The following is a 54,228-nucleotide window of genomic DNA, read 5'->3' on the forward strand; positions in this document are numbered from 1 at the left end:
GCACCGCGAAGAACAGCTCGAAATGCCGATGCGTGTTCCACGCCAACGAGCTTACGCGATCGCCAGGTGCCACGCCTAGCCGGACAAGCGCATGGGCCGCTTGGGCCGCGCGCGTCCAGGCCCCTGCGTAATCATAGCGCCATATCGGCTCATCCACATTCTTCGACACGATCTCACGGTCGCCGTGCGCCACCGACGCAAAACGCAGGACGTCGGCAATATTCAGTTGAGCATTCTGCATCAAGCCCGGCAGCACGTCTTTCTCCTCGATCATTCAGACGGGCTGAAACTCGTGACCCCATTCGCTGATGCGATCGTGGATCACCGGCTTCCAGCTCTCCTCGTCATCGATCCTGAGGCCGAAGCATCCGACTTCCACGGCAAAGTTCGACGGAGTTTTTGCGTAGAAAGACAGCATGCGATCGTTCGAATGCTGTCCTAAAGTGATCATGATGGGTATTCCTGCCGCCTGCATCCGCTCATATGCCCGGCCCACGTCGCAAACGTCGCGCATCTCGATCTGGAAATGGTTAAGCTTGCTGCCGTCGCCCAAGCCCTCAGCAAAGGCGATCGAATGATGGCGCGGGCTGGTGTGCAGGAACGAGGCATGCATCGTGCTGCCGTCGGGCAGCGGCTGATAGATATAGTCGGACAGGCGCGCGAACAGCGCCTCGCGCATGAACTTCTCGTCGCCCTTGTGATCGCTCGAATGGAAGGCGGCATGGCCGAGCCCCTGATCGCCCGTCACGAAACCATGCGGGACCTTGTCCGAAACGAATGGGGTTTCCGCATCTTCCAGGCCCAGCGCGATCTCGTGCCGAGCTCCGACGGGCCCCACGAAATGGAAAAACCGGTCCACCTTCCGTAATCGGGCGGAGGCCTCGTCGCCATCCTGCGTCGCAATACCAAGGCTCCCGAGGTGCGCACGCAGATCGTCGAATTCCTTCCGGCCATCCGCCTCCCAGCCGACCCAGGCGATGTCGTCGGCAGCCCCTTCCACGAAGTGAAAACGCCGAGCCTTCTCGTCGATCCGGCAGAACAGCCCCTCGTCCGACCGCTCGACGTTGAGACCGATCAGGTCTGCATAACGCTCCCATCCATCCAGATTCGATACCTCAAAGCCAAAATATCCAGTCCCGATCGACATAATCTCTCTCCAACAGCCGTATCGAACGCGAAGCGCCCCCCGACAATGATGTCGTTGCTACGCGGCCATCCAAATGCTGGTCGGCAGCCTCGCGCCGGCTTCCGTCAGACAACTCACATTCCGATATGTTCGTCATAGCGTCGCTCCAGGCTGGAGACACTAAGCGAGCCGGTCAAAACATATCGGAAACCCGCCATTAGCAGTGCCACCACATCTGTTTGGCGGGTTTCCAATAGAATTTGGCCGGATGCTGGGATGGCAGGCGATCTGCATTCGATAGAGTTCTGCTCATGAGGCTTAGCCAGAACCGAGTGGTGGCTGACGCTTCGAATGCGGAGCGGGCTTCGGTCACTCTAAATGACCGACCAATAGTGAGAGGATGAACGATTATGACCAGTGCTTCGGTCCGGCCGGTGATGGATAGCGAGAGCGGTGCGGACGCTTCATCCACCTTTCTAAGGCAGATCGACGAGATCGTCCCTATACTGAAAGCCAATGCCGCCGAGACGGAAAAATTGCGGCGCCTGCCCGACGCGTCCATTCAGGCTTTGACCGATGCGGGGGTTTTCCGGGCGGGCATGCCCAAGCGCTGGGGTGGAACGGAAATCGATCCCGTAACTTGGTACGAGGCGGTCGTCCGCATCGGTACTGCCTGTCCTTCTTCTGCCTGGATTGCCGGGGTCGTTGGCGGTCATTCGTGGCATGCCGCGATGTTCCCGGATGAAGCCCAGCATGATTTGTGGGCGAAGGGCGAAGACGTGCGGATCGCCACCTCCTTCGCGCCGACAGGAAAGGTCGAGCGCGTCAAGGGCGGCTTCCAATTGAGCGGCCGCTGGAAATTCCTGAGCGGCGTCGATCATTCGGAATGGATCATCGTGGGCGGAATCGTGCCCGATGACGGCAATGGTCCCGAATATAGAAGCTTCATGCTGCCGGCGAGCGGGTTCGCGATCGATCAGGACAGCTGGCAAGTCGAAGGGTTGCAGGGGACGGGCAGCAAGGAAGTCGATATTGACTGCTTCGTTCCTGAATATCGGACGCAGACCATTGAGGAAGTGTACAACGGCACCGAGCCGGGCAAGGTGCTGAATACCGGACCGATTTTTCAACTGCCCTGGCTTTCCAGATTTTCCTACGCCGTGGCGATGCCGGCGGTCGGCGCACTGCAAGGTGCGATCGATGCCTTCATCGAAGACAATCGCAGCCGGGTCTCTGCCTTGACTCACAAGGCCGCCGCCGAAAACACGACACTGCATGTCCGCCTAGCCGAAGCATCGATCATTGCCCGCGATACACGCGCGCGGATCGTCACGACCTGGAGTGACATGTACGAAACGGTGAAGGCGGGCGGCCAGATTTCCGCCGAAGCCAGGGTCCGTTGCCGGTTTGAAGGCGCCTATGCGGTGGCGCAGTGTCTGGACGCTGCGATGAAGATATTCCAGATCAGTGGCGGCGGCGTGATGGACAAGAGCAAGCCGTTCCAGCGCTATCTCCGCGACATCATGGGCATGCGGAACCATCCGTTCAATGTCTACGAGACCTGGGCGCCGCTTCACTCCTCCGCGCTGTTGGGATCGCCGCCAGCGCCGCCGCTCATGCGCCACAGCATGGGATGTCTCCTCTGAGGAAAGGCTGATCGGGTCTGGCCATGGCTACGGATTGAACTGTCAATGAGCGAGCTTCATCTGAAGGGCAATGTCGCGCTGATAACCGGAGCCTCGGGCGGCATCGGCGCTACCGTCGCGCGATATGTCGCGGATGCCGGCGCAACAGTCGTCGCGACGTATGCGGACGCGGCGGATGCGATGCAGTCATTGTCGCGCGAAATTGGCGAGGCAGGCGGTGCGTGCCACGCCGAGCAACTCGACCAGCGTTCGCCTGAGAGCATAAGCGCGCTGGTGGAGGTCATCCGGCAGCGGCATGGCCGGCTCGACATTCTGGTCAATAATGCGGCCTGGAACGTCGCTGTGCCGTTTGGCGATCTGGACGCGCTTTCGGTCGATATCTGGGACCGAATCCTCGAAACCAACTTGCGCGGCCCCTTCCTGCTGGCGCAGGCGTGCGCGCCTCTATTGAAGGCCGATGGTGGTGGGCATGTCGTGAACATCTCGTCGATCGGCGGCATCACGCCCATCGGCAGCAGCATTGCCTATGCGTGCAGCAAGGCGGGGCTCAATCACCTGACGCGCTGTCTGGCGGTCGCTCTTGCTCCGGATGTCGCGGTGAATTGCATCGCGTCGGGCCTGGTCGAGAACACGCGCATGGCAGACCGCGCCATGGATGCCGACGCCCAGAAAGCCGCTCGGGCGGGGACATTGTTGGGAACGGGTGCAACTCCCGAGGACATTGCCGCCCAGCTTCTCGCCTTCCTTAGGTCGAGGTCGATCACCGGACAGACCATCGCAGTCGATGGGGGGGTGGCTGGCGCGATGCGTTAAGCGCTCCCCGAAATCACACGATAATTACGAACAGAGGATCGGAAAATGGCGAAAACGGACGAGGAGTTCGACTATCAGGACGGCGACATTACCTGCAAGGGGCGCCTTGTGCTTCCGTCAGGTAATGATCCGCGCCCCGGCGTGGTCGTGTTTCCAGACATTATGGGCATTGGCGAACATTCCCTTGGCCGAGCGCACCGCCTGGCCGAGGAATTGGGCTATGTCGCATTGGTAGCGGACGTTTATGGCAACGGGATCTTTCCTGGTTTCCCCGATGCGCAGGATGTTGTCGCCTCGTGGATTTCGAAACCTCGCGATCTCGCCCGGCGCGCGGCGGCGGCGCTGAATGCCCTAAAACGCCACCCGCGCTGCAACGGCCATCTGGGTGCCATCGGCTTCTGCTTTGGCGGTGCGACCGTTCTTGCACTCGCACGCTCGGGCAACAGCGATCTTCGCGCGGGCGTGAGCTTTCATGGCGTACTGGCCACGCCGGAGGCTGCGGCGCCAGGCGCGGTAAGCGCAAAGCTGCTGGTCTGTCATGGTGCCGATGATCCCTTTGCGGGGGAAGCTCCGCTGATGGGATTGGGTGGCGACGTGAAATCAAAAACGCTTGGCGAGTTTCTTGAGGAAATGTCGGCCGCCGGCGTTGATTGCCAGGTCATCGCCTATGCCGGGATCGTCCACGCCTTCACCATACCGCATGCCGACCAGTTCGGCACCGAAGGCGCGAAATATGACGAGGTCGCCGATGCGCGATCATGGAAGGCAATGGCCAGCTTTTTCAATGAGGTCCTTTGAATAAGCCGCGGTGGCAGTCGACCGACAAATCTCACTAAATCAGATATATAGCCCGGCATGATCGATGTCCGGCTAGCAAAATTGGGGAGAGGGAACATGAAAACTTACCGTTCAGGCTTGGCATCGAACTGTGTCCGAGTTCTTGGAATTGCGCTATGGGCAAGCGCCAGTCCATCGTTCGCTCAAGATACGACAGCCGCTGAGCAGGAAACAGTCGACCAAACAGGTGTCGGCCTCGGAGACATTGTCGTCACCGCTCAGCGACGCGAACAGAATCTTCAGAATGTCCCGATCGCAGTCAACTCGTTCAATGCGGAAGCAGTGGAAACGCGCCGCATCACCGACATTCAGAGTCTGAGCACCAGCGTTCCAAGTCTGAGCATCAACTCTCTGTCCAAATCGCGCATGAATCCGTCGCTGCGTGGCGGGTCATCATCCCTGGCTTCAGCCGGAGCAGAGCAGGCCGTTGGCCTCTTCATCGATGACCAGTATTTCGGTGGCGCGGGCGACTTCGAGATCGATCTATTCGACATTGAGCGCATTGAGGTTCTTCGCGGACCGCAGGGTACGCTGTTCGGACGAAATACTACCGGCGGCAGCATCAACGTCGTGACACGCCGTCCCACTCAGACAATGGAAGGCAAGGTCGAGGCCACGATCGGCAATTATGATGCGATCGAGGCGCGCGGCTACGTCTCCGGGCCGCTGGCCGGCAATCTCTACGGCTCGATTGCTTTTTCCTCACGTGAACGGGACGGCACCTCGTTGAACCGGACCACCGGAAATCATATCGAGGACACCAATCGGACGTCCTTCCGCGGCAAGCTTCTGTGGGAAGCCAGCCCGGACTTCGATATAACCGCGACGGTCGGTTATAGCCGCGCAAACGAACTTGGTGGCGCCCGCGATGCAATCTTTCCGAACGTACCCGTCACAAACCAGGATTTGATCGATCTCGGCTTTGTGCCCGACAATGATCCGCGCGTTGTCCAGCAGTTCAGTGACGGCGGATATAAGAGCCGCCAATGGACGGGAAACTTGCGGGCCGAATACAAGCTTCCCAACGCATCGCTGCTTTCGGTTACAACCTATCGGAATTTCAAGAGTCACGAAGTCGGGGCTTCGCTCATCGGTACGCCTTCACCGACGTTTGAGCTGGCGGAGCCTCGGTCCGTCGAATCCTTCTCGCAGGAACTGCGTTACACGTCGACTTATGACGGACCCTTTAACTGGGTAGGGGGACTTTATTTCTTCTCGTCCGACGAGAGGCGTAATATCGACGTTCTTTCGGCATGGGATGAGCAGACATATACCGGCGTCTTGCAATCGGCCACCTTTTGTCCACTTCAGGATCCTACGGATTTCGAAAATGGGATCGTCACGCCTGCCTGCATCGCCACCTTCCCGGGGCTATTCGGCCCGAACCGCTCATTCGTGAATGAACGGAATCGCACGACGAGTTACTCGGCTTATGCCGATGGCAATTTCGAACTGTTCGACGGTTTTACGCTGCTTGGCGGCCTGCGCTATACCCACGACAAGAAGCGGTTCAACGCGACAACCGGGGGCGATCCGGAGTTTTTCTGGAATCCGCCAGTGTCGGCTGACATCAACCCTGCGACCGGTCTGCCCTTCACCGGCCAGACCGTTGCGAACAGCAAAAGCTGGGAAAAGCTGACCTATCGCGTCGGGTTTCAGTACAAGCCGACCAGGAACATCATGATCTACGGCACCCGCGCCACCGGCTTTCGCAGCGGTGTTTTCGACGCGGCCCAGTCCGATGCCGTATTGGTCGGGCAACCCGTGAACCCCGAAACGGCGACCAGTCACGAACTGGGATTCAAGAGCCGCTGGCTGAATAACCGGCTGCAATTGAATGTCGCGGCGTTCAATGTCGAATATACCGACCTGCAGTTCTTTTTCACATCAGGCGGCTCGTCTCTCACAACCAATGCTGGCAAGGCGCGGGTGCGCGGTATCGAGGTGGAGGCGGTTGCCGCTGTGACGGACTTCCTCACTCTTTCGGCCAATTACAGTCATCAGGACGGCACATCCTCGGGCATCCCCGCCGCAGCCGAAATCGCACCGGGCACGCCGCCGCAAGGGACGATCCCCAACACCTATATGATAGCAGCCGACTTCGAATATCCCTTCGGCAATGGCGATAGCTTCATCGCCCATGTCGATTTCACCCATAAGGATCCTTATGGCTTGGAATTCAACGATGCCCCGCAGTTTGTGTCGAGAACAAAATCACTCGTGAATGCCAGCCTCGGATACAAGCTGTCGTCCGGATGGGAGTTCTCGATCTGGGGGCAGAATTTGACGAACGAAAATATCGTCATTTACGGCAACGACTTCTGGTTCGCTTCATACAGCTTGGGGGCTGCGCTGGCTAATCCGGAGGTTTTCGGAGCGTCACAGCCCCGCTATGCGGCACCACGGACTTATGGCGCCACCATCCGGTACAATTTCTGAGAGCAGTGGCAAAAGGGCGGGGCAAATAGCGGTAATATTGACCGCGACTTGCCCTGGCCCATCGAATGAACAGCTTACGGAGCGATACGACGATGCCAGGCACAAGCATGAAGCTCAATCACCTCAGCTTTCCGTCCAACGATGGCCTGGCGACGGCTGAGTTCTTTATGACGTATCTGGGTTTTACCCTGTCGGCGGAGGTTGGAGGCTCCTATGTCCTCAAATATCCGGGATTCGATGTGGTGATCGATAAGGCCGAGGGGTATACGCCCGATTGGCCACAAAATTTCCATATTGGTTTCGAACTGCCCAGCGTCGAAGCCGTCCGTGATATGCATGACCGCTTCAAGGCTGACGGCGTCCATATGGAAACTGGCGTCTTCAACAACAACAGGGGCTCGCGCTTCTTCTGCCGTGCGCCCGGCGGTGTGATGTTCGAGATCAATACCCGCGTCGACGCCGCTCCCGAATATCAGGGGACCTTCGACAACTGAGTTCGGCTAGATCGCTCAAGTGCCTGTTCATGATCGGATCGGCAACGCGAGGTAGAGCGAGGTATATCAATGTGTCTGTCTAATATCGGTCAATGCTCGGTCAAGAACTTCATCGGCGGCTTTCCCACGGTCTTACGAAACATCTCTGTAAACGCACTTGGGCTGTCATAGCCAAGAAAGTAAGCAATGGTCTGGACGGCTTCGCCCTCGCCGAGACGTTGAAGCGCCAGCAGGATGTGGAGCTGACGCCGCCAAACACCGAAGCTCATCCCCGTTTCCTGCAAAAAAGTCCGCTGGAATGTGCGTTCGCTCATCCCGATTGCTTTGGCCCATTCGGAAACCGTCCTCCTTTCGGAAGGGTCAACAATCAAGGCGTCGGCAACCCTTCGCAGCTTTGGGTGCTCAGGCATCGCCACCTGTCTAGGGCCGACTGGTGTTCGCGCGAGCTGGTCGATGAGCGCCCTGGTCAGACGGGCATGGGGACCATTGACATTGATGCGTTCCGGCAGGTTCGACATCTCGAATATCAACTCTCGCATCAATGGCGGGACATTCAAGGCCCGGGTGCCTGAAAATGGCAGATCCAGGAAAGAGGATTTGAGATACAGGCAATGCAGCTCGACTTCGCCCGTGCTGCTCATGCAATGTTCTACGCCAGCCGGTATCCATATCGCGCTTTGCGGCGATACCAGCCAGCGGCTTTTTCCGACATCGAATGTCGCCATGCCCCGAACAACCAGAAGAAGCTGAGCCTCATCATGGCTGTGGAGATCCTCCGTGTAACCAACGGCTACAAGGCGCTTTGCGGAAATTGCTTCGACCTGACGCTTTCGTCCTTCGATAACAACATTCCTGGTAGTGATTGTCTCCTGTAGACTCATGGTCCCTGCATGATCCTCTCACCCTCCTGTTGTAATTCACTCAATCTCATTTCGTGAAATAGCTCAGTATTCCTTCCAGATGTTCGGCCGAAAAGGCTTGCGCCTTCTCGATATTTCTCGCGATGACCGCTTCGAAGATATTCTTGTGCTCCTCATCAACCGTTCTGAGGATAGGGGCCGCACGCTTGAACGTCACCCGCCTGTATCGGGCGGTGTGTTCGTAAAGATCCCGATATAGCTGGAGAAGACGAGGCGATTCACACGCCGAAACAACGGCCATGTGGAATTGGTCGTTCTTTTCGTCCCAGATCGAGTCCAGACGAGAAATTTCTTCCTCGCCGTCCCGCGCGATCGCCGCCGCGAGACGCTTTTCGACATGCTGAAGCTCGTGATAGGCGCCGACAACCGCGCTTTCCCATGCGTCGCCGCCGAAGCTGATCGAGCGGGCAATGGCCGCGCCTTCGAGCAACTTGCGAATGAAGATCAGATCCTGAAGATCGTCCTGCGAGACCGGCGCTACTCGAAACCCCTTCCGGCCTTCCTGCGTTACGAGCGCATTTCCCGCAAGCTGGGTGAGCGCCTCGCGAACAGTGCTCAGACTTGTGCCATATTTGTTCTTGAGCGCTATGGTGGACAGTTTCGAGCCAGGCGCAAGCATCCCGGACTGAATGTCGGCTCGGATCTGTTCATATGTCCGCTCGGAAAGCGTCTTGGCGTCCACCTCGGCCACGATACGGCCCGGCAACCGGATGCCATTTCTATCAGCCCGGCCTGAAGTAATACCGAACGCAACATCATCGGCCATGAAACCGAAACTCCCTCTCCACTTGCATGCGCAGCGCGCGATTTTCGCATCACTGTCTTGATCCATGCTGGCGTGCGATCTTGCTGATCCGACCCGGCATGTCGATTTATCGATAACATCCATCTGAATCGATAGATTGTCAATCCATGGGCGCCCGCCAGCATCTGGATGGCGCCCTTAGCAAGACGCAATGTCACCCGATGATAGTCCGCTCAAAGCCGCTTTCAGCTTTTCCCATCGAATGCGGGACTCAGACCGTCTCAACCCATAAACGCCGCGCAATTTGCTCTGATGTTTGCGTGAGCTTTCGAAGCAGGGCGTCGTGGGATTTCTCAAACTTCCGCTGATCGATGCTTGAGACGGATAGAGCCAGCGTAGCGGAGCGATCGGGTTGCAAGATGGGGACAGCCAGGCAGCAAAGATCGGGAGCGATCTCGCGATCGTCGATTGCATAGCCCGAGGCTCTGACGGTTTGCAGATGTTCGCGAAGCGCGTCCGGATCAACGATAGTATTTTGCGTCAAGCGCACGAAAGGTCCGCCGGACAAATAGCGTTGCCGGTCCGCCTCGGACAGATAGGCAAGCAGCACCTTGCCAATGCCGGAACAATAGGATTCGAGCTGCATGTCTTCGCGGGTGAGCAAGCCGTCGTCGACACGCCCTTCCTTGACCAGGTAGGTCGTCATGTCTCCTTCCAGGACGCCCAGATGGACGGTATGCCCCACCGATTTGGCAAGTTTCCGTATCAGTGGTCGTGCAATTTCCGCATGAATGTGATGAGGATCGACCGATGCCAGCATATGTAAAATCCGGGGCCCGGCGACATAATGGCCTCGTCGACACGCGCGCAATTGGCCAAATTCCTCAAGAGACTTGACTATACGGTAGACAGTCGCGCGCTTGAGGTTGAGCTGTCGCCCGATTTCATGCGCCGGTCTGCGCCCTTGATCGAGAATGATGCACTCGAGGAGGTCCAGCGAGCGATCGAGCGAGTTTAGCCTGGGTGTACCTTGTCTCATTTCGTGAGTTATACGGAGTAAAGCGTGATTGAGCCAGCGCAGACTCCTTATTACGTCGACTAGCGATATCTTGTTTAGGAGTGACGATGGTGAACACATCCATCTGGAACGATCTGGCCGCGCGGCTTCGCGAGGCATATGCCGGTCAGGCAATTCCCCCGATGCGCGATGACCTCGATCCCCGTGATGTAGAAGCAGCCTATGCCATCCAGGCTATCAACACGCGCTTTTGGGAAGCGGCGGGACGCCGGATTATCGGGCGCAAGGTCGGGCTGACAGCGAAGGCGGTGCAGCAGCAACTCGGCGTCGATCAGCCGGATTTCGGTGTCCTGTTCGAGGATATGGAATTGCCTGATGGCGATGCACTGCCATCAGGCAGGCTACTCCAACCGAAAGCGGAAGCCGAGGTCGCGTTTGTCATTGGCGACGATTTTCCAGCCCACACCGTTACCCGCGAGGAGCTTGCGGCGGCGGTCGAGAGCGTGGTTGCAGCCATCGAGATCGTCGACAGCCGGATCGCGGACTGGAAAATCACCTTCGCCGACACCGTCGCCGATAACGGTTCTTCCGCGATGTTCGTTCTTGGCAAGGACCGCAAGCCGCTTGCCGGGCTGGACCTTTGGACATGCGGCATGGCGCTGGAAGTCAACGGCGCCGTGGCCTCGCTCGGTGCCGGTGTGGCCTGCCTCGGTCATCCGCTGAACGCGGCGACCTGGCTGGCCAACACGCTGGCCGAACGCGGCGAGCCGCTGCGCAAGGGCGATGTCGTGCTGACGGGCGCGCTCGGTCCCATGGTGGCGCTGCAGCCGGGCGACAGCGTGAAGGCCACAATTGGCGGGCTCGGCTCCGTCGGTTTCACTTACGAAAGCTAGGATTATGGGCACGAAGACGAAAGTCGCGATCATCGGCTCGGGCAATATTGGCACCGACCTGATGATCAAGGTCATGAGACTGTCCGACACGCTAGAGATGGCCGCGTTCGTGGGCATCGATCCCGAATCCGACGGGCTGAAGCGGGCCCGGCGCATGGGCGTGCCAATCACGCCCGGGGGCGTGGAAGGCCTGATCGCCATGCCGGAATTTTCTGAGATCGAGATCGTGTTCGATGCGACGTCGGCCGGGGCGCACAAGCATCACGATTCGCTGCTGCGCGCGGCGGGCAAGCGCGTGATCGACCTGACGCCTGCGGCCATCGGCCCCTATACGATCCCGCCCGTCAACGGCAGCGCCAATCTCGACGCGCCCAACGTCAACATGGTGACCTGCGGCGGGCAGGCGACGATCCCGATCGTCCACGCGATCAACCGCGTCGCCAAAGTGCATTACGGCGAGATCGTCGCGTCCATCGCGTCCAAGAGCGCCGGGCCCGGCACCCGCGCCAATATCGACGAGTTCACCGAAACCACCAGCCAGGCAATCGTCGATGTCGGCGGAGCGACGCGGGGCAAGGCGATCATCGTGCTGAACCCGGCCGAACCGCCGCTGATTATGCGCGATACCGTCTATTGCCTTGCGAGGACGGCGGTCAGGCGTTAATCGCGCAATCGGTCAAGGACATGGTCGCCCAGGTGCAGACTTATGTTCCCGGCTATCGGCTGAAGCAGGAGGTCCAGTTCGAGCATATCGGTTCGAACCAGCCGCTACGCATTCCCGAGATGAACGGCGAGTTCACCGGGCTCAAGGTCTCCGTCTTCCTCGAAGTGGAGGGCGCGGCCCACTATCTCCCGGCCTATGCCGGCAATCTCGACATCATGACGTCGGCGGCGCTCAGGACCGCCGAACGCATGGCGGCCAGAATGCATGAAGGAAGCGCGGCATGAGCTTCGATCCGACCACCACCAAGCTCTATATCCAGGATGTCACCCTGCGCGACGGGATGCACGCCATCCGCCACCAGTACGGGTTGGACCACGTCCAGGCGATCGCCAGGGCGGTTGACCGGGCGAAAGTCGATGCCATCGAAGTCGCGCATGGAGACGGGCTGTCGGGTTCCTCGTTCAACTACGGCTTCGGCGCCCATACCGATTGGGACTGGATCGGCGCGGTGGCCGAGGTGCTCGAACATGCCGTCCTTACTACCCTGCTGCTGCCTGGCATCGGCACGATTCATGATCTCAAGCATGCCTATGAGCTGGGCGTGCGCTCGGTGCGGGTCGCCACCCATTGCACCGAAGCTGATGTCGCCAGGCAGCATATCGAATACGCGTGCGGGCTTGGTATGGACGTGTCGGGCTTCCTGATGATGAGCCATATGTCGCCGCCCGACGCGCTCGCCGGCCAGGCCAAGCTGATGGAAAGCTATGGCGCGCATTGCGTCTATGTCACCGACAGCGGCGGGGCCATGTCGATGGACGATTATGCCGCGCGGCTCCAGGCCTATGACCGGGTGCTCAAGCCGGAGACGCAGCGCGGCGTGCACGCGCACCACAACCTTTCGCTGGGCGTCGCCAACAGCATTGTCGCGGTGCAGAACGGCGCGATCCGGGTCGATGCCTCGCTGGCGGGCATGGGCGCGGGAGCGGGTAACGCGCCGCTCGAAGTATTCATCGCGGCCGCCGACCGGATGGGTTGGAACCATGGCACCGATCTCTACGCGCTCATGGATGCGGCGGAAGAACTGGTGCGTCCGCTGCAGGACCGCCCGGTACGGGTTGACCGCGAAACGCTGACGTTGGGCTATGCCGGCGTTTATTCCAGCTTCCTGCGTCATGCAGAGAAGGCGAGTGTGGAATATGGCGTCGATACCCGCGCGATTCTGGTCGAACTTGGTAAACGCAAAATGGTCGGTGGCCAGGAAGACATGATTGTCGATGTCGCACTTGATATGACGGCCAGGAAATCGTGATGAGTTCGGAAATTCCGGAAGGGCACATCGCCCATATAAAAATAGACGAACGTTACTTTCGCCGTGTCCTCGGTAACCATCCAACCAGCGTTTGTGTTATAATATCTGGTGACGAAATGCGCCGGCCAATTACTTAGCACTACTTTGGCAGGTTGAGGGAACCGACTGGAATCGTCGTTGATTCTCGTGTGTCAGTGTAGGCTGACGGATCAACGGCGATGGTGGTGGACGAGGGCTGGCGGATTGATCTGGAGCGATGGCTTGAGCCTTTTCTGGCGGGGCTTTCGCATCCAGCGCGGCGCAGAATGTGCCCGCTTTATATTGAAGGTCTGATCGGTCCGGGTGACCGCAAGAGCGTTCAGCCGATGGCCGCACGGGCTGGCGATGTCGGCTACGACCAGCTTCATCATTTTGTTGCCGCCGGGGTGTGGGATAGCGTTCCGCTCGAGGCGGCGTTGCTGAAGGAAGCGGATCGGTTGGTCGGTGATCAGGCGGGTTTTCTCGTTATCGATGACACGGCGTTGCCGAAGAAGGGGCAGCACTCTGTTGGTGTCGCCCCCCAATATGCGTCGTCGCTCGGCAAGACGTCCAACTGCCAGTCGCTGGTGTCGGTGACGCTCGCCTCGCGCGAGGTGCCGGTGATGGTGGGTCTGCGGCTCTTCCTGCCCGAGAGCTGGACGGATGATGCGGAGCGCATGACACGGGCGCGTGTCCCGTTGGATCGACAGAAGGCTCTGACGAAGCCCGAGATCGCGATCGAGGAGATCGATCGTATCATTGCTTCTGGAGCACGGTTCGGCTGCGTGCTTGCCGACGCGGGATATGGATCGAGCGGCCCATTCCGTCAGGCGCTGAGCGAGCGCGGCCTGCTGTGGGCAGTCGGGCTTTCGCGACGTCAGAATGTCTATCCGGCCGATGTCGGCCTGGTCTTCCCCGTCGCCAAGACCGGCCGACGCCGACAATATCACATGCCCGACCAGCCTTCGGTCTCTGCCGAGTTGATGCTGTCCAGCGAAAAATGGCGGAAGATCAGTTGGCGGCGCGGCACCAAAGGCCGACTGGCATGTCTCTTCGCGGCCCGTCGCGTCCGTATCGCGGAAGGGCATAAGCACCGAATGCTCGACAATCGCATGCAATGCATGCCGGGTGACGAAGTCTGGCTCGTCGGCGAGCGGAGATCGACCGGAGAGCAGAAATACTACGTGTCGAACTTGCCGGCCGACGCCACGCTCAAGGCACTTGCCGCCGCAATCAAGGCTAGGTGGATCTGCGAGCAGGCGCATCAGCAGCTCAAGGAGGAACTGGGCCTCGACCACTTCGAGGGTAGATCCTGGACCGGCTTACATCGACACGCCTTGATGACGATGATCGCCTACGCCTTCCTTCAATCCCGCCGCCTCCAGGCAGCGGGGCGGAAAAAAAAGAGTCGGAGGACCGCCGCCGCAACCGAGCATGCCAGCCGTTAGACAGGCTATCCTCGACCTCTTCGCACGACCCCCACCCAAGCGATGTCCACACTGCAAGCGACTGCTCACCGCGCCCTTCGAACCTAAAGTACCAAAGTAGTGTTAGGTTGTCGGAACATTCACCTCCGTTTCCATCGACCCCCCTTTGGTGGCCTTTATGCCGTCTAACGCATCGAGGAGTTGGACATCTATTCGGGAGACCGGGAAATTCTGCGTGAACGTTCTCGCGATCGAGCATATTGATTTGTGCCAGTCCATCTTTCGTGCAGAGCCCAACGAAGCGATAGCGGGTCTGAACCTGTCGATGCAGGACGGCTTCCTGCGAGTAGAGGGAGCGTTAGCATGGGTCGGCTGTAAGATTTCGCAAATACATGATGCAGGTGACCATGAAATCGTGATTGGTTTTGTGGAATATCTGGAGGAAGGACCTCCCGGTTATCCGCTCCTGTTTTTTAAGGGGCTATACGGCAGTTTTGAAGCTCTGCCTCCCGGTCGGGATCATGCGTGATTAGCGGGTAATTTAATCGGGATCAGGCAGGTTGGAGCGACGAAGTCCGATCGTCCTCCAAGCAAGTTGAACTTTGCGATTATCGAAGCCCGCACAGTGAGCGAGGCCGGAAGATCCAGTTCTGGTCGTCGCCATCGCCCGCCGCGCAAGCATGTTGCTCCGTCTCTCACAATTTTCGATTTACACAGTTCGCACCATCACGCTCCCACATGGGGATCCGAATCCGGCGGTGTGGCCGCATCGACCCCGACTCTTTGTGGTCCAAGCGGCGAGCCGCATCGTCTCTAGTTTCGCAGCGCCCAGAGCAAGCAGCCGCTCGATTTCATCCGATGTCCGCCGCACGGCGAGCTTCAGTGCCTCGTCAATGTGGACATAGTCCTGCGTAACATTCTGTGAGGCGTGGCCGAGCATGGCGCGGATCGTCAGCTCCGAGAAACCTAGCTCACCGGCCACGCTGCCGAAGGTATGGCGCAGCGTGTGCGGTGTGACGCCCTCGATTCCCGCCAGTGCGCAAACGCGCTGGATGCAGGCACTGACCGCCGTGAACGGCCCCGTTCCGACTTCCGAGGGGAAGGCGTGCGGATTGCCCACGATGCCGGGCTGGTTCTCGATGACCCTGACAGCCGCAGGGCCGATCGCCCGAAGCTGCGCACCCCCCTTGGTGTCCGGGAACGCGACATAGCCAGCAGCCCCGTTGACCCAGGCGCGGTGCATCGCCTGAGCTTCTTCCCGGCGGTATCCGGTCAGCAGCAGCATGCGCAGCACACCGAGAGCGACGGGGTTCTCGCCGTTGCGCTGGGCATAGGCTATCGCCTTGCCCATTATCACGATCTCGGCGGCGCTCAGACGCCGCGTCCTCTTCTTACCAGCCAGCTTCTTCGCACCCTGCGTCGGATGAGTGTCGAGCAGGCCCTTATGCTTCGCATGTCCGATGATGGCCTGGAGCGTGCCCACGCAGCGCGCCGCGACACCGGCGCCGCCGGTCGCCATACCACCCCGGCCGCCGCTGCGCGGCTTCGCCGTCTTCCCGTCCTTCACGTCGGTCTGCATCTGCTCGGCATCCGCGATGGTCAGATGCTTCACGACCCGCTTGCCTAGGAGCGGCTTGATGTGTGTCCTGATCCGGCTCTCATCCATGTCGAGCGACGATTTCTTGATCGGCAGGTTCTTGCGGCCGAGGATGTTCCCCGCCCGCGCTTCGGTCAGATACCAATCGCACATCTCCTCGACCGTCATACCTTTTCGCGCTTGGCGAACTTCGTCGGCGGGGTCTTCACCGCCGATGACGGCCGCCAGCTTGAGCTTGGCCTGATCGCGCGCCTGGTCGACGGTCAGCACGCCATAGCGCGCAATGTTGATACGGCGCTTGATGCCCTCGGCATTGCGATACTGGACGATGAAGGTCTTGAGGCCGGACGGCAGCACCCGCACGCCGAAGCCCTTCACCTCCGTGTCCCAAAGGACAGCCTGCTTCTTCGCCGACGGCACGAGCGCATCGATCGCGCGCTTGGTCAGTTTGCTGGTTGCCATCGTGATCCTCCAGTTGGAGACAAAGCTCGTCGAAAGGGGCTTTGTCTCCAAATTGTCTCCACGGGACGCCCAATTGCGTCCAGCAGCAGGATACGATAGGATAGGCTAAATATCAATAACTACTGAACAAATCGTAGTATGGGGTAGGCTCGGAAAGCTTGGAGAAGCCGCTCATCGAAGTTGCCAAGGTTGGGGTCGAGGGTTCGAATCCCTTCGCCCGCTCCAGTTTTTCCACGGAAAAGCAAGCAGTTAAGCGATCTTAGCGGATCGCTTTTTCTGTTTGTGAGCTCTGCAAAATCAAAAGTATGGGGTGCACAGGCGCTGAAATCCGCTGAAGCGGCGGTGTTTAGGTGCCTCCGGCTGAGTTAGCCTGCCGATGGGCAATTCTGTGGGCTTTGGCGATTGGTACCCGCTGTCTTACAGGCAACCATTCCGCAATCGTCGAACCCCTTTGGCTCCGGGCTGCGTAAGCCCTCACCTTGACCCCATTAACGGCGCGATTCGAAGAAGGTCGTCATCCTTGGCTTCATCGGGCGTACGGGGGTGCGCAATTCTCGCTCCAACATCGTCAGCATCCAGCTCCGGTGCTGAAGGATGAAAGTGGTAAAATCGCCTGTGCTGGAAGGATGAAACACCGGCACTGCCCAGTCCGCTTCGGGCTCGGCATAGGCTGCCTCGAAAACGCCGCGCTCATCTGTAGGCGGATCGATATGGCTGCCCAGAAAGCTATAGCCCCGGAACCGGATATTTTCTGCCGGCGAGAACCCCGGCGCTATCACATAGTCAGGACCGCTTCGTCCCGCCTCATGGCCGTAACGCCCGGTGCCTGTTACCGCGAACCGGTTATCGATAAACCGAACATCATTTGCCCAACCTTGCCATTCGGTAGCAATGACCATCTGTGCATCGATCGGTTGTCCAACATGCACGACATTGTTTTTGATCAATACATCCGAAACAGGACCGGAGAGCTGAAAAATGCGACCTGCGTCGTTGCGACTGACGTTGAAGCGTGCGGTCGTTCCGTAATTGCCCAGATTATCGGTATTGTTTCTGCGCGGAGAACAGATGAGCAGAAAGCCGCCTGCGTTATCATGACTGTAATTGTAAACGAAGGTTGTTCGTCGGGAGTTGAAATCAGAATCAAATCCCTGACCATCGTAGCGGGTAACAGTAAACGCCGCCTCGTTGAGCTGTATAAGACTGTGGTCTGTGCTCCACTGCCAGATCGCAGCGTTATAGCCCGGCGCTCGGCTGCCCGCGTAGCGCACTATATTATGTTCTATAAACGCGCCGTCAGTCCCGCGCGGGACGATGCCGTCTCCGCCTACATCTTCGACAAGATTATCGCGGATCACAACCTTTCCGCTGGGAAACCATCGCGCTATCGTCACCTGATCGCTGATCCCGGCGATGCCTGACCTGTCGACCCGCCAGACGATATTGCGCTCGATCCGCAAATCTTCGAACCGGGTCGCCCGTTTGGGTCCAAGAGCACGGAACACGATCCCGCCATTATCCTTGCGGTCGTTGGTCCCGCGCACGTCATGCACATACATGTCCGTGATACGAATACCGCGCTTGACGCCGCTGTCTTCCGCTGAAACGAGAACGCCGTAGCGCGGCTTCACAGGCGTCGCGTCGTTCGTGACTTCAAGGCCACTGATGGCCACGAATTCTGCATTGAAAATAGCGATGCCATAGTCTGCGACACCACCTGCCTCAATCCGCGGTCGCGGACCAACTCCGGCCACGCGGACCGAAATTGGCGCATTGTTGCGCCCGGAACGCGTAATAACCAGGGGCTCTCGCCACACAGAACCTGCAGCGAGCAGGATCGTATCGCCTGGTTGGAAGGGCGTGTCCCTTACCCGTTGAAGCGAGCGCCATGGTGCGGCGGCCGACCTACCGTCATTTCCGTCGTTGCCCACGCTGGAGTCGACATAATAAGTTGCGGCCCATCCGCTCGTGGAACCGATCAGCCCAATCGCCGCAGCGAATATTGCCACACAATGCCAGAGCAAGCGGTGTTGGGCTGCTACGGACAAGGGGGAGGGTTTCATCATGAAGCGGCTGATAGCGCGCAATATGCGCCATTCAACCCTGGAAAACGCATATACCGAAGATCAGGATGGGAGGTTCGTATCGCTCATCGAGCGTCCGTTCAAAAGCGTCGCCTGGGGTGCCAATCACAATTGGGGGGAATTGCAGGCGCGTCGGCTCAAGAATGAAGGTGAGAACCCGGTGCCGCATTATTGGGAGCATGTGATGTGGGTATGGGGCCAACCCGACATGGATGCCTTCATGGCGCTTATGCCCAAGGTAACGCTGAACGGGCACATGCAGAATATGACCGTCCCGTTCCTGATTACTCACGGTGCGAACGACCGCCAGATTCCGCGTGAATATGCCTATCAAAGCCGCGATCAGGCCGTGAATAGTCCGCACCTCGATTTCAAGCTGTTCACCGATGAGGAAGGTGGCGTTGAACACTGCTCCGCGGACAATATGGAGCCAGTCAAAAGCTATATAGCCGATTGGGTGCAGGACAGGTTTCTCGCAATGGAGAGATAGGAAGGGGTTCCCATCGAATGGCGGCTTTTCGATTTCGAAATTGGAAGCGGATGAGGGGCATGGCTCCCGCTCACGGCATTTAAGTGCGAGAAGGGGCTCCTGTCATGCAACGCAGGTATCAGCGCGACCAGTGGCGTCGTAATCCGCCAACATCGCCCTAGTTTAGCGCCCTGACGCGGCTTCGCGGTCGTTCTGAACATTCGAAAATGGTTCATCGCTTTGACATGATCTACTACCAGCCACGGCGGCGGTTCCCCCGCAGCTAATTGAGCTAGAGAAGAGCCTAGGCCCCCGACCGTTTACCCATTCCGCTCCGCTTTCGTGTGAGACTAGCGGTATTGAGGGCCTCCTCAGCCGTCAGTCTGCGCCAGCGTTCCAGGCGCGCGGTCGAGAATTCACCGCGGGCCATTGCGGCCTGGACGCCGCAGCCGGGCTCGGCATTGTGGGCGCAGTTGGAAAATCGACAGTGCTCAGTCGCTGCGGCAATATCGTCGAAGACTTCACCCAATCCCGTTGCCGCATCTGTCAATTGAAGTTCGCGCATGCCGGGCGTGTCGAGCAGCCAGCCGCCGCCAGCCAGACGATGCATCTCCCGCACCGTCGTCGTGTGGCGACCCGTGCCATCGGCTTTGCGGATATCCTGAGTGGCTATGCTGTTCGAACCTCGCAAGGTGTTGACGAGTGTCGACTTGCCGACGCCTGAGGAGCCCAGAAGGGCGACAGTCTGTCCCATCCCACACCAGGCCGCGAGGCACGCGACATCATCCGGATCGCGCCCGTTGACGGTCCGCACGAGCAAGTCAGGCTGTAGACTGCGTGCAGATGCCCCGAATGCCTCGGGGGCGTCGGTGATATCTGCTTTGGTCAGCACCACGACGGGGGTCACTCCCACATCGCGCGCGAGCACAAGATAGCGCTCGAGGCGCGATGCGCTGAAGTCCTGGTTGCAGGATGCGACGATGAACACTGTGTCCACATTGGCGGCGATCATCTGCGTTTTCCGGTCGGGGCCGGGCGCACGCCTCTTGAAGAGGCTCGCACGGCTCAGAACACGCGAGACGTGCTGCGTCTCGCGATCGATCAGCAACCAGTCACCTATTGTCGGATGGTCGTGGGCAGGACCGGCGCCGGGGATATGCGGATCGACCAGCCATGAGCCCGCATCGCCCGTCACGGCAATCTTGCCGCGATGGACCGCCGTCACGCGCACCGGACAGCATTGAGCGACTTCTTCGTCAGAAATCTGTGCGCTGAAAAAGGGTCTCCAGCCCAGTTCGGTAAGGCAGCTTGTCGGCTGGACTAAACGATCGGGGGTCTCGATAGCGTCGCTCAGGAGGCCGATGGCTTCGATTTGGCCTTCAGTGCCGGTGTGGCGGAGACCGCAGCCGTCAAAATGTCGGCAGCAGCAGGCCTGCGTTCGATCGCGTTGCGAGCGGCGCGATTGCGCCGATTATTGGCTGTGCGCAGTTGGCCCATATAATGTCCTGTCAGGTTGATATCGCGCGTCGTTGGCCGGGATGACATATATAACGCGGCGAGATAACGGCTCATGGTCATATCGGCGCACTGAAAACAAGGCCCCTTGGGCTGAAGCCGACCTTATGTCGGTCGTTAAGCGACCAATTTTCTGATTTAACAGTGAATGTTATGCTTATCCCTACCGAGTTGTGAGCCCGATCATTTTGGCCTTCGTTCACCGGCGGCCGTTGGTGCCAACGCACCATAGCGTCTGCCTACGCCTTTCCCGGCATGTTTCGCGGCATACAGGGCCTGATCGGCACGCAGGCGAAGTTCGACCGTGGTGACTGCATCTTCCGGAAGGCAGGCAAAGCCAATACTTGCACCGACCTGCACCACTGTGCCACCTTCCAACGTGAACGGATGGCGGGCAACCTCTGCGATCAGGCGGTCTGCTAACGGCCCAACCTTCTCGGGCGCCATCCCGCGGACAACAGCCATGAATTCATCGCCGCCCATGCGTGCAAGTAGATCATCCGAGCGAAGCTGCGCGGCCATCCGCTTTGCCACTTCGATCAACAGAATATCTCCCGCTCCGTGCCCATGCTTGTCGTTAATGTCCTTGAAGCCATCAAGATCTATGCAGATCAACGCCATTTGCCGATCCGGGCTGGGCGTGATCTGGATAAGCGCGTCATCCATGCCCTGGCGATTGAGTATCCCGGTCAGCGCATCATGCTGAGCGAGATGGATGGCCTTCGCCTGCATTCCAAGCGTCAGAAGCATCGACCGATGAAAATTGCTTATGATCTGCATTGCGCCCAGCAGAAAGGCCGGCGTCATCGGGACAATCACCATGAACCACGGTTCTCCCGATGCCACGGCACCCAGCACGAACGGAAGATCACATAGAAGAACGAGCATGAAAGCAAATCGTGGGGCTGCATAATTGCGCGCACAGATAGGACCGATCATTGCCATAACCAGTGTGGCCGCAAGGACGCCTAACACGAGATCGTTGCCGATCATGATGGTAAAGGCCAGCGCCCCCTGTTGTGCGCACCAGAGCGTAGAAAAAAGTACCGATCTATCGATGGTCGGCACATTACCGCCGCGCAGGGTTCTGTCTCGGATCTGCCAATCCAGGAAGCGGCAGCTCATCAGCACCGCTTCTGAAATCGCGAAGAGCCAAAATACCATGTTACCGGTACGAAATAGCCCGACGGCGATCACCATCAATGCGCACAGGGATCCCATTATTACGGATGCCGGAGAACCAATCATCTGCCCGAAGAGAAAAGAGCGCTCAGAGCCGCTGACTTTACCGGCAGGTTCAAAGAACCATCGGACAGCAGGCGCCTGAACCCTAAGTTGGGCACGAGTGAAAGCGGTCACAGCTATTGGGTCCGATGGCATGTTGCTCATAATAGCCATGGTCAGCTACGAACCCGTTAATGGTTCACCGACAAAAAAGCGTGATCACATCATGTCATACGCGAAACGGACTGCGCTAATACCAGTCCGATCGTTTCGACAGCGAGATAAAATAGCAATTACTAATGTAGCATTTGGGAGCGTTTACTAACGTGAGACGTTGGAAGGGCGAGCGAAGAAGGAGAGCCCGGATGTCGAAGAGAAACTTGAGCGAACTCGCAGCCAAAATGAAAGACATCGATTTCACGATGCTATCCACGCACAGTCCGGGCGGGACGATCGGCGCTCGGCCAATGAGTAATAATCGCGACGTCGATTATGATGGCGACAGTTGGTTCTTCACTACGCAAGACACCCAGATGGTGGCCGACATAGAACAAAACCCGCAAGTGGGTCTCAGCTTTCAGGGTAAGGCGGGCCTTCTGGGAATCCGCCCCTTCTTCATCGCGATCGAGGGTCAGGCTGAACTGATCCGGGACAAGGGTACATTTGCCGCGCACTGGACCAAAGATCTGGATCGGTGGTTCGAGCAAGGCGTGGATACGCCAGGCCTCATCCTTATTAAAGTGCACGCAAAACGTGCGCATTATTGGGATGGGGAAGACGAAGGCGAAGTATTGGTTGAACGCGGGGCCTTTGTGGGCGGTCCATGAGGAGCGTCTAACGGCAGCGTCAGTCAGTTTTCGGCGGCCCCACATCGGCCGGCGTGTAAAGAGTTAGCGGTTTACGCCCCCATATTTGGGGGCGTCGGATGAGTTGCCCGGATCGCTCTGATGCTGGAGGTAGCACCTGCCGTCTCGACTAATTAGAAATAATGAAAGCCCGTCGGCCGCGTAGCGACCCGATGCGTGTGCCGATTTTGCTCTGGTGCGTACTGGGCAGCCATGAGCAAATCGGCGGTGAAGAAAGTAAAACTCGACAACTACCAGGCTGTCACCACCCGCGCGCGCTCGATTTCGTCGGGATCGGGTCGGCGGATCAGGGTCAGTATTTCTCCTTCGCGTGCGATAAATCCCGCCTTTTCAAAAGCCTCCAGCCATCCTTCCATCGGCCATATTTTCCAGCGCTTGTGGAACAGCATTGCGTTACGGACGATGTCGTCCAGATGCTGCAGCGGCGGATCGAAGCTGTCGTGGTGCTGGTGAAAGGCGCCCGTGCCGCCCATGAACAGCAAAGGCAGCTTCTCCTGCTTCGCGCGGAAACCGAAATCGGTGTCCTCCGCGCCATAGCCGGTAAAGGCGTCGTCGAATCCCCGCAGGTCAAAGAAGCTCATCCGCCGGATGCCGAAAACCAGTGACCAGAACAGCCCTGCATTCTCCTCTTTCCGTAGACCGCTTTTCGGAAACGCGCGCACAGGATGCTGCACGCCGCGCTGCTGCAGATCGTCCTCCAGCCACGTGCCACGGGCATCGTCGGGACCGAGATACAGCACCTCGGCACAGATCAGCGCGTCCTGCTTCTTCAGGGCGTTCGCCATGGCATCGGTAAGGGTACGCATCGGAATGCAATCGACGTCCAGAAACAGCAGATCGGTGCCTATCGCCGCTTGCGCAGCCGCATTACGCCCCGCCGCCAGCGGCAGGCCGGGAAGATCGAGCTGCACCACTCGCACCGGGAAGGGCGTCTCGCCTATGCTGACCGTCGGCGCACTGCCCATGTCCACGATCACCAGCTCATCCGGCAGCACATCCGATCGCCGCAACCCTTCCACCAGTTGCGCGAGATGCGCGGACCGGTTCTTGACGATGGTGAGCACGCTGAGGCTCATAAGCCTTTGCGCCACAGATCGAGCCGATAGCGCGCCTGTCGTTCTACCCTGACCGCATATATGCCGCCGCCGAGGGCTGCGCGCATTTTGCTTACCGCCTCGTCGCCCGACTGCGGATAATCGGTATCGCCTGTCCAGTGTACCAGCAGGACGTCACCGCCCGGCGCCAGATGCTCCGCGATCCACGCTCCCGCCCGCACTATGTCGCCATCGTCCCAATAATATACGACCTCGGACAGCACGATCAGATCGAACGCCGCGCCTGCCGGTGTCTGTTGCGGAAAGGCCATCCGCCCGAACGACACATGCTCCCATTCCGCGCAGCGCAAGCGCGCCGCTTCCAGCGCAGTCTCGCTGACATCCACAGCAAGCAGCGCGTGACACTGCGCCGCCAGCCGCGCCGTCAGCATACCCTTGGCGCATCCGACCTCAAATCCCAGACCATATATGCGCTCATTCAATGCCGCGATGCTGCGATCATATTTGGCCTGTTCATAGGCACTGCTTTCCAGATCCCACGGGTCCGCCGTATTTTGGAACATGTCCTCGAAATAGTCTGCGTTCAGGGTGTCCTTGTGCCGTGTCATGCCGCACGCCGCACATACAACGTATCGCGCGCCGTCATCCGCTGCTGCGCCTTGGGCAAACGGAACCCCGCACCATGCGAAGCGGTAAGCTGACTGCGATGTGCGCGCAGCGCATGGCCACGCTTGCCAGTGGGCATCGGTGCGCTGCGGACGATGCGATAGGCTTTGCGGTCTGGCACTTCGCCCCAAACCACATATTCCGCAACGATAAGCCGCCGCGCCATCGCACCTTGCACTGCATAAGCCAGCCGCGCCGCCGCCGAATGATCGCAATGCGGCTCTGCCAATGCCGTCACCGCCACAGCATCCACGTGCAAACGCTGACACAGCGCTGTGAGCGTCCTGCAGGACTGCGCAAACCGTGGATGGTCGGACTGAAAAGGCATTGCGTCTTTCCAACCAAGATGCCGGGGAGGGGCGGCGCGACTGCCCGTCAGCCGACGCAAAGCCACCGCCGCCTCACGCTTCCGCACACTCACCAGCCTGCCACCATCCTCATGCGACCCCGATCCATCGGTCAGGTACACAACACCCGCCAGGCACCGCGCTTTGGCCATCTGCGAAATCAGCGCAGCGGCCCCCAACGTCTCGTCATCGGGATGGGGCGCAAGGATCAGCCATCGCATACCGCGCCAGGGTTTCGCATCCAGCATCTGCATCACCACAGGCTATCCTCCGCGCCCCAGGCATCGTGATCCAGCCATGCCAGCGCTGCCTGATCGCGCGCATAATCCGGCCCTGCCTGCCGCAGATAGAGGCTCAGATCGCGGATGATCTTGTCGATCCGCTGTCCGTCCATTGCACTGCGCGTACCGACGATGCGCGCCGCCAGTTCCATCACGTCCAGCGCTGCGCGCTCCACGATCCCACGCGTCATCCGCGCAAAGGCCGGACCGTCGGCATCCTCCGATGCCGCGCGCAACGCGCACTCGCGCACCCAAAGATACGCCGTCCGCGTCGCTGCGACCGCATCCGCAAACTTCGCTCTCTGGAGCGGATCGGCACACGCCGTTTCCGACATGCAGGCCCGCGTCTCGATCAGCAGCGCTTCGATCCCACCGAGCTGCACTGCCGTAAAGCGCCACGCACCCGTGGTGAAGCGCGGCTCCAGATCATACTCCCCCGGCGCGCCCAGATACGCCCCGGCATCGACCGTCATGCCACTCACGTCGTAGAGCCCGCTGCCCGTCGCCCGCATCCCCCGCACGCGCCATTGCGACAGGTCCGCGCGCTCCGCCTGATCGGCAGGCACCACGACCAGCCGACGCGATCCGTCCGCCGGCTGCGCCGTTATTACTGCATAGGCCAGTCCGCCCGCGCCGGTCGCGAACGACTTGGCCCCCTCCAGCACATCCACGCCATCGGACGCGGATATGCGCACCCCCGGCTGCGGCTCAGTCGCCCACACGCCATAGAACGCATTCCGGTTCAGCTTGTGCCCCAGATCCACTTTCTGCGCCGCCGATCCATACCAGTCGAACAGCGTCACCGCATTGACATGGCCTTCATACAATCGCCCGACGCTCAGGTCGGCGCGCCCGACGATGCGCAGCACCGACATCATGCACAGGTTGAGTGAGGCGGCATCCGCAAATGCCACTCCGCCGCTCTCAACCGGCGCAAAAGTGCGATGCAAATCTGCCGCGGCCAACACTTTCATGCTGTCGACCGGAAAAATCGGCGCTGCATCGTATCGCGCGCCCAGTTCGGCCAGTTGCGGAAGGATCGCCTTGGCCCGCACCACGGGATCGTCCGGCACTGTCGCGATAGGGTTCGTCAGCGTCATTCCCGATACTCCACTTCGCCCGCGATGCTCTCCGCACAGTCTGCCAGCCACAACGCCGCCGCCTTTGCACTGTCAGGATGGTGCAACCGCCGACGATTGGCCGAAGGCACGGCGTGCGCTTCGCCAATCAGTATCGGCCACAAGTCGGCATGCGGCCAATCCTGCAGCACAATCGCAGCATCCAACGCTTTCAGACGCGCTGCCGTTGCACGCTGTTCGTCATACGGACGATCCTGCGGGATGCAGATGAACGGTCGATCCGCCGCAAGCACCGCGCCCAGCAGGCCATCCCCCGCCGCGCCGATCACGACACCCGCGCGCGCAATCTCCTGTTCGGGAGTATCGACCCATCCGGCAATCTCCAGATTCGGCGGCGGATCATGCGGCGATGTCACCGGCCCGATCACCCGCCAATGCATATCGGGGCAGGTGCGCGCCGCGTCCGCAATCTGCGCGCCATCGCCCACCGGTCCCCCACGACCGACCACCACGAGAACGCGATTTTCGTCTCGCGGATCTTCCTGCGCCTGGGCCGCGATGCCGGGAAAATAGGTCGTCTTCTGCCGCACCCACGCAGGCGTGGAGGCCATCTCAAGATCGGCATGAAACGGCGCCAGCAAGGCAAAGGCGCTTCGAAACGCATCGAGATGCGCGGGGTCGCGCCGGTCGCCGTTCAATCGCACATAGACAGTGGGTACAGACGCCAGCCGCGCCAGCATCGCGACTTCCACCGACACATCCACCACCATCAGCGCGGGGTGCTCGGTCGCGATCCACAGCGCCATCTGCGCGACCCGCCGCCGAACGCCCTTATGATCGACCGGCGCATAATGCAGAACGGACGAACGGCTGTCTGCGCCATCGACACCGTCGAACTGCCCAGAGACCGGACGATCGTCGCAAAGATCGATTCCCGCATCGCCAATGCCCGTCCCCAATAATGTGACCGGCCAATCGCTCGCAGCAGCAATCGCCCGCGCGCGGGCCAGATGCCCTGCGCCATGATGATGCACATAATATCCGATGGGTCGGCGGTTCATGGTGCCATTTCCAGCGCCATGTCATGCGGCATAGGCGGCAGTAACGGTTCCTGCTGCGCGATCAGCGCCTGTCCATCCGGCTGCGTCCGCAATTGCCGACGCCATATGGCGCGCGCGCGCCAGTGATTGAACGCCGGTGCCATCGGCATCGAACCGCTGTGGGCCGTCGCCAGCAAATCCTGCATCGCGACCGCCATACCGCCCTCTGCGCGCCCATCGGTGCGCGGCGAAACATAGGTATACACGTCTTGCGGATGCGCCAGCCGCGCACCACGCGCCAAAGCCGCATTCACCAGGGCGCGATCCTCCCCCGTCGGCAACAGCGGCACGCCCCCACAGGCCCGATACAGATCGGCGCTGATCGCCAGCGACGCACCGGTATGATCGCCATGCCGTGGCGCAGGATCCCACGGCTGGGGATCGACATTGTCCTCGATGGCGCGGACAGTCATCCAATACCTGTCCCACGCTTCCCTTATGCGTAGCGCATGGGCGGGCAGGGGTTCCCGCATATCGATCTCTATCCGCCCGCCGACGATATCGGCACCGCGCGCAAACGCCGCCATTATGCTGGTCAACCAAGCGCGCGGCGGGCGCGTATCGGCGTCCGTGCTGACGAGCACCGCGCTATTGTATTTTGCCATCAGCGATAGTCCTGCGTCCATCGCCATGCGCCGCGCCGACCCCGCATGTGCGATGTCCGGCGCGAAATCGGCGGACAGCAGCGCGATATGCAGACGTCCCGCATGTCTTTCGCGCGCAGATTCGACGACCTGCACGCTATCGTCCGTCGTATTGTTGATGGCTACGACAACGGGAACAGGGCCAACCCAATCCTGCCGCGCCAGCGCATCCAGCAATATCGGCAGCCGCGCCGCTTCATTCCGCGCCGGAACGCATACGCACAGATGCATCGGCGCGGCTCGCTCAGCCATTCAACGCTCGGCTCATGGCAGCAAGGGGGCGCGACGACGGCACAAGCTGCAACGAAGCTGCAGAATCGCCCCGCCGCTTTGGCTCGGCCAGACCGATCTGCCGCTGATACAGCGCCTCATAATCGTCGACCATCCGCTCCGCATTGCACATCCGCACTGCCCGCGCGCGACAAGCGCGGCGATCCAAAGACAGTGCGCGCAATCCCGCTCTGGCGAGGGAGCCTACATTGTCAGGCGTCGCCAGCACGCCGCATGTTGCATCCAGAATTTCCGGGATTGCCCCCCGCGCGAACGCGGCAACCGGTACTCCGCAAGCCAGCGCCTCGGCAACCACCAGTCCATATGGCTCATCCCACATCGGCGTGCACAAAAAGGCCCGCGCGCCGCCTACCAGCCGCGACAGATCGCGATGATCGAGATGCCCGACATGCACCGCGTTCACTCCCAGCGCAGGCGCGATCTTCGCCTCAAAATAGGCTTCGTCCAAAATCGGCCCTGCGATCTTCAGCGGCAATCCAATGCGCCGTGCCGCTTCGATGGCCAGATGCAGGCCTTTTTCAGGAACGATCCGGCCATACCAGACCAGATAGCCTTCAGGATCGGCCTCCGCATGAAACGCGAAGCCGTTTAGGTCGATGCCGTTCAGGATTACCTCGTCGATGGGTCGCACATGGCTCCACAAATCCGCGACCGACTGCGAGACACCAATAAAGGCGTTGTTCTGTGCCGTGCACAAACGAATGCCGCTTTCCAGCCAGCAGAAAGGCGGCGTGTGCAACGTCGTCACCATCGGCATTGGCAGGCTGTCCGCCATGGACACCGGAAGATAGTGCAGCGAATTGTTATGGATAATATCGAAATCGCGGTGCCGCAGATCGTTCATCAGGCTCAAATACGCATGATGCTCTTTGAAGAACGCGATGTCCGTAGCTTCGGCAGTACCGACTGAAGCAATCGCCGTTTCGGTGCAGATCGCTTCCAGTCCAAGGCTGGCCTCCGACTTGGACGATGCGAACACTGTCACGCCATGCCCGCGTTCCCGCAGGGATCGCGCCAGCAAATGCGTATGCATTTCAAGCCCGCCGGCGAAGGGTTCTGCAATGGGATGCTTCAAATGTGCGATGATGCCGATCTGCATCCGGGCGTCTCCTGTCCCTTTTAATCGACGCGGGGACAGCGCACGGCCGTCCCCGTCATCTTTATTATAGTCGTCGATCAGGCTGCCGGTTGCGCGTCCAGATCGACTTTCATCTCCCGCGGCCAATGGCGCAGCGCGCGGCAGGCAGTGAGAAACGCCACAGCATCCTTGTCCGCCGCCAGGGGCATGCACGCTTCGTCCAGATCGTCGGCAATGCCGGCCTTCTCGAACAACGCCTTGGCGTCCGCCGTCAGGCCGATGAACTTGCAATGCGCAAAGGCGTCCGTGACGAAGTCCTTCGCCGCTGCATCGACGGCCAACAAAGCGGCGCCCTCTGCCGAAGCAACGACTGCTACCGCATCGTACAGCACCGATGGCCCGCCATCGATCTTCTGCTTCGCCGCAACCGCCGTCCCGTCCGAAAGCGTCACGCCACCGATCTTCGGGGCAACCACTTCGTAGTTCGCCCCTTCGCTATCGACAGCCTTGACGAGCGCGTTGAAGATCGCGGCATCCGCGCCATCGGTCAGCAATATGCCCAGCTTGCGACCCTTGAAATTGTCCGGGCCGTTCTTTGCAATGCTCAGCGCATCCGACGTCGGCAGGTCCATGATCGTGGGCCGTGCCGCCTTCGCAGCGTCCGGCATATCCAGGCCAAGCCCGTCCGCCACGGTGTCAGCCAGCGTCGCGTCGATGTTCAGCAAGTGCGAAACCGTGCGCGACCGGATGTCGGGACGCTCCACCTTGCTCAGTTCGAACACCAGCGCATCGCCGATATGCTTCTGCTCGATCGGCGTCTGGCTCATGAAGAACTGCCGTGCCTGACTGTAATGGTCGGCGAACGTCTCGGACCGCACTCGCTGCTTGGGACCATCCTCGGTCATCGGCACAGGCACATGACCGCGCGCCGGATCTTCGCGCGGACCGCCTTGTGCGGCGCCCCAGCTATTGGGCTCATAGTTCGCGCGTCCCTTGGGATTGCGCATCGCCATGTGGCCGTCCTGCTGGAAATGCGCCATCGGGCATTTCGGGGCGTTGATCGGGATATGCGTGAAGTTGGGCCCGCCGAGCCGCTTCAACTGCGTATCGAGGTAGGAGAAGTTACGCCCCTGCAACAACGGATCGTTACTGAAATCGACACCCGGCGGTACATTCTGCGTCATGAACGCAACTTGCTCGGTCTCTGCAAAGAAGTTGTCGACCGCCCGGTCCAGCACCAGCCGCCCGACGATCCGCACCGGCACCAGCTCTTCGGGAATAAGCTTCGTCGCGTCCAGCACATCGAAGTCGAAGCTGTCGGCAAAGGCATCGTCGAACAACTGCACACCCAATTCCCATTCAGGGAAATCGCCGGCGTTGATCGCATCCCACAGGTCGCGGCGATGGAAATCGGGGTCGGCCCCGTTGATCTTGACTGCTTCGTTCCAGGCTACCGACTGCAGCCCCTGCTTGGGCTTCCAGTGGAACTTGACGAAGGTGGACTTGCCTTCGGCATTCACCAGCCGGAAGGTGTGGACGCCAAAACCTTCCATCGTCCGCAAGGATCGCGGAATCGCCCGGTCGGACATCGTCCACATCACCATGTGCATGGCTTCAGGCGTCAGGCTGATAAAGTCCCAGAAATTGTCATGCGCGGTCTGCGCCTGCGGGAAATCGCGATCCGGCTCCGGCTTTGCAGCGTGGATCAGGTCGGGAAACTTGATCGCATCCTGAATGAAGAACACCGGGATGTTGTTGCCAACGATGTCCCAATTTCCTTCCTGCGTGTAGAGCTTCACCGCAAAGCCGCGCACATCGCGCGCCAGATCGGCCGAACCCTTCGATCCGGCAACGGTCGAAAACCGCACGAACGCAGGCACCCGCTCACCCACACGCTGCAACACATCCGCGCGCGTCACGTCGCTGAGCGATTCCGTCAGCTCGAAATAGCCATGCGCGCCATAGCCGCGGGCGTGGACCACACGCTCGGGGATACGTTCATGGTCAAAATGGAACATCTTCTCGCGAAAATGTCCGTCCTCCAGCAATGCGGGGCCTCGCGCGCCTTGCTTCACCGAATTCTGGTCGTCAGCGACGGGAATGCCCTGCGCGGTCGTCAGCGTCGCGACGTCTCCGCCTGCGGTCTGATGCGTTTCGCCCCCGCTGCCCTGCTCTTCGCCATACATCGTCGATACATCGAAGTCGGCCACGGGGGGCTGCTCTTTCGATTTAACATCCTTGGAACTGCCGGGGCGCTTCGAAAGGGTTTTCGCTGATTTGGCCAAAGGTACTTCCTCAAGTGAATGGGACGCACGGAACGATTGCTCCATGCGCGGATTTAAGGCGGGACATGTGTGAGCTGACAGCCGGAAACACCGGAGGCGTCTCGCGACGTGTCAGGGACAACAGGGGACTAAACCCACTATTGGCAGACAAGTTGCCAATACTAACCTGCGTTATGATGAATTGCGCGCGCGGGGGATACAGGCAGGCTTCAAAGCGTTCATTGCGCAGATGAAACGTCGTAAATGATAAGCTGACAGGGACCGGATATGCTCACAGAAAATTTTTTGAAGGGCCGACGCGGGTCGTCATTGTCGCTGGAAGAGCACGCCGTACTGGAGAGTGTCATCTCGGAGGTGCGAACGCTCAGCCCGCGCAGCATGATCGTTCGGGCAGGCGAGCCGATCTACCACAGCACGCTGCTGATCGATGGCTTCATGTGTCGCTATGTCGATGACCGCGAAGGCTTGCGACAGCTTGTTGCCGTTCAGGTGGCGGGCGATTTCGTCGATCTGCACGCCTACCCGCTCAAGGTTCTCGATCATGATGTCGCCACGCTGACTGCGGCCACCGTCGCGATCATTCCGCATGGCAAGCTGGATCAGATCAACGCCACCATGCCCGAATTGACGCGCAAGCTCTGGTTCTCGACTTTGCTCGACGCGGCGGTTCATCGCGCCTGGTTGTTCCGCCTCGGGCGGCTGGACGCCGTTGGCCGGGTCGCCCATTTCCTCAGTGAAACCAATGTCCGCCTGCAATTGGCGGGCCTCAGCGACGGCACGCGCTTTGCCTTGGGCTTCACGCAAACCGACATTTCCGAAATCTGCGGCATCACCAACGTCCATACCAATCGGGTGCTGCGGCAATTGCGGGAGGAGCAATTGTGCGTGTTCCGCTCGTCGATCGTGGAGATTCAGGATGTCGAAGGCCTCGCGCGACGCGGCCAGTTCGATCCTGGATATCTGTATCTTAGCCACGATCCGTTCAAAGATACTGCCGCACATCAAAAGCAGAATCGCTTCGCTTAAGACCCCACTTGCCCCCGCGCAGGCTTCGCCCTAAGAGGCGCGCTGCGACAGGTTCCCAGAGATGGGATTGAAAGGGAATTCGGAAATGGAGCGATCCATGATCCGAAGCTGCCCCCGCAACTGTGACCGGCGAGTGCTCGCCCAACATACCACTGGATGTTCGCATCCGGGAAGGTGGACGAGCATGATGACCCGCGAGCCAGGAGACCTGCCTGTCGTTGTCGATCCTTCATGCGGACGGGGTGTGCCGGATGATCGAGGTTTTCCTCGCGTGACGACGTCGATTGGGATGGCGCGCGTGGAATGATTCCGCTCCACGAGTTGTGCTGTTGTGCCTTTGGCGCGTGCGATCCCTTGTTGTTGATCTAAGGGGGAATTTCATGCCCAGATATATTGCGTCGCTGCTATCGCTCACCGCTCTCGTTTCGCCTGTCGCTGCTTTTGCGGAGGACGCGCCGGACACCATCGTCGTCACTGCGACCCGCACCGAACAGCCGCTCTCGCGTGTCGGCCAATCCATCACCGTCATAGACCGTGAGGAAATCGCCACCCGTCAGACCGACACCATCGTCGACATCCTGCGCACCGTTCCCGGCGTCACCATCGCTCGCACCGGCGGCATCGGCGGCGTCGCATCTGTGTTCATTCGCGGCGCGGAAAGCGACCAGACGGTCGCACTGATCGACGGGGTAAAGCTCAACGATCCGTCGTCGCCCGGCGGCGGCTTCAACTTCGGCAATCTGATGACCGGCAACATCGCCCGCATCGAAGTGCTGCGCGGCCCGCAGTCGGTGCTGTGGGGCAGCCAGGCTATCGGCGGCGTCGTCAACCTCATCACCATCCCGCCCAGCGAAGACTTGGCAGTCAATCTGCGCGGCGAATATGGCTATCGTGACACCGGCGAAGTCGTCGGCAACGTGTCGGGCAAGGCTGGCCCCGTCTCCGCGAGCCTGGGCGCGGGCTATTTCCGCACTGATGGCACTTCCGCCTTCAACGAAAGGCGCGGGGGCACGGAGAAGGACGGCTATCGCAACTATGGCGCGAACGCGAACGTCAACGTCGCCCTGTCTGACGCGATCTCGGTCGATCTGCGCGGCTGGTATTCCAACGGCCGCAACGATCAGGACGGCTTCGCGCCACCGACGTTCAGCTTCGGCGATACGCTGGAATACACCAAGACCCGTGACATGGTTGGCTATGCCGGTCTCAACGCCGCGCTGCTCGACGGACGTTTCCGCAACCGCTTGGGCTTTGCCTACACCGATATCGATCGCGTCAGCTACGATGGGGCCAGCACCTCATCGGAAACCTTCGCTGCCAAGGGCCGCAACGAACGCTTCGAATATCAGGGCAGCTTCGACATCGCGGAAGGCTGGCAGACCACCTTCGGCGCGGAACGCGAGAAGTCACGCCTGAAAACCTCCAACTACGGTTTCGCCGACGCCCCTCAAAGCGCCGTCATCGAAAGCGTCTATGGCCAGTTGATCGCTACGCCCTTCGCCGGGTTCACCGCGACCGGCGGCGTCCGTTACGATCATCACAATCGCTTCGGCAGCGCGACGACCTTCGGCGCAAATGGCGTATGGACCCCCAATGCCGGGAAGACCGAACTGCGCGCCAGCTACAGCGAAGGGTTCAAGGCGCCCAGCCTCTACCAGCTCTATGGTGATTACGGGAACGACGCCCTGCGTCCTGAACGCGCAAGGGCGTGGGATGCCGGTGTCACGCAGCGTCTGCTGGACGGCGCGATCGAAGCGAGTGCGACATGGTTCCACCGCAACAGCCGCAACCTCATCGACTTCATTTCGTGCAGCACGCCCTTGACCGGCATTTGCACGGGTCGGCCCTTCGGCACCTATGACAATATCGTCAAGGCACGCTCGCAGGGTCTCGAAGTCGTGCTCGCGCTGCGTCCGGTCGAACCGCTCAAGGTGCAGGCCTCCTACACCTATCTCGACGCGGAAAACCGTTCGCCCGGAAGCCTGAACTTCGGCAACAAGCTTGCCCGTCGTCCGGCGCACAGCGTCAACGCGGCCATCGACTATCGCTGGTCCTTCGGTCTCACCACCGGGGCGACCATCACCCATGTCGGGTCCAGCTTCGACAACGCCGCCAACAGCCGCCGGGTCGAAGGCTATGCGTTGGCCGATATCCGCGCATCCTTTCCGATCACGAAGAATGTCGAAATCTACGGTCGGGTCGAAAACCTGTTCAACGAACGCTATGAGACGGTTTTCCGTTATGGCACGCCGGGTCGCGCGGCCTATGGCGGCGTCCGTGTGAGCTACTGATCTAATGACTCAAGGCGCCCTCTGGATCGATGCACTCCGTCCCCACAACGGGTACATCGATCCGGTGCGCGCTTCGAGGAGGAGGGGCCGAGTCACATTGGCGCGCTCCCTCCTCGCACTCGCGACCGTTCCTATGCTGATGGGTTCGGTGATCTCGCAGGCGGTGCCACCTCGCCCAGCCGCCGCCCACCGCCTGCCCCGCATCGTATCGATCAATCCCTGTATCGACGCAGTGCTGATGCAGGTCGCCGACCCCGCGCAGATCGCGGGGATCAGTCACTATTCGCAAGACCCGCAGGCCACCTCGATATCGCTCACCACGGCCCGACGCTTCCGCGCGACATCGGGCACCGCAGAGGAAGTCGTGGCGTTGGCGCCTGACCTCGTGCTCGCCGGTCAGCATGTCGCGCCGTCCACCGTCGCGATGCTGCAACGGATGCACATCCGCTTCGTCCAGTTCCCGGTGCCGACGACATTGGCAGAGACGGAGGATCAGGTGCGCGCCATCGGATCGGCCATCGGCCAGCCGCAGCGCGGCGCTATGCTGGCGAGCCGGATCGCAAATGCCGCCATCGCCGCGCGTCCCTCCGACACGCAAAAGATCCCAGCGCTCATCTGGCAGGGCGGCGGACTGGTGCCGGGCAAGGGGACGCTCTCCGACGCCCTTCTGCAAACCGCTGGATTTGAGAATATGAGCGCATCCTACGGCCTCACCCAATGGGACATATTGCCGCTCGAATATCTCGTCGCCCGTCCGCCGCGCGTCCTGCTGTCGGTGGGGCAGGGGGCCGGGTCGGGCGACCGTATGCTCTCGCATCCCGTCGTCACCAAATTGGGCACGCGCATCGCCATCCGCCCCTTCGCCCCGCGCCTGATGAACTGCGCCGGACCCAATGTCATAGACGCGCTGGAACGGCTCAAGACGATCCGCAAGGAACTGATAAGTCGATGAGTTCTAAGCTATTGAAACTTAACATAATATTGCTCGCTGCCCTATTTGCGCTCATCGGCTTGTCGCTGATCGCAGGCAAGGTATGGATACCCTTGGACGCATGGCAGAGCAGCGATCCGCGCTGGCTCATCATCGCGGAACTGCGCCTGCCTCGCACGGTGCTGGCCATCATTATCGGCGCGGCGCTGGGCCTTTCGGGCGCGGCGATGCAAGGCTATCTGCGCAATCCGCTGGCCGATCCGGGCCTGTTCGGCATCTCGTCCAGCGCGGCTTTAGGCGCTGTTTTATCACTCTATTTCGGTTTTGCCGTGTCGGCTTATATGCTCCCCGCCTTCGCCTTGGCCGGGGCAGGGCTGGCGATGGCGGTCCTCGCTCTGATGGCCGGACGCTCAGGCAGCCTCATCCTTTTCACGCTGGCGGGGATGATCCTCTCCAGCGTCACCGGATCGATGACGGCGCTGGCCATCAGCCTCGCACCCACGCCCTTTGCAGCGTCGGAAATCATGACCTGGCTGCTCGGCGCGCTGACCGACCGAAGCTGGGACGACGTAAAGCTCGCCTTGCCGCTTACGGCTGTGGGCATCGGGATATTGGCGACCACTGCGCGTTCGCTCGACGCCCTGACCTTGGGCGAACAGGCCGCGCAATCCATGGGCGTCGACCGGCGGCGGGTGCAATGGTCGATCGTTTCAGGTGTCGGCTTATGCGTCGGCGCAGCGGTCGCAACCTCCGGTGTCATCGGCTTCGTCGGCCTGATGGTGCCGCACATGGTCCGCCCGCTCGCAGGCAATCGCCCCTCCGCCATCCTGCTTCCCTCCGCACTTGCCGGGGCGCTTTTGCTGCTCGCCGCCGACAGCTTCGTCCGCGCCATTCCCACCGTCAGCGAACTGCGCCTCGGCATCGCCATGTCGATCCTGGGCGGACCTTTCTTCTTCATGCTCCTCTTCAAGATGCGCAGGACGCTGCCATGACCCTTGGCTTCACCACGCAGGACCTCTCGCTCAAACTCGGCGCAAATACCGTACTGGACGCGGTAAGCGTCGTCTTCACGCCGGGACGCGTTACGGTCGTCCTCGGCCCCAATGGCGCAGGCAAAAGCACCCTGCTCGCTTGCCTCGCCGGATTGCGCGATGCGGACTCCGGTCACGTACTGCTGGACGGCACAGCCCTCTCCAGCTTGCCTCGCCGCGACCGTGCAAAGCGCATCGGCTTCCTGCCGCAAAGCCCCGACGTCCACTGGAATGTCGACGTCCGAACATTGGTATCGCTCGGCCGCTTCCCGCATCGCGGACGCTGGAGCGAAACCCCGCATGACATCGCCGCCGTCGCCAATGCCATGACCGCCACCGATGTTACATCCCTCGCCGACCGCAGCGTCGAAAGCCTCTCAGGCGGAGAGCGCGGCCGTGTCCTATTGGCCCGTGTCCTTGCCGGCGAACCGCAATGGCTGCTCGCCGACGAACCGCTCGCCAGCCTCGATCCCGCGCACCAGATCGACGTGCTGGACCGCCTGCGCGACGTCGCTGCGGCGGGGGCGGGGGTGATCGTCGTCCTCCACGATCTCAATCAGGCCGCCCGCGTCGCCGACGACATCGTCATGCTCCGCGACGGTCGGGTCATCGCCGCAGGGCCGGTCGCAGACGTTCTCACCGCAGACCGCATAGCCCAAACCTATGGCGTAGACGTCCATATCGGCCAAAGCCCCGACGGCGGCACCTTCGTCATTCCCACAGGCCGGATAGCGACCTGATGCCTGCGATCATGTTGCAAGGCACCGGGTCCGACGTCGGCAAGTCCGTCCTCGTCGCAGGCCTCTGCCGCCTCTTCACCAATCGCGGCCTCAATGTTCGTCCCTTCAAGCCGCAGAATATGTCGAACAACGCCGCCGTCACAGCCGATGGCGGAGAGATCGGTCGCGCACAGGCACTTCAGGCCATGGCCTGCCGCACCTCGCCCACCGTCGATATGAACCCGGTGCTGCTGAAACCACACTCCGATATTGGTGCGCAGGTGATCGTCCACGGCAAGGTGCGCGGCACGCTGGGCGCCAGCGATTTTCAGTCGCGCAAGGGCGAACTGCTCGAGGCCGTGCTTGCTTCCTACCACCGCCTCCACGACCAATGCGACCTGGTGATAGTGGAAGGCGCAGGCAGCCCGGCAGAGACCAACCTGCGGCGCGGCGACATTGCGAACATGGGCTTTGCACGTGCCGCCGATGTGCCGGTCGCACTGGTCGGCGATATCGACCGCGGCGGAGTGATCGCCTCCATCGTCGGCACCCGCGCAGTGCTGGACGACGAAGACGCCGCTATGATCCGCGGCTTCCTCATCAACAAGTTTCGCGGCGACGTGCGCCTGTTCGACGATGGCTATGCCGACATCGCCCGGCGCACCGGCTGGCGGGGTCTGGGGGTCATCCCCTGGCTCGCGGCGGCGCGTCAGCTTCCCGCCGAGGATGCCGTAGTGCTGGACCGGCAGGCGCAGGGCCAAGCCATCACCACCATTGCCGTCCCCATGCTTTCGCGCATCGCCAATTTCGACGATTTCGATCCTCTGCAGCACGAACCGGGCGTACGGCTCGTAATGGTCCCACCCGGTCAGCCGCTACCCGGCGACGCCGCGATGGTGATCCTGCCGGGGACCAAAGCCACCATCGCCGACCTCGCCTTCCTCCGGGCGCAGGGTTGGGACGTCGACATCGCTGCCCATGTCCGGCGTGGCGGGCAGCTATTGGGGATATGCGGCGGCTATCAGATGCTCGGCACGACGATTTCCGACCCCAACGGTATCGAGGGACCATCGCAAACCGTATCCGGCCTGGGCTATTTGCCCGCCAGCACCACGATCACCTCCGACAAGCGCGTAGTCGCTGTATCGGGCCGCAGCCTGCGGGATGGCGCACCCTTCACCGGCTATGAAATCCACGCAGGGCGCACCATCATTCAGGACGCAGGCACTGCGGTGCTGCTGCGCCTCAATGACGGTGGCGAAGACGGTTGCCTCAGCGCCAACGGCCAGATCGCCGGGTGCCATGTCCACGGCCTGTTCGACAATCCCCATCAGCGTGCCGCATGGCTGAACCGCCTGCACGTCACCTCCGATGGCGTCGATCAGACGCACCGGATAGACGCGGCGCTCGACACGCTCGCATCTGCGCTGGAAAAGGTCGTCGATGCCGACGCCATCCTCGCCATCGCGCAAACCGCAGGCCGCTAAACGCCTGCTCTTACATCTCCGCCCAGCGGCGCAGCAGGTTGTGATACACCCCCGTCAGTCGAATGACGTCCGCATTGTCCTGCCCCAGCGTGGCGCCCAAAGCCTGCACCGAACTGTCCAGCGCGAACAGCGCGCTGCGATCCGCTTCGCTGCGCACCATCGATTGTATCCAGAAGAAGCTCGCGATTCGCCGTCCCCGCGTCACCGGCGTCACATGATGCAGCGATGACGCGGGATAGACGATCATATGCCCCGCCGGCAATTTGACCTGCTGCGTCCCGAACGTCCCCTCGATGGTCAATTCACCACCGTCATAGGCATCGGGTTCTTCAAGAAACAGCGTCGCCGACAGGTCGCTCCGGATACGGAAATCGCTGCCCGAAAGGATACGCACTGCGCTGTCGACATGCGTGTCGAACCCTTGTCCGTCGCCATAGCTGTTGAACAAAGGCGGATAGACCTTGAGCGGCAAAGCGGCGGCGATGAACAGCGGGTTCCTGCCCAGCGCATCCAGAATGATGTTCCCCGCCGCCCGCGCCGCATCCGATCCCTCGGCCAGTTGCAGGTTGCGCTTCGCCAGTGCCGACTGATGCCCCGACGTGGCATTACCGTCGATCCACGGCGCGGGGTCGATAGTGCCACGGACATGCGCTAGCGTGGCGGCATCAAGCACATCGGGTATCGCGATCATCATATTTCGTCGCCCGCCAGCGCAGCAGGGCCGCGCTCCTGTAAATCCGCTATCGGCGACGCACGCAGGAAAGCCTCCGCCTTAGCCAGAAAGGCAGGCGTCGCGCTCTCCCGCACCCGCGCCAGCCACGCCAGCGCCTGCGCGATCTCCCCCGCATCCGCCAGCATCCGCGCATGATTGAACTGCCCGCGAAAGTCGCCGCCTTCCGCCGCTTTGGCATAATAGTCCGCCGCGATCTTCATGTCCCGCTCCACGACCCAGCCATCTTCATGGAAGCTGCCGATATAATTCATCGCCTTCGCATTCCCCATCGCGGCGGCCTTGCGAAACCACTCCAGCGCCGCCACCCGGTCCTGCGCCACGCCTTCGCCCAGCGTCAGCAGTGTCGCGTAATTGTACATGCCCCATTCCAGACCGCGCTCCGCCGCAACGCGATAGCATTCGGCGGCCCTCGCCTTGTCGATCGCTACGCCCCAGCCAAGGTCGTAACAGCGCCCCACCATATTGAGCGCCATCAGATGATCCTGCGCCGCCGCACGATTGAACCAGCCAAAGGCGGAGGCCGGATTGGCAGGCATATCGCGACCGTCCAGCAGCATCTGCCCCAGCACTGCCTGCGCATCAGCTACGCCTGCTTCCGCCGCCGTGCGAATGATCGCCACGCGGTCCTCCGGTGCACCCGAAAGGCGGGCGGCAAGTTCCTCCGCGCTCATCGCGTTGATCGTGTTGATGTCTGTCATTTCATGCGCCTTTTAGCGCAGAAATCCCGCCTTGCCGAGATGGCGAGGCGGGATGTCCGTCGATGGGGGGCAGGGCAACACCCCCGATCAATATTTGAAGTTCAGCGTCGCGATGGCCGCACGACCCGGCGCGATGGCGGCATAATGCGATGTATAGACTTGATTATAATACACCTTGTTGGTCACGTTGTTGACGTTGACCGACAGGTCGAGCTGCTCATTGATCTTGTATCCCACCCGTGCGTCGAACCGCCAATAGCTTGGCACGGTGCGATAGATCAGGCGCGTTGCGGGGGCGACGGTAACGACGCCTGCAGCGTTCTGGGTGGCCGAGCGATTGTCCTGATACCCGCCAAAGACCCGGCTGGTATAAAACGCCCCGCCGCCCAGCTTAAGTCCGTTGAGCACTTCGTAATCGGTCCAAACGGTAAAGCTATGCTTCGCCGTCTGCGGGAAGGGCTTGCCGGTGTTGACCGAGGGGACAAAAACGATCTGCGCGGGTCGCGCGCTTGCTCCCGTCAGCGCGGGTGCCGTCAGCGCCGTCAAACCGCCTTCGCTGATCTTGGCATCCATATAGGTATAGCCGCCGAACACGGTCCAGCCCGGAACGACAGTGCCGTTGAAACCAAGCTCGACACCCTTGATCTTCCGCTTACCGATGAACTGCGCCGTATTGTTGTCGCCCACCACGCGCGCATTGTCCGTCTTCGTCTGGAACAGCGCGGCGGTCAGTGACAGGCGGTTGTCGAACAGATCGGCCTTCGCACCGATTTCCATCGACTTGGTCTTCTCGACCTTCAGTGCGCGCGCAGTGGCATCGGCCTGCGCCTGCGTAATGGCGGTCGTCACGGTGCCCAGGCTATTGAACTCCTGCCCTTCACCCAACAGACTGTTTGGCGGTGTCGAAGCCGTTGCATAGGAAGCGTAAAGGCTCGTATTGGCCGTCGGCTTGAACACGACGCCAGCCTGCCAGTTGAAAATCTGATCCTTGCGCCGGATTATCGGGCGCACGCCGTTCAGCACGGGCAGGGTCGCCTTCGACCGGAAATCGTCATAGCGCGCGCCCAGGTTCACGATCAGCGATGAGCCGATCGAGATCGAATCGAACGCATACACGGCCTTGGTATTGGCGTTGTTGATGGTCCGCGTGCTGGATGCGCCGCGGGTGATGGGCGTCAACGTCGCACCGGCAGCGTCGCTGCTATAATTGACCCAGGGATCGTTCGGGTTGGGATTGAAGATGCTCGTGCAATAGAAACGGGAGACTGTAAGTTCGTTGCATCGCGGCGATACCGTGTTGCCGGAAGCGAACACATAGGCACCGCGCGATGTCTTTTCCGTGGAGAACTCAGCACCCAGGGCAAAGCTATGCTCGATATTGGCGCCCGTGTGGAACTTGCCATACAGATCGGTCTGGTTGGTCATGCTGTCCGAATAACCGAAGCGGCTATTGCCACGACGCCACACATAACCGCCCTGTGCCGCAAGATTGGTCGGGCTGTTGACCGCACCCGGCGTACCGAACACGTTGCCCGTGCTGTCATCGGGCAGCAGGAAGATGAAATTCTGACTGGTATGGCTGTACCGTGACGTGTTGCGGAACCGGATGCCGTTGCCGAAATCATGATCGAACCGCATCGTCATCTGATCGGTTTTCGACGTGCGGAAATCGCGCGATTTCAGGCCATAGAAGGTATCGCGGTCCACTTTGCCCGTCACACCGCCCGCCGTGGTGACGGTGCCGACGATAGGCTCGTTGTAAATCGTGCCGAGCGGCGAATTGGCGATGCTGTAGAGAAACGGGATGCCGCTATCGGGCAACTCGTCCGTATCCAGATGATAATAGGACAGCGTCAGGCTGGTCGGACCTTCGACACCGATCTTCACCGACGGCGCAATGCCCCAGCGCTTCTGCCAGATCGCATCGCGGCCCGCGACGTCCTGATCGTGCCACATGCCGGTCAGGCGCACCGCGATGTTGCTGCCGACGACATAGTTCACGTCGCCGGTAATCCGCTTATAGTCTGCCGTGCCGGCGCTGAGCGCACCCGATACGAAATTATCGTTCTGCGGCATCTTCGATACGATATTCAGCGTTCCGCCTGCGCTGCCACGACCGCCCAACGTGCTGTCGGATCCGCGCACGATCTGGATCTGCTCGACGGCGAACACTTCGCGGCTCTGCGCGCCAATGTCGCGAACGCCGTCCAGATAGGTGCTGCCCTGGCTGTCGAAGCCGCGAATGAACGGGCGGTCGCCGATAGGATTGCCGCCTTCCGCTGCGCCGAACGTGATGCCGGGGACCGTCCGCAAGGCTTCGACCAGCGTCGCCGATCCGGTGTCCTTGATGATCTGCTTGTCGATGACCGCAATGGAGCGCGGCGTGTTGATAAGCGGGGCAGTTGCCTTCGGGCTACTGTCGGCGGGGATACGCTGACCGTTCACCAGAATGCGATCGCGGGGGTTTTCGGCATCGGCCGCTGTCTCTGCTGCTGCAGTCGGCTCTTCCGCAGCGAACGCTTGACCGCTCATCAGGGCACCCACGCAGGACAGCGCCAGAAATGCCGGAACGGACTGATGGTTTTTTACGATAACAGACATTGAAATCCCCCATGGACGATAGAGGCCTGTTATTGCGAGTCATTCGCACTGTCAAAACATTTTTGCGATCAATTCGCATTTGCGGCCGCGGTTCAGAACCAGATGCGGATACCCGCTACCAGGCTAGTGGCTTTAACATCCTCCCCATCCACCCTTGCATAGTCGGCCGTCTGGCCAAGCTTCCGGTCATGGGACACGCCGATATAAGGCGCGAACTCCCGCTTGATCTCATATCGCAACCGTAATCCCACTTCCGCATCGGTCACGCCTGACCCGATTCGGTTCTGCGGCACGTCCTGCGCTGCAAGGTTCATTTCTACTCGCGGCTGCAGGATCAGGCGCTGCGTGATCCGCTGATCGTAATAGGCCTCGACTCGTCCCAGCACATCGCCCTTGTCCGACAGGAACAGAGCACCCTCCACGTCGAACCAATAAGGCGCCAGTCCTTCGAACCCGACGGTCGCATAGGTGCTTGACGGACCCGGCTCGAAATCATGGCGCACACCGATCTGCACGTTCCAATAGGGATCGAGCGCCCGGCTATACAGCGCCTGTAGCTCAGCCGCCTCTACGCCTTCGCGAAACGCGCCTTCTCCCTCGGTCTTGATCGTCAGCCGATGGATATCGCCACCGAACCACGCTTCGCCATCCCAGCGATAGCCGTCCCGCCCGTTGCGGACCTGCACCTCCGCGAGATTGAACATGATCTGGCTGAACGTACCGCCGCCATGCTCCCGAAACAGCGCCTCCCGCGACTCCGTCATCGCTCCATCGGGGAAGATACGGTCGGCATAATGGTCGCTCGGCGGCGACGGGGCGGGGGCATCGCCCGGCGGCAGGCCAGTGCCGCCGCTGCCATGATCGGGCATCGCCGACATGTTTTCACGTGTCGACTTATTTTGCGCGTCGTCGCCCATGGCCGACATGTCGTGCCCCGCATGGGCATCCTGCGCCTGGGCTGGCACCGCCAGCATGAGCGGCAAAAGGAAAAGCATTTTCATGCGTCGGCTTTTCTCGGTCGCACAGACACGACCCGCATCATCCCGCCATGCATATGGTACAGCATGTGGCAGTGGAACGCCCAGTCCCCCAGCGCATCCGCCGTCAGGTCGAAGCTGACCTTGCCCCCCGGCGCGACGTTGACCGTGTGCTTGCGCGGCGCATAATCGCCATGCCCGGTCACCAGTTCAAAGAAATGCCCATGCAGATGGATCGGGTGCGACATCATCGTGTCGTTGATTAGCGTCACCCGGACTCGCTCATTCTCGATGAACGGTATCGGTTCGCGCGTATCGCTCATCTTCACACCGTCGAATGACCACATATAGCGTTCCATATTGGCGGTCAGGTGAATGTCCATCGCGCGATCCGGCGCACGGACATCGGGATTGCGCTCCAGCGCCATCAGGTCGCGATACACCAGCACGCGATGCCCCACATCGTCCAGACCTTGCCCCGGCTCCCCTGTGCGATCGACCGGCATAGGGGATATCGTCTGCACCCCTGGCCCCATTCTCACCTGCGGCGCATTGCTGCCATCGCGCATTGTCATGGAGCCATGATCCATTTCAGGTGTCGACTTATTCATGTCTGCCATGTCCATGCCCGCCATGTCATGCCCCATTGCCGCATGATCCATCCCGCTCATGTCATGCCCGCCACCCATGCTGCCCATGCCCATGTCGGTCATGGTGGCCAGCGGGCGTTTGCGCAGCGGCGGCACCGGCGCGATCATCCCTTCACGCGGCGCCAAAGTGGCCCGCGCCATGCCCGACCGATCGACGGCCTCGCCCACCAGCGTATAGGCGCGGTCCTCCGTCGGCGTCACGATGACGTCGTATGTCTCGGCGACGGCAATCTGTAGCTCGTCCACCTCGACGGGCCGCACATTCAGGCCATCAGCTTGCACGACGGTCAGCGTCAGGCCAGGTATCCGGACGTTGAAAATGGTCATGGCCGACGCATTGATGACGCGCAACCGCACCCGCTCGCCCGGCTTGAACAGCGCCGTCCAATTATCCTGCGGGCCATAGCCATTGACGAGATAGCTATAGGTGGAGCCGGTCACGTCGGAGATATCCGCCGGGTCCATCCGCATCCTGCCCCAGGCCATCCGCTCCTTGAGCGGCTGATCCTTGCCCGACAACAGACCGCCCAGCGTCTGCCGCTGATAGTTGAAATACCCCGGCTGCTGCTTGAGCTTCTTGAAGATCGCATGGGGATGCAGCGGGCTGTGATCGGACAGCAGGATGACATGCTCGCGATCCGATTGTACTGGATCGGTTTCCAACGGGTCGATCACAATGGGGCCGTAAAGCCCCATCTGCTCCTGCAATCCCGAATGACTGTGATACCAATATGTCCCCGCCTGAACGATGGGGAATTCGTACACGAACGTCGATTTCGGCTTGATGCCCGGAAAGCTGACGCCGGGAACGCCGTCATATTGGAATGGCACCAGCAGCCCATGCCAGTGCAGCGAACTGTCCTCGTCCAGATCGTTGGTCACCGACAGGCGGACGGTCGTCCCTTCCTTCAACCGGATCAATGGCGCGGGTACGGTTCCATTGATACCGATAGCATGGCTGGGCCGCCCATCGACCGTCATCATCCGATGCCCGATCTTGAGCGCAATGTCAGTGCCGCTCAGCGTCGGCAGCGGGCGCACGATTCCTGCGGAAGTTGGCTGCGCCCACGCCGGAAACACATTGGCCAGAGCGACGCCACCGCCCGCCAGCGCAGCGCCGCGCAAGACATCCCGACGATGAATGCGTATCGGCTTATTCACTATTTCGGCGCCATACGGATCGCGCCGTCCAGCCGGATGACTTCGCCGTTGAGCATCGGGTTATTAACGATGCTCTCCACCAGTTGGGCATATTCCTCGGGCTTGCCCAGACGGCTGGGGAAGGGAACCTGCGTCCCGAGCGAATCCTGCGCCTCCTGCGGCAACCCGGCCAGCATAGGCGTCCAGAAAATCCCCGGCGCAATCGTCATCACCCTTATGCCGAAGCGCGCAAACTCCCGCGCCAGCGGCAGGCCAAGCCCCACCACGCCCCCCTTCGACGCGGCATAGGCTGCCTGACCGATCTGCCCATCGAACGCCGCAACGCTGGCGGTATTGATGATGACCGCACACTCCTCGCCGATCCGCTCTTCCTTGTGGACTTGCGCCGCGAATTTGGACGCGACGTTGAACGTGCCGATCAGGTTGATCGTCACGACCTTCGCGAAATCCTTGAGCGGTGCCGGCTTGCCTTCGCGGTCGAACGCTTTGCCCGGTGTGGCGACGCCGGCGCAATTGACCAATATGCGCGCCTTGCCGTGCACGCCTTCGGCCTCAATCAGTGCCGCTTCCACCGAAGCCTCATCGGTCACGTCGACCTTGACGAAATGCCCCCCGATTGCCTTGGCATGGGCGTTGCCCTGCTCGACGTTCAGGTCGAAAATCGTGACTTTCGCGCCCGCCTTGGCGAGGCGCTCGGCCGTCGCACCGCCCAGTCCCGATGCGCCGCCGGTCACAATCGCTGCCAGTCCGTTGATGTCCATCATGCGTCCTTATCAGTTGAGTTCGATGGCCATGGCGGTTGCTTCCCCGCCACCGATGCACAGGCTCGCCACGCCGCGCTTCAATCCTCGCGCTTCAAGAGCCCCGATCAACGTCGCCAGTATCCGCGCACCGCTAGCGCCGATGGGATGGCCCAGTGCCGTCGCGCCGCCATTGACGTTGAGCTTTTCGGGCGGAATTGCCAGTTCCTTCGCTGCGATCATGGCGACCACGGCAAAGGCTTCGTTGACTTCGAACAGGTCCACATCCTCGGCGGTCCAGCCTGCCTTGGCCAGCAACTTGCGCATGGCGGGGACAGGCGCCGTCGTGAACAGGCCCGGCGCATGGGCATGGGCTGCATGGGCAACCACGGTCGCCACCACCGGCAAGCCCAGCTTCTCGGCAACACTCCGCCGCGTCATCACCAGCGCGGCGGCTCCATCGGAAATGGAGGAGGCGTTGGCCGCGGTGATCGTACCGTCCTTGGCGAAGGCAGGCTTGAGATCGCGGATCTTCTCCGGCTTTGCCTTGCCCGGTTGTTCATCGGTATCGACGGTCACGTCACCACCCCGACCCGCAATCGTAACCGGCGTGATTTCCTTGACGAAAGCCCCGCTCGCGATGGCTGCCTTAGCCCGCTCCAGCGACCGCAGCGCATAATCGTCTTGGTCGCTCCGCGTAAACTGATAATCGCGCACGGCGTCTTCGGCAAAAACGCCCATTGCCTTACCCGGTGTATAAGCGTCCTCCAGGCCGTCCATCATCATCGTGTCGATGATCCGGTCATGCCCGATCCGCGAGCCGGAGCGATGCTTGGGCAGTGCGTAAGGCGCGTTGGTCATGCTTTCCATGCCACCGGCAACGATCACATCGGCGCTCCCGGCCTTCAACGCATCATGCGCCATGATCGCGGCCTGCATGCCCGATCCACACATCTTGTTGACAGTCGTCGCCTCGACCGACTCCGGCAGACCTGCGCCCAAAGCGACCTGCCGGGCAGGCGCTTGCCCTAGACCGGCGGGCAACACGCAGCCCATGTAAATCTGTTCGATCGCTGCCCCGTCCACGCCTGCGCGTTCAATCGCGGCCTTCACGGCGAATGCACCGAGGTCAGTCGCTTTCAATCCCGACAGCGCACCTTGAAACCCGCCCATCGGTGTGCGCGCATAGCTGGCGATAACTACTGGATCGGCCATTATATATTCCTCTCGCACGAATACTCTCTGGGGCGCCAAATCGCACCCTGCGGGCATATCGTCAACACCAGTGGCCGCAATGGTCGATGGCACTGTATTGCTTTTGTTCTTCCGCCATCTGTGTCATAATTTCTCCTATGGACGAGGGCACTCCTCAAAATCGCAAGATCATCCATATCGATATGGATGCCTTTTACGCATCGGTCGAACAGCGCGACCATCCTGAGATGCGCGGCAAGCCCGTTGCAGTGGGAGGCAGTGGCGTACGAGGCGTTGTCGCCGCAGCCAGTTATGAAGCACGGACATTCGGCGTGCGATCCGCAATGCCCGGTGCACGGGCACGCCGCATGTGTCCTGACTTGATTTTCGCCCGCCCACGCTTCGATGTGTATCGCGAAGTATCGCGCCAGATTCGAGCGATCTTCGCGCAATTCACCGATGTTATCCAGCCCTTGTCCCTCGACGAAGCCTATCTGGACGTCACGGAAAACAAGGCAGGTTTGGGCACGGCAACGCAGATTGCCGAGGAAATCCGCCGGTTGATTTGCGCCGAAACGGGGCTGACGGCGTCTGCGGGCGTCTCCTATAATAAGCTGATCGCAAAGCTCGCATCCGATCAGAACAAGCCCGATGGCATCTGTGTCATCCGGCCCGATCAGGGCGCAGCGTTCGTGGCCACGCTGCCTGTGCGCCGGTTCCACGGCATCGGCCCGGTAACCGCGGCCAAGATGCAAAAGCTGGGGATCGAAACCGGTGCGGATTTAAGAGCGCAACCGCTCCCTTTCCTGAAACAGCATTTCGGCAGCATGGCGGACTATTACCACGGTGCCTCACGAGGGATCGACCACCGCCCGGTGCGCGCGCGCGAAGTCGCAAAGTCGATCAGCGTCGAAGATACGTTCGGCACCGACTTGACGGACCGCGACGCGCTGATCGCCGAGCTCGATATGATAACGGAACGACTGTGGCCACGGATCGAGGCGTCCAATATGCGGGGGCGCACAGTGACGTTGAAAATCAAGTTCGCGGATTTCGCGATCATTACGCGATCGCGGTCGTTCCCCGCGGCCGTAGCCGATCCCTCCTCACTCGCCGCGACAGGGCGCGCCTTGCTCGAAGGCGAGTTACCTCTGCGCATGGGCGCGCGGCTATTGGGGCTTGGGGTGCATAATCTGGAACCTGTGGCCGGGGTTTTGGACACTGCCCCGGCCCAGTTGGTGCTCGCTATTTAGAACGGCAGCCAGTTTCGTTTTTCGCTGAACTTCATATAGCCTGCATTGACGCCAAGCCGATATCCCACGCCCAGCCGGATCGGGATCAATACCACCTGGCCCCAGCGCAGATAGCTGGCAGTAAATCCGCCCACCAGATAGGCGCCGCCTTCTCCCGCTGGGAAGCGATGATAGAGATCCTGCGTATCGTAGAGATTATAGACCAAGACGAACGTATTGGACGCATTGCCGCCCACGTCGAAACCGATCGACGGACCGGTCCAGTAGACGTCACGTGTTCCTTCGATCTTGTGCGTCAATGTCCCTGAGCCATAACGCAAACCTACCACGAACGCGCCGGAAGCTTCGCGTCCGGCAATATAGGCATTGGGCTGGCCCTGATCTTTCAGAACTTTTTCGATGATCCCGGCAAGGCCCGCGGCGCCCTTACCGAACACGCCTTCGGCTGCCCCGATCAGATCGTCTTTCTGGTAGGATGCCGTTGGCAACGGTGCGGCCGGTGGAGAGCTTGGTGTAACGGGCGCACCCGTCGCAGTAGCGGGAGCGCCGTCTTCCGTCACGACGGCGGGCGGGGGGGGCGGGGTTGCCGAGCCTATCGCATCGGCTGGTGGGTCGTTGACCTCCAGCGGGGGGCTATTGTCGTTTCTCCCGGAGGGAACGGGCGCCAAATCCGCGTCGATCTGTGTATTGGGATCGACGTTTCGAATCTGCGCTGTGGCCGCTGGGGCCAAAATCAAGGCAATTGCGCCTGCAAGCATCGTCAAACTGCGCATGTTACAATTCTCCCCAACCGCACCCGGTGCGCCCATTAGGCCTATGCTATCAGGGCCTGCACATGAAACGGCAATGAACGAACGGCAACATGAGTCGATTTCGCGCCGGAACGAATCCTTTTGTACTGGGACATTGTCGTTTTAACCGGCGACACACGATATGATGAAAAATGCCCGGACGCCGTTGCCATGCTCGATGACGCTCGCTATAGCCCGACGCTCGATAGCCCGGAAGCACCCAGCGCGCTTCTTTCGAGCCATGCGGAGACGTGGGTGAGTGGCTGAAACCAACGGTTTGCTAAACCGTCGTAGGGATAATTCCTTACCGAGGGTTCGAATCCCTCCGTCTCCGCCAATATCCTTTGTTTTTATTGTTAAAATTATACCAGAGGTGGATTGTGCCCATTCTCATGCCCACTTTGTGCGCGGCTTTCACCGAACATTAGCGACCTTTGCCCGACATCCTACAGGGCGTTGTCCGCCGGACATTAGGTCGATCGATGCATCGGCTCAATCCGAATCACATTGTGAACGCAAAGCCAAATGCTAAAATTGTGTCCCCCCGCCGCGTGCAAGGTGGGGGGTGGTCGAATGCCGCCTCTATTGGCCTCAGTCGTTATACCGGGCGGGCTAGTACTTTGCTGAAGTCAAATTTCTTTGTTGGATTGCGAGTCCTACTTCCTCCGACAGCAGGACTCGATCGCATTGAGCCTTCCTGCGTGCTTGAGAAACGTACTTGTTGAACTCTGCCTCTGCGACGCCACCCTCGTAAGCCTCTTTCATTCGGGCTGCTAAATCACGAAGCTTATTCGGATGCATGAACTGTCCAGCCGATGCAGTCATAGCAAGCAGGCCTAAGTGGAAATCATTTTCTTTGACGCTTCCCCGCGATCGCTTCGGAGCCTCGCCATACATCTCCAGCAGCCACCGGAAGGCTTCCTGAAACTCGTTATCAACGTAATACGAAAGTAGCTTGTAAGCTCGCTGTCGGAAATGCGCGTACGCTTCCCGCGAAACTTTCATTGGGTGCTCTTTTGCAGCGTCAGCCCTTTTCCCCGCCACCGTTTCATAGATCTTTTGCGCGATCTCCTCAAACCGGTGAGTTGCCTTCGCTTTCGAGCTCCCCACTGGTGGCAAAGATAGTATTGTTCTGCTGGCCATTTGCCCACCTGTAAAGACGATGCTCTCGGCTCGTGGTAGCTCAGATTGGGTGCGAATTCCAGCTCCCAGGCACCTTGTAAATCTGTCGCGGCAACACCCTGCCGCGGAGATTGATCATGGAAAAACTAACATTGTCGGTGAAAGAGTTTTGCGAAGCCGTCGGCATCGGAAGAACGAAAGCGTACGAAATTTTGGGTGCAGGTGAACTTGAGATCGTACGGTTGGGACGCCGGACGCTCATCACCAAACGTAGCGTCGAAGCCCTAATCGAACGTTCAGTCCGCTCATTGTGAAAGAAGCCCAGCACCGCGAAGAATGCTGGATGTTCATAGCAGAGACGCCGATCGAAGAAATAGATCGAGGCCAGATGGCTTCAGATAAGGCATTATCAATGAAAATCGGAACTAAGATAACGAAGCGTAGTGCTGCAAAGCCGTCGCGAACACCGCTGGTAACTTTATTAGAGAGGCTCGCGCGACAGATACGACGTCGGGAGTCATCTCCCGGAAGCAAAAGGTTCAAGATGCCCGCGCATTGTTCGGCCGGGTACTTTCGTAGACAGGTTTACAGTCACACGAAAACCTTGCGGGCTGAGTGCATGATGTCGGCAGTCAAACAAGAATTAACAGCATTGGGCTTCGCACCGAAAGGTACTTTAATAAACGTAGACTTCGCGTGGCTGGCAGCCGGTATCGTCGGCATGTTGGGGCAAGAGGGCAAATCGACCACGAACCGTATACGTATCATTGCTCGCGACCTCGCCTACGCCGATCATTATGATGTCCCGGTCCAATTCCTGATCGGTTTCATCCATCAGGAAGGTGGCAGTAAGCGCATTGAGCAAATGCACGTGGCGAGGAATGCTGTAGCTCGGAGGAAAGCTTCCGCAAGGCCTATTGTAAAAGGTCCCGCACGGGCGGTTGGCACAACGCCAAAGCGCGCGAGCAAGCGAAAGGCGGCGAGGCCGGTAAAGCTCCGTCCCAGGGGCACGATTAAGCGCAATCATCCAAACAAACGCGCGCGCTGACCCCGACTGGCGTGACGGTGCCACTAGCACGGTCGCGCCAGTGCCCGCCTTCGTCCGTGCTGAACAAGCACGACTTCAACAAGGACACCATCCAAATGATGCCGAACATGCAGCTTCAAGCTACCGGGCACTGCTACAAGCGTGCCGCCTTCCGCAGTGCGCTTGTTATATACACAACATATATACTCCCCCGCATTGGAGACGCAGCACAGTCACTACCATGCCCAGTGACAACAACGATGCGCTCCATCAGCAAGGGAGCATCGTCATGAGCGGGCGTAGAAGGGAAGTGGCCAAGGGCACTCATCAGAACATCGTCGAGGTGGGGACCAATCCAGAGGGTCGCGCTGAGTGGGCCGAACTGAAACGACTAGGAGCGCTGAGGGAAGAGCAAAAGCGCGTGGAGCGCAATGTCCGTGCCAAGCAATACCGCCACCAAAAGCGCTATGCTGGACGTGCGCAGCCGCCGGAGCAGGCCGCTACCTCGCGCATACCGGTGAGCCCGTCAAAGGCTAAAAGGCCAGTGCCTGTCGCCAGTACACCAGCAACCCGCAAACGGAAGAAGGTAGCGGCGGATTACCAACGACCGGCATATAACCGCCGAGAGCGACTTTCCAGGCGAGCTGAGCAGCGAAGGATAGCGCGCGATAACCGCAGGGAATGGCGGAAGCTGACCTACTGGGAGCGGCGGAAGCGCACTCGGTTAGGGACAAATGCGTGGTGCTATAATGCCGAGGACGTTCGCGCCCTTTCCAGGATCACCGGCAAGATAGCTCACGAACGCGAATTGGAGGCTATTCGTCGGTGGAAGTTGACGCCCGAACAATTGGCTTTATTCAAGGCAATTTGTGGCTTTAAGCCCACTTTCGAATTGATTGCATCCAACAAGCGCGTCCGGATGGAATCGGCGGAATCCTTGGCAACACAGATGATACCGTTTTTTAAGAGATCGCCGCATCTGCACTTCTATTTCGTCACGATAATCAACGATGCCTGGCATACCCGGCACGACGACACAGAGATCGACTTAGATGACATTTATGGCGGCATATCGCGCGCCATGGAACGTGGTGGTCTTAACTGGCTTGGGATGGTGGAGATAGACCATTTCAACAACTACCCAGGGGGAGGGCGAGGCCTTTGGATTACACCCCACGGGCACTTGCTGGTTTGGTCGAGGAAGAAGCTCGCACCGGATACCTTGGCCGACCAAATTTCGTCTGCGGGAAGGTTCCTGACCACCTTGACCGACAAACCCGTGGTCGTGAATAGCGTCAACTCTGCAGAGGGCATTGCGCACCTTTGCTTCTACATGATGAAACCAAACTACCAGTGTAAGTCGGTGGGGCCCGAGAACTCAAACACGGGTAAAAGGTCCGTCTACTCCGTCGAGAAGGAAGTTCGCCCCGCATATACCCTCCGAGTTGCGGAAATCTTGTCCCACTTTACGCTTCCTGAGCTAATTCTCACCGGTGGGGACGGCGTAAAACTTCGAAAGACGTGGCTTCAAGCCCTTGGTGATTGGCTGTGCGATTGTAAGGAGAGCCCAGCACCTTTGATGGATCCAGCGGAATTCTGGAATAGCATCAAACCGGCCCGTTTGTCGGGGTCGCCGATACGAGTCAAAAAGCCCAAAAAGCAACAATCTGGCGCGCGATGAAATGTCTCAACTTCATCGCGCTCCACTCCTTGCGAGGCCATTTTGCTGGCCTCGCGCACGGTAACCGTGAACCGTTCGTTCTTCATTTTCATTCCCCTTTTGCCATATCGAATTGGCAAAAGGAGGTATGATCATCGGACAATTAGCACTTAAGAACAAATAAAGTCGCTAATTATGGCGACTTGAGCGCCAATTTGGCTTTAGGCACTAAATCATTTGGCACCTTGCTTCGGCAAAAAGCCAGACTTGAAGAGCGCCCTGAACAGGGATTCGAGCGTGCCTTGGTTAATCCACTAACAAACCAACCGGCCCGCTCGGCGGGGGCAGATCAGTGGTATCGGCCCAAACGCAATTTTTCAGCCAGATTTTGAGATTGTGCGATCGATTGGCCAGAAAGCCCTGGCGTTTTGTAATTCCCGTGTCGCAGATCGTCTCATTTTTATATATGCCGTTCTAAGAAGCATTTGTAAACATCGGCTATGCCTTCGCGCAGACCGATCTTTGGGGTCCAGCCCATGGACTGAAGCTTGTCTCCTGACATCAATTTCCGAGGCGTTCCATCAGGCTTCGAAAGATCCTGGGAGATTTCGCCCTTGAACCCGACAACGTCGCACACAAGCTTGACGAGTTCGATGATCGGAATGTCGTCTCCTGAACCCACATTGACATGTTCGTCCTGCGAGTAGCGCCTCATCAGGAATATACAGGCATCGGCAAGATCAT

45 protein-coding genes, 1 tRNA gene, 6 pseudogenes and 1 riboswitch are annotated in these 54,228 nt (G+C 60.1%); of the genes and pseudogenes, 22 read left to right on the forward strand and 30 right to left on the reverse strand.

Annotated features, from left to right (window positions below):
• The coding region (locus LQ220_RS20970) for an AMP-binding protein (RefSeq protein WP_354958352.1) at window positions 1-274 on the reverse strand (274 nt) is incomplete at its 3' end.
• Window positions 275-1,147 carry a VOC family protein gene (locus tag LQ220_RS20975; protein ID WP_230190062.1) on the reverse strand — a complete coding sequence of 291 codons (873 nt, stop codon included), beginning with the start codon at window positions 1,145-1,147 and terminating at the stop codon, window positions 275-277.
• Between the two features lie 389 nt (window positions 1,148-1,536).
• On the opposite strand from LQ220_RS20975, the gene LQ220_RS20980 reads away from it, so the two are divergent.
• The 5 genes from LQ220_RS20980 to LQ220_RS21000 all read left to right on the forward strand — a co-directional run bounded on the left by LQ220_RS20980 (window position 1,537) and on the right by LQ220_RS21000 (window position 7,355).
• Window positions 1,537-2,772: an acyl-CoA dehydrogenase family protein gene (locus tag LQ220_RS20980; RefSeq protein ID WP_230190063.1), complete on the forward strand. Its 1,236-nt coding sequence runs from the start codon at window positions 1,537-1,539 to the stop codon at window positions 2,770-2,772.
• A gap of 45 nt (window positions 2,773-2,817) precedes the next feature.
• Entirely contained in the window at window positions 2,818-3,585 is a 768-nt protein-coding gene (locus LQ220_RS20985) for an SDR family oxidoreductase (RefSeq protein ID WP_176592417.1), read from the forward strand.
• Between the two features lie 45 nt (window positions 3,586-3,630).
• Entirely contained in the window at window positions 3,631-4,383 is a 753-nt protein-coding gene (locus LQ220_RS20990; RefSeq protein ID WP_176592416.1) for a dienelactone hydrolase family protein, read from the forward strand.
• 96 nt (window positions 4,384-4,479) lie between these two features.
• Window positions 4,480-6,861 (forward strand): TonB-dependent receptor, encoded by a 2,382-nt coding sequence (locus LQ220_RS20995; RefSeq protein WP_230190064.1) that lies wholly within the window; start codon window positions 4,480-4,482, stop codon window positions 6,859-6,861.
• A gap of 107 nt (window positions 6,862-6,968) precedes the next feature.
• Window positions 6,969-7,355, forward strand: coding sequence for a VOC family protein (locus LQ220_RS21000; protein WP_230190065.1), 387 nt, complete (start codon window positions 6,969-6,971; stop codon window positions 7,353-7,355).
• 89 nt (window positions 7,356-7,444) lie between these two features.
• On the opposite strand, the gene LQ220_RS21005 is transcribed toward LQ220_RS21000, so the two are convergent.
• The 4 genes and pseudogenes from LQ220_RS21005 to LQ220_RS25105 form a co-directional block, all read right to left on the reverse strand.
• Window positions 7,445-8,236 (reverse strand): helix-turn-helix transcriptional regulator, encoded by a 792-nt coding sequence (locus tag LQ220_RS21005; protein WP_176592413.1) that lies wholly within the window; start codon window positions 8,234-8,236, stop codon window positions 7,445-7,447.
• A gap of 46 nt (window positions 8,237-8,282) precedes the next feature.
• Complete coding sequence (locus tag LQ220_RS21010) at window positions 8,283-9,041, reverse strand: FCD domain-containing protein (RefSeq protein ID WP_230190066.1); 759 nt, start codon at window positions 9,039-9,041, stop codon at window positions 8,283-8,285.
• A gap of 250 nt (window positions 9,042-9,291) precedes the next feature.
• Window positions 9,292-9,726 carry an IclR family transcriptional regulator C-terminal domain-containing protein gene (locus LQ220_RS21015; RefSeq protein WP_230190067.1) on the reverse strand — a complete coding sequence of 145 codons (435 nt, stop codon included), beginning with the start codon at window positions 9,724-9,726 and terminating at the stop codon, window positions 9,292-9,294.
• A gap of 171 nt (window positions 9,727-9,897) precedes the next feature.
• A pseudogene (locus LQ220_RS25105) lies at window positions 9,898-10,197 on the reverse strand (helix-turn-helix domain-containing protein); the annotation flags it as partial.
• Between LQ220_RS25105 and LQ220_RS21020 the strand changes: the two are divergent.
• The 5 genes and pseudogenes from LQ220_RS21020 to LQ220_RS21040 form a co-directional block, all read left to right on the forward strand.
• Window positions 10,146-10,931: a fumarylacetoacetate hydrolase family protein gene (locus LQ220_RS21020; protein ID WP_176592410.1), complete on the forward strand. Its 786-nt coding sequence runs from the start codon at window positions 10,146-10,148 to the stop codon at window positions 10,929-10,931. The pseudogene LQ220_RS25105 and the gene LQ220_RS21020 overlap by 52 nt on opposite strands.
• Before the next feature lie 4 nt (window positions 10,932-10,935).
• Window positions 10,936-11,879 (forward strand): annotated as a pseudogene (locus LQ220_RS21025) (acetaldehyde dehydrogenase (acetylating)).
• Complete coding sequence (dmpG, locus tag LQ220_RS21030) at window positions 11,876-12,904, forward strand: 4-hydroxy-2-oxovalerate aldolase (protein WP_230190068.1); 1,029 nt, start codon at window positions 11,876-11,878, stop codon at window positions 12,902-12,904. The pseudogene LQ220_RS21025 and the gene dmpG overlap by 4 nt, the downstream one beginning before the upstream one ends.
• A 218-nt stretch (window positions 12,905-13,122) precedes the next feature.
• Window positions 13,123-14,367, forward strand: a pseudogene (locus tag LQ220_RS21035) (IS701 family transposase); the annotation flags it as partial.
• Between the two features lie 124 nt (window positions 14,368-14,491).
• A pseudogene (locus LQ220_RS21040) lies at window positions 14,492-14,878 on the forward strand (flavin reductase family protein); the annotation flags it as partial.
• 180 nt (window positions 14,879-15,058) lie between these two features.
• Here the strand turns inward: LQ220_RS21040 and LQ220_RS21045 are convergent.
• A complete protein-coding gene (locus tag LQ220_RS21045) occupies window positions 15,059-16,408 on the reverse strand; it encodes a site-specific integrase (protein WP_230190070.1) in 1,350 nt (449 codons plus the stop codon).
• 488 nt (window positions 16,409-16,896) lie between these two features.
• Window positions 16,897-18,474: a right-handed parallel beta-helix repeat-containing protein gene (locus tag LQ220_RS21050; RefSeq protein ID WP_230190071.1), complete on the reverse strand. Its 1,578-nt coding sequence runs from the start codon at window positions 18,472-18,474 to the stop codon at window positions 16,897-16,899.
• Here LQ220_RS21050 and LQ220_RS21055 point away from each other — a divergent pair.
• Complete coding sequence (locus tag LQ220_RS21055; RefSeq protein WP_230190072.1) at window positions 18,473-18,982, forward strand: hypothetical protein; 510 nt, start codon at window positions 18,473-18,475, stop codon at window positions 18,980-18,982. The genes LQ220_RS21050 and LQ220_RS21055 overlap by 2 nt on opposite strands.
• A 283-nt stretch (window positions 18,983-19,265) precedes the next feature.
• Here the strand turns inward: LQ220_RS21055 and rsgA are convergent, their stop codons facing one another.
• The 3 genes from rsgA to LQ220_RS21070 all read right to left on the reverse strand — a co-directional run bounded on the left by rsgA (window position 19,266) and on the right by LQ220_RS21070 (window position 21,874).
• Window positions 19,266-20,186: a ribosome small subunit-dependent GTPase A gene (gene rsgA / locus LQ220_RS21060; RefSeq protein ID WP_230190073.1), complete on the reverse strand. Its 921-nt coding sequence runs from the start codon at window positions 20,184-20,186 to the stop codon at window positions 19,266-19,268.
• A gap of 125 nt (window positions 20,187-20,311) precedes the next feature.
• A complete protein-coding gene (locus LQ220_RS21065) occupies window positions 20,312-20,533 on the reverse strand; it encodes a hypothetical protein (RefSeq protein WP_230190074.1) in 222 nt (73 codons plus the stop codon).
• A 126-nt stretch (window positions 20,534-20,659) separates the two neighbouring features.
• Window positions 20,660-21,874: a GGDEF domain-containing protein gene (locus tag LQ220_RS21070; protein WP_230190075.1), complete on the reverse strand. Its 1,215-nt coding sequence runs from the start codon at window positions 21,872-21,874 to the stop codon at window positions 20,660-20,662.
• Window positions 21,875-22,065: 191 nt separating this feature from the next.
• Here LQ220_RS21070 and LQ220_RS21075 point away from each other — a divergent pair, with 191 nt between their 5' ends.
• Entirely contained in the window at window positions 22,066-22,527 is a 462-nt protein-coding gene (locus LQ220_RS21075; RefSeq protein ID WP_230190076.1) for a pyridoxamine 5'-phosphate oxidase family protein, read from the forward strand.
• 269 nt (window positions 22,528-22,796) lie between these two features.
• Here LQ220_RS21075 and LQ220_RS21080 read toward each other — a convergent pair whose 3' ends face one another.
• The 8 genes from LQ220_RS21080 to LQ220_RS21115 all read right to left on the reverse strand — a co-directional run bounded on the left by LQ220_RS21080 (window position 22,797) and on the right by LQ220_RS21115 (window position 31,293).
• The gene (locus LQ220_RS21080; RefSeq protein WP_230190077.1) at window positions 22,797-23,642 is read right to left on the reverse strand and encodes a glycosyltransferase; all 846 of its coding nucleotides are present in this window, start codon (window positions 23,640-23,642) and stop codon (window positions 22,797-22,799) included.
• Window positions 23,639-24,229, reverse strand: a complete 591-nt coding sequence (locus LQ220_RS21085) for an SAM-dependent methyltransferase (protein WP_230190078.1) — start codon at window positions 24,227-24,229, stop codon at window positions 23,639-23,641. The genes LQ220_RS21080 and LQ220_RS21085 overlap by 4 nt, the downstream gene beginning before the upstream one ends.
• Window positions 24,226-24,888 (reverse strand): PIG-L family deacetylase, encoded by a 663-nt coding sequence (locus LQ220_RS21090; protein WP_230190100.1) that lies wholly within the window; start codon window positions 24,886-24,888, stop codon window positions 24,226-24,228. Before LQ220_RS21090 ends, LQ220_RS21085 begins: the two co-directional genes overlap by 4 nt.
• Window positions 24,888-26,015 carry an acyl-CoA dehydrogenase family protein gene (locus LQ220_RS21095; RefSeq protein WP_230190079.1) on the reverse strand — a complete coding sequence of 376 codons (1,128 nt, stop codon included), beginning with the start codon at window positions 26,013-26,015 and terminating at the stop codon, window positions 24,888-24,890. The genes LQ220_RS21090 and LQ220_RS21095 overlap by 1 nt, the downstream gene beginning before the upstream one ends.
• Window positions 26,012-27,055, reverse strand: coding sequence for a glycosyltransferase (locus tag LQ220_RS21100; protein ID WP_230190080.1), 1,044 nt, complete (start codon window positions 27,053-27,055; stop codon window positions 26,012-26,014). Before LQ220_RS21100 ends, LQ220_RS21095 begins: the two co-directional genes overlap by 4 nt.
• Entirely contained in the window at window positions 27,052-27,990 is a 939-nt protein-coding gene (locus LQ220_RS21105; RefSeq protein ID WP_230190081.1) for a glycosyltransferase, read from the reverse strand. Before LQ220_RS21105 ends, LQ220_RS21100 begins: the two co-directional genes overlap by 4 nt.
• Entirely contained in the window at window positions 27,983-29,128 is a 1,146-nt protein-coding gene (locus tag LQ220_RS21110) for a glycosyltransferase (RefSeq protein WP_230190082.1), read from the reverse strand. Before LQ220_RS21110 ends, LQ220_RS21105 begins: the two co-directional genes overlap by 8 nt.
• Window positions 29,129-29,205: 77 nt before the next feature.
• Entirely contained in the window at window positions 29,206-31,293 is a 2,088-nt protein-coding gene (locus LQ220_RS21115) for a catalase (RefSeq protein ID WP_230190101.1), read from the reverse strand.
• 366 nt (window positions 31,294-31,659) lie between these two features.
• Here LQ220_RS21115 and LQ220_RS21120 point away from each other — a divergent pair, with 366 nt between their 5' ends.
• From LQ220_RS21120 to LQ220_RS21145, 6 genes are all read left to right on the forward strand, one after another.
• Entirely contained in the window at window positions 31,660-32,418 is a 759-nt protein-coding gene (locus LQ220_RS21120; RefSeq protein ID WP_230190083.1) for a Crp/Fnr family transcriptional regulator, read from the forward strand.
• Window positions 32,419-32,450: 32 nt separating this feature from the next.
• Window positions 32,451-32,649, forward strand: a riboswitch (cobalamin riboswitch).
• A 149-nt stretch (window positions 32,650-32,798) separates the two neighbouring features.
• Window positions 32,799-34,709: a TonB-dependent receptor gene (locus tag LQ220_RS21125; protein WP_230190084.1), complete on the forward strand. Its 1,911-nt coding sequence runs from the start codon at window positions 32,799-32,801 to the stop codon at window positions 34,707-34,709.
• 97 nt (window positions 34,710-34,806) lie between these two features.
• The gene (locus tag LQ220_RS21130; protein ID WP_230190085.1) at window positions 34,807-35,661 is read left to right on the forward strand and encodes an ABC transporter substrate-binding protein; all 855 of its coding nucleotides are present in this window, start codon (window positions 34,807-34,809) and stop codon (window positions 35,659-35,661) included.
• The gene (locus tag LQ220_RS21135; protein ID WP_230190086.1) at window positions 35,658-36,632 is read left to right on the forward strand and encodes an iron ABC transporter permease; all 975 of its coding nucleotides are present in this window, start codon (window positions 35,658-35,660) and stop codon (window positions 36,630-36,632) included. The genes LQ220_RS21130 and LQ220_RS21135 overlap by 4 nt, the downstream gene beginning before the upstream one ends.
• Window positions 36,629-37,411, forward strand: coding sequence for an ABC transporter ATP-binding protein (locus tag LQ220_RS21140; RefSeq protein ID WP_230190087.1), 783 nt, complete (start codon window positions 36,629-36,631; stop codon window positions 37,409-37,411). Before LQ220_RS21135 ends, LQ220_RS21140 begins: the two co-directional genes overlap by 4 nt.
• On the forward strand, window positions 37,411-38,877 hold the full coding sequence (locus LQ220_RS21145) for a cobyric acid synthase (protein ID WP_230190088.1): 1,467 nt from the start codon (window positions 37,411-37,413) through the stop codon (window positions 38,875-38,877). The genes LQ220_RS21140 and LQ220_RS21145 overlap by 1 nt, the downstream gene beginning before the upstream one ends.
• Window positions 38,878-38,887: 10 nt before the next feature.
• Here LQ220_RS21145 and LQ220_RS21150 read toward each other — a convergent pair whose 3' ends face one another.
• The 7 genes and pseudogenes from LQ220_RS21150 to LQ220_RS21180 form a co-directional block, all read right to left on the reverse strand.
• Window positions 38,888-39,571, reverse strand: coding sequence for a Fe2+-dependent dioxygenase (locus tag LQ220_RS21150; RefSeq protein WP_230190089.1), 684 nt, complete (start codon window positions 39,569-39,571; stop codon window positions 38,888-38,890).
• Window positions 39,568-40,308: a tetratricopeptide repeat protein gene (locus tag LQ220_RS21155; protein ID WP_230190090.1), complete on the reverse strand. Its 741-nt coding sequence runs from the start codon at window positions 40,306-40,308 to the stop codon at window positions 39,568-39,570. The genes LQ220_RS21150 and LQ220_RS21155 overlap by 4 nt, the downstream gene beginning before the upstream one ends.
• An 87-nt stretch (window positions 40,309-40,395) precedes the next feature.
• Entirely contained in the window at window positions 40,396-42,909 is a 2,514-nt protein-coding gene (locus LQ220_RS21160) for a TonB-dependent receptor (RefSeq protein ID WP_230190091.1), read from the reverse strand.
• Window positions 42,910-43,001: 92 nt separating this feature from the next.
• Window positions 43,002-43,757, reverse strand: a pseudogene (locus tag LQ220_RS21165) (copper resistance protein B); the annotation flags it as partial.
• Window positions 43,758-43,906: 149 nt separating this feature from the next.
• Window positions 43,907-45,697 carry a copper resistance system multicopper oxidase gene (locus LQ220_RS21170; protein ID WP_230190092.1) on the reverse strand — a complete coding sequence of 597 codons (1,791 nt, stop codon included), beginning with the start codon at window positions 45,695-45,697 and terminating at the stop codon, window positions 43,907-43,909.
• Window positions 45,697-46,458, reverse strand: coding sequence for an SDR family NAD(P)-dependent oxidoreductase (locus LQ220_RS21175; protein WP_230190102.1), 762 nt, complete (start codon window positions 46,456-46,458; stop codon window positions 45,697-45,699). The genes LQ220_RS21170 and LQ220_RS21175 overlap by 1 nt, the downstream gene beginning before the upstream one ends.
• Window positions 46,459-46,470: 12 nt before the next feature.
• Entirely contained in the window at window positions 46,471-47,655 is a 1,185-nt protein-coding gene (locus LQ220_RS21180) for an acetyl-CoA C-acyltransferase (RefSeq protein ID WP_290369077.1), read from the reverse strand.
• Between the two features lie 134 nt (window positions 47,656-47,789).
• Between LQ220_RS21180 and dinB the strand changes: the two genes are divergently transcribed.
• Window positions 47,790-48,884 carry a DNA polymerase IV gene (gene dinB, locus LQ220_RS21185; RefSeq protein WP_230190094.1) on the forward strand — a complete coding sequence of 365 codons (1,095 nt, stop codon included), beginning with the start codon at window positions 47,790-47,792 and terminating at the stop codon, window positions 48,882-48,884.
• Here dinB and LQ220_RS21190 read toward each other — a convergent pair.
• Window positions 48,881-49,657, reverse strand: a complete 777-nt coding sequence (locus LQ220_RS21190; RefSeq protein WP_230190095.1) for a DUF1134 domain-containing protein — start codon at window positions 49,655-49,657, stop codon at window positions 48,881-48,883. The two genes, dinB and LQ220_RS21190, sit on opposite strands and share 4 nt — an antisense overlap.
• A gap of 263 nt (window positions 49,658-49,920) precedes the next feature.
• On the opposite strand from LQ220_RS21190, the gene LQ220_RS21195 reads away from it, so the two are divergent.
• Window positions 49,921-50,012 (forward strand) — tRNA-Ser (locus LQ220_RS21195).
• A 275-nt stretch (window positions 50,013-50,287) separates the two neighbouring features.
• On the opposite strand, the gene LQ220_RS21200 is transcribed toward LQ220_RS21195, so the two are convergent.
• On the reverse strand, window positions 50,288-50,818 hold the full coding sequence (locus LQ220_RS21200; RefSeq protein WP_230190096.1) for a hypothetical protein: 531 nt from the start codon (window positions 50,816-50,818) through the stop codon (window positions 50,288-50,290).
• Between the two features lie 116 nt (window positions 50,819-50,934).
• Between LQ220_RS21200 and LQ220_RS21205 the strand changes: the two genes are divergently transcribed.
• Window positions 50,935-51,111, forward strand: coding sequence for a helix-turn-helix domain-containing protein (locus LQ220_RS21205; protein ID WP_230190097.1), 177 nt, complete (start codon window positions 50,935-50,937; stop codon window positions 51,109-51,111).
• Window positions 51,112-51,473: 362 nt separating this feature from the next.
• On the opposite strand, the gene LQ220_RS21210 is transcribed toward LQ220_RS21205, so the two are convergent.
• Window positions 51,474-51,668 carry a hypothetical protein gene (locus tag LQ220_RS21210; protein ID WP_230190098.1) on the reverse strand — a complete coding sequence of 65 codons (195 nt, stop codon included), beginning with the start codon at window positions 51,666-51,668 and terminating at the stop codon, window positions 51,474-51,476.
• A gap of 397 nt (window positions 51,669-52,065) precedes the next feature.
• Between LQ220_RS21210 and LQ220_RS21215 the strand changes: the two genes are divergently transcribed.
• On the forward strand, window positions 52,066-53,505 hold the full coding sequence (locus tag LQ220_RS21215) for a hypothetical protein (RefSeq protein WP_230190099.1): 1,440 nt from the start codon (window positions 52,066-52,068) through the stop codon (window positions 53,503-53,505).
• Window positions 53,506-53,944: 439 nt separating this feature from the next.
• Here the strand turns inward: LQ220_RS21215 and LQ220_RS21220 are convergent.
• Window positions 53,945-54,228, reverse strand: a pseudogene (locus tag LQ220_RS21220) (GDP-L-fucose synthase); the annotation flags it as partial.

The sequence above is a fragment of the Sphingobium sp. CECT 9361 genome, assembly GCF_918741285.1.
Classification (GTDB): Bacteria; Pseudomonadota; Alphaproteobacteria; order Sphingomonadales; family Sphingomonadaceae; genus Sphingobium.

Coding starts and splice junctions, on each gene's coding strand:
- LQ220_RS21085 (WP_230190078.1), bottom strand. CDS start 24,229: ATGACACGGCACAAGGACACCCTGAACGCAGACTATTTCGAGGACATG.
- LQ220_RS21050 (WP_230190071.1), bottom strand. CDS start 18,474: ATGATGAAACCCTCCCCCTTGTCCGTAGCAGCCCAACACCGCTTGCTC.
- dmpG (WP_230190068.1), top strand. CDS start 11,876: ATGAGCTTCGATCCGACCACCACCAAGCTCTATATCCAGGATGTCACC.
- LQ220_RS20985 (WP_176592417.1), top strand. CDS start 2,818: ATGAGCGAGCTTCATCTGAAGGGCAATGTCGCGCTGATAACCGGAGCC.
- LQ220_RS21190 (WP_230190095.1), bottom strand. CDS start 49,657: ATGCGCAGTTTGACGATGCTTGCAGGCGCAATTGCCTTGATTTTGGCC.
- LQ220_RS21000 (WP_230190065.1), top strand. CDS start 6,969: ATGAAGCTCAATCACCTCAGCTTTCCGTCCAACGATGGCCTGGCGACG.
- LQ220_RS21115 (WP_230190101.1), bottom strand. CDS start 31,293: ATGTATGGCGAAGAGCAGGGCAGCGGGGGCGAAACGCATCAGACCGCA.
- LQ220_RS21005 (WP_176592413.1), bottom strand. CDS start 8,236: ATGAGTCTACAGGAGACAATCACTACCAGGAATGTTGTTATCGAAGGA.
- LQ220_RS21135 (WP_230190086.1), top strand. CDS start 35,658: ATGAGTTCTAAGCTATTGAAACTTAACATAATATTGCTCGCTGCCCTA.
- LQ220_RS21080 (WP_230190077.1), bottom strand. CDS start 23,642: ATGAGCCTCAGCGTGCTCACCATCGTCAAGAACCGGTCCGCGCATCTC.
- LQ220_RS21045 (WP_230190070.1), bottom strand. CDS start 16,408: ATGGCAACCAGCAAACTGACCAAGCGCGCGATCGATGCGCTCGTGCCG.
- LQ220_RS21215 (WP_230190099.1), top strand. CDS start 52,066: ATGCCCAGTGACAACAACGATGCGCTCCATCAGCAAGGGAGCATCGTC.
- LQ220_RS21145 (WP_230190088.1), top strand. CDS start 37,411: ATGCCTGCGATCATGTTGCAAGGCACCGGGTCCGACGTCGGCAAGTCC.
- LQ220_RS21095 (WP_230190079.1), bottom strand. CDS start 26,015: ATGACGCTGACGAACCCTATCGCGACAGTGCCGGACGATCCCGTGGTG.
- LQ220_RS21155 (WP_230190090.1), bottom strand. CDS start 40,308: ATGACAGACATCAACACGATCAACGCGATGAGCGCGGAGGAACTTGCC.
- LQ220_RS21200 (WP_230190096.1), bottom strand. CDS start 50,818: ATGGCCAGCAGAACAATACTATCTTTGCCACCAGTGGGGAGCTCGAAA.
- LQ220_RS20975 (WP_230190062.1), bottom strand. CDS start 1,147: ATGTCGATCGGGACTGGATATTTTGGCTTTGAGGTATCGAATCTGGAT.
- LQ220_RS21100 (WP_230190080.1), bottom strand. CDS start 27,055: ATGAACCGCCGACCCATCGGATATTATGTGCATCATCATGGCGCAGGG.
- dinB (WP_230190094.1), top strand. CDS start 47,790: ATGGACGAGGGCACTCCTCAAAATCGCAAGATCATCCATATCGATATG.
- LQ220_RS21105 (WP_230190081.1), bottom strand. CDS start 27,990: ATGGCTGAGCGAGCCGCGCCGATGCATCTGTGCGTATGCGTTCCGGCG.
- LQ220_RS21140 (WP_230190087.1), top strand. CDS start 36,629: ATGACCCTTGGCTTCACCACGCAGGACCTCTCGCTCAAACTCGGCGCA.
- LQ220_RS20980 (WP_230190063.1), top strand. CDS start 1,537: ATGACCAGTGCTTCGGTCCGGCCGGTGATGGATAGCGAGAGCGGTGCG.
- LQ220_RS21020 (WP_176592410.1), top strand. CDS start 10,146: ATGGTGAACACATCCATCTGGAACGATCTGGCCGCGCGGCTTCGCGAG.
- LQ220_RS21205 (WP_230190097.1), top strand. CDS start 50,935: ATGGAAAAACTAACATTGTCGGTGAAAGAGTTTTGCGAAGCCGTCGGC.
- LQ220_RS21110 (WP_230190082.1), bottom strand. CDS start 29,128: ATGCAGATCGGCATCATCGCACATTTGAAGCATCCCATTGCAGAACCC.
- LQ220_RS21150 (WP_230190089.1), bottom strand. CDS start 39,571: ATGATGATCGCGATACCCGATGTGCTTGATGCCGCCACGCTAGCGCAT.
- LQ220_RS21010 (WP_230190066.1), bottom strand. CDS start 9,041: ATGGCCGATGATGTTGCGTTCGGTATTACTTCAGGCCGGGCTGATAGA.
- LQ220_RS20995 (WP_230190064.1), top strand. CDS start 4,480: ATGAAAACTTACCGTTCAGGCTTGGCATCGAACTGTGTCCGAGTTCTT.
- LQ220_RS21055 (WP_230190072.1), top strand. CDS start 18,473: ATGAAGCGGCTGATAGCGCGCAATATGCGCCATTCAACCCTGGAAAAC.
- LQ220_RS21015 (WP_230190067.1), bottom strand. CDS start 9,726: ATGACGACCTACCTGGTCAAGGAAGGGCGTGTCGACGACGGCTTGCTC.
- LQ220_RS20990 (WP_176592416.1), top strand. CDS start 3,631: ATGGCGAAAACGGACGAGGAGTTCGACTATCAGGACGGCGACATTACC.
- LQ220_RS21090 (WP_230190100.1), bottom strand. CDS start 24,888: ATGCAGATGCTGGATGCGAAACCCTGGCGCGGTATGCGATGGCTGATC.
- LQ220_RS21070 (WP_230190075.1), bottom strand. CDS start 21,874: ATGGCTATTATGAGCAACATGCCATCGGACCCAATAGCTGTGACCGCT.
- LQ220_RS21120 (WP_230190083.1), top strand. CDS start 31,660: ATGCTCACAGAAAATTTTTTGAAGGGCCGACGCGGGTCGTCATTGTCG.
- LQ220_RS21125 (WP_230190084.1), top strand. CDS start 32,799: ATGCCCAGATATATTGCGTCGCTGCTATCGCTCACCGCTCTCGTTTCG.
- LQ220_RS21175 (WP_230190102.1), bottom strand. CDS start 46,458: ATGGACATCAACGGACTGGCAGCGATTGTGACCGGCGGCGCATCGGGA.
- LQ220_RS21075 (WP_230190076.1), top strand. CDS start 22,066: ATGTCGAAGAGAAACTTGAGCGAACTCGCAGCCAAAATGAAAGACATC.
- LQ220_RS21160 (WP_230190091.1), bottom strand. CDS start 42,909: ATGTCTGTTATCGTAAAAAACCATCAGTCCGTTCCGGCATTTCTGGCG.
- LQ220_RS21065 (WP_230190074.1), bottom strand. CDS start 20,533: ATGAGCCGTTATCTCGCCGCGTTATATATGTCATCCCGGCCAACGACG.